The organism is Streptomyces sp. NPDC001100 (assembly GCF_053598575.1).
Genome location: NZ_JBSFKO010000014.1, coordinates 139,746 through 195,807 on the forward strand (window position 1 = coordinate 139,746; position 56,062 = coordinate 195,807).

The 56,062-nt window shown below is 72.0% G+C and carries 51 protein-coding genes and 1 pseudogene (1 of these 52 running past the window's edge); 30 read left to right on the forward strand and 22 right to left on the reverse strand.

Annotated elements, in window-relative coordinates; genetic code table 11:
* A pseudogene (locus tag ACWDEW_RS21955) lies at positions 1–1,367 on the reverse strand (hypothetical protein); the annotation flags it as partial.
* 118 nt (positions 1,368–1,485) lie between these two features.
* Here ACWDEW_RS21955 and ACWDEW_RS21960 point away from each other — a divergent pair.
* Positions 1,486–2,172 carry an esterase/lipase family protein gene (locus ACWDEW_RS21960; RefSeq protein ID WP_450514631.1) on the forward strand — a complete coding sequence of 229 codons (687 nt, stop codon included), beginning with the start codon at positions 1,486–1,488 and terminating at the stop codon, positions 2,170–2,172.
* 105 nt (positions 2,173–2,277) lie between these two features.
* Positions 2,278–2,964 (forward strand): class I SAM-dependent methyltransferase, encoded by a 687-nt coding sequence (locus ACWDEW_RS21965; RefSeq protein ID WP_450514632.1) that lies wholly within the window; start codon positions 2,278–2,280, stop codon positions 2,962–2,964.
* Here ACWDEW_RS21965 and ACWDEW_RS21970 read toward each other — a convergent pair whose 3' ends face one another.
* Together ACWDEW_RS21970 and ACWDEW_RS21975 are read right to left on the reverse strand one after the other, a co-directional pair.
* Positions 2,965–3,339: a hypothetical protein gene (locus ACWDEW_RS21970; RefSeq protein ID WP_019070960.1), complete on the reverse strand. Its 375-nt coding sequence runs from the start codon at positions 3,337–3,339 to the stop codon at positions 2,965–2,967. It abuts the gene before it with no gap.
* A gap of 4 nt (positions 3,340–3,343) precedes the next feature.
* Positions 3,344–3,583, reverse strand: coding sequence for a hypothetical protein (locus ACWDEW_RS21975; protein WP_019070961.1), 240 nt, complete (start codon positions 3,581–3,583; stop codon positions 3,344–3,346).
* 209 nt (positions 3,584–3,792) lie between these two features.
* Here ACWDEW_RS21975 and ACWDEW_RS21980 point away from each other — a divergent pair, with 209 nt between their 5' ends.
* From ACWDEW_RS21980 to mug, 10 genes are all read left to right on the forward strand, one after another.
* Positions 3,793–4,623: an ABC transporter ATP-binding protein gene (locus tag ACWDEW_RS21980; RefSeq protein WP_450514633.1), complete on the forward strand. Its 831-nt coding sequence runs from the start codon at positions 3,793–3,795 to the stop codon at positions 4,621–4,623.
* A gap of 4 nt (positions 4,624–4,627) precedes the next feature.
* The gene (locus tag ACWDEW_RS21985) at positions 4,628–7,198 is read left to right on the forward strand and encodes an ABC transporter permease (RefSeq protein WP_450514634.1); all 2,571 of its coding nucleotides are present in this window, start codon (positions 4,628–4,630) and stop codon (positions 7,196–7,198) included.
* Positions 7,199–7,246: 48 nt separating this feature from the next.
* Positions 7,247–8,158, forward strand: a complete 912-nt coding sequence (locus ACWDEW_RS21990; RefSeq protein ID WP_450514635.1) for an LLM class F420-dependent oxidoreductase — start codon at positions 7,247–7,249, stop codon at positions 8,156–8,158.
* Positions 8,151–8,576 carry a GNAT family N-acetyltransferase gene (locus ACWDEW_RS21995; RefSeq protein ID WP_450514636.1) on the forward strand — a complete coding sequence of 142 codons (426 nt, stop codon included), beginning with the start codon at positions 8,151–8,153 and terminating at the stop codon, positions 8,574–8,576. The genes ACWDEW_RS21990 and ACWDEW_RS21995 overlap by 8 nt, the downstream gene beginning before the upstream one ends.
* 150 nt (positions 8,577–8,726) lie before the next feature.
* Positions 8,727–10,079 carry a hemolysin family protein gene (locus tag ACWDEW_RS22000; RefSeq protein ID WP_450514637.1) on the forward strand — a complete coding sequence of 451 codons (1,353 nt, stop codon included), beginning with the start codon at positions 8,727–8,729 and terminating at the stop codon, positions 10,077–10,079.
* A complete protein-coding gene (locus ACWDEW_RS22005) occupies positions 10,076–11,089 on the forward strand; it encodes a hemolysin family protein (RefSeq protein ID WP_450514638.1) in 1,014 nt (337 codons plus the stop codon). The genes ACWDEW_RS22000 and ACWDEW_RS22005 overlap by 4 nt, the downstream gene beginning before the upstream one ends.
* 67 nt (positions 11,090–11,156) lie before the next feature.
* Entirely contained in the window at positions 11,157–11,939 is a 783-nt protein-coding gene (locus ACWDEW_RS22010; protein WP_450514639.1) for an SGNH/GDSL hydrolase family protein, read from the forward strand.
* A 6-nt stretch (positions 11,940–11,945) separates the two neighbouring features.
* Entirely contained in the window at positions 11,946–12,287 is a 342-nt protein-coding gene (locus ACWDEW_RS22015) for a DUF4326 domain-containing protein (RefSeq protein WP_450514640.1), read from the forward strand.
* A 73-nt stretch (positions 12,288–12,360) separates the two neighbouring features.
* Positions 12,361–13,803 carry an adenylosuccinate lyase gene (gene purB / locus ACWDEW_RS22020; protein ID WP_019070970.1) on the forward strand — a complete coding sequence of 481 codons (1,443 nt, stop codon included), beginning with the start codon at positions 12,361–12,363 and terminating at the stop codon, positions 13,801–13,803.
* Positions 13,804–13,841: 38 nt separating this feature from the next.
* Positions 13,842–14,363: a G/U mismatch-specific DNA glycosylase gene (gene mug, locus ACWDEW_RS22025; RefSeq protein ID WP_450514698.1), complete on the forward strand. Its 522-nt coding sequence runs from the start codon at positions 13,842–13,844 to the stop codon at positions 14,361–14,363.
* A 181-nt stretch (positions 14,364–14,544) separates the two neighbouring features.
* On the opposite strand, the gene ACWDEW_RS22030 is transcribed toward mug, so the two are convergent.
* Together ACWDEW_RS22030 and ACWDEW_RS22035 are read right to left on the reverse strand one after the other, a co-directional pair.
* Positions 14,545–15,267 carry an ABC transporter permease gene (locus tag ACWDEW_RS22030; RefSeq protein WP_450514641.1) on the reverse strand — a complete coding sequence of 241 codons (723 nt, stop codon included), beginning with the start codon at positions 15,265–15,267 and terminating at the stop codon, positions 14,545–14,547.
* A 2-nt stretch (positions 15,268–15,269) separates the two neighbouring features.
* Positions 15,270–16,190, reverse strand: coding sequence for an ABC transporter ATP-binding protein (locus ACWDEW_RS22035; RefSeq protein ID WP_450514642.1), 921 nt, complete (start codon positions 16,188–16,190; stop codon positions 15,270–15,272).
* Positions 16,191–16,298: 108 nt separating this feature from the next.
* Here ACWDEW_RS22035 and ACWDEW_RS22040 point away from each other — a divergent pair, with 108 nt between their 5' ends.
* The 3 genes from ACWDEW_RS22040 to ACWDEW_RS22050 all read left to right on the forward strand — a co-directional run bounded on the left by ACWDEW_RS22040 (position 16,299) and on the right by ACWDEW_RS22050 (position 19,384).
* Positions 16,299–17,453, forward strand: a complete 1,155-nt coding sequence (locus tag ACWDEW_RS22040; RefSeq protein ID WP_450514643.1) for a sensor histidine kinase — start codon at positions 16,299–16,301, stop codon at positions 17,451–17,453.
* A 14-nt stretch (positions 17,454–17,467) separates the two neighbouring features.
* Positions 17,468–18,130 carry a response regulator transcription factor gene (locus tag ACWDEW_RS22045; protein ID WP_450514644.1) on the forward strand — a complete coding sequence of 221 codons (663 nt, stop codon included), beginning with the start codon at positions 17,468–17,470 and terminating at the stop codon, positions 18,128–18,130.
* A 99-nt stretch (positions 18,131–18,229) separates the two neighbouring features.
* Positions 18,230–19,384 (forward strand): ROK family transcriptional regulator, encoded by a 1,155-nt coding sequence (locus tag ACWDEW_RS22050; RefSeq protein ID WP_019070977.1) that lies wholly within the window; start codon positions 18,230–18,232, stop codon positions 19,382–19,384.
* 221 nt (positions 19,385–19,605) lie between these two features.
* Here the strand turns inward: ACWDEW_RS22050 and ACWDEW_RS22055 are convergent, their stop codons facing one another.
* Together ACWDEW_RS22055 and ACWDEW_RS22060 are read right to left on the reverse strand one after the other, a co-directional pair.
* Positions 19,606–20,367 carry a GntR family transcriptional regulator gene (locus ACWDEW_RS22055; protein WP_450514645.1) on the reverse strand — a complete coding sequence of 254 codons (762 nt, stop codon included), beginning with the start codon at positions 20,365–20,367 and terminating at the stop codon, positions 19,606–19,608.
* 239 nt (positions 20,368–20,606) lie between these two features.
* A complete protein-coding gene (locus tag ACWDEW_RS22060; protein ID WP_450514646.1) occupies positions 20,607–21,491 on the reverse strand; it encodes an RNA polymerase sigma-70 factor in 885 nt (294 codons plus the stop codon).
* A gap of 109 nt (positions 21,492–21,600) precedes the next feature.
* Between ACWDEW_RS22060 and ACWDEW_RS22065 the strand changes: the two genes are divergently transcribed.
* Both ACWDEW_RS22065 and ACWDEW_RS22070 read left to right on the forward strand, forming a co-directional pair.
* Positions 21,601–22,254: an NADPH-dependent F420 reductase gene (locus ACWDEW_RS22065; protein WP_450514699.1), complete on the forward strand. Its 654-nt coding sequence runs from the start codon at positions 21,601–21,603 to the stop codon at positions 22,252–22,254.
* A gap of 108 nt (positions 22,255–22,362) precedes the next feature.
* Positions 22,363–23,193: an alpha/beta fold hydrolase gene (locus ACWDEW_RS22070; RefSeq protein WP_450514647.1), complete on the forward strand. Its 831-nt coding sequence runs from the start codon at positions 22,363–22,365 to the stop codon at positions 23,191–23,193.
* On the opposite strand, the gene ACWDEW_RS22075 is transcribed toward ACWDEW_RS22070, so the two are convergent.
* Entirely contained in the window at positions 23,107–24,075 is a 969-nt protein-coding gene (locus ACWDEW_RS22075; protein ID WP_450514648.1) for a DMT family transporter, read from the reverse strand. The genes ACWDEW_RS22070 and ACWDEW_RS22075 overlap by 87 nt on opposite strands.
* Before the next feature lie 47 nt (positions 24,076–24,122).
* Between ACWDEW_RS22075 and pdxR the strand changes: the two genes are divergently transcribed.
* The 5 genes from pdxR (at position 24,123) to ACWDEW_RS22100 (ending at position 33,097) form a co-directional block, all read left to right on the forward strand.
* A complete protein-coding gene (gene pdxR, locus ACWDEW_RS22080) occupies positions 24,123–25,580 on the forward strand; it encodes a MocR-like pyridoxine biosynthesis transcription factor PdxR (RefSeq protein WP_450514649.1) in 1,458 nt (485 codons plus the stop codon).
* A gap of 105 nt (positions 25,581–25,685) precedes the next feature.
* A complete protein-coding gene (locus ACWDEW_RS22085; RefSeq protein WP_450514650.1) occupies positions 25,686–27,269 on the forward strand; it encodes an alkaline phosphatase D family protein in 1,584 nt (527 codons plus the stop codon).
* Positions 27,270–27,410: 141 nt separating this feature from the next.
* Complete coding sequence (locus ACWDEW_RS22090; protein ID WP_450514651.1) at positions 27,411–28,814, forward strand: SWIM zinc finger family protein; 1,404 nt, start codon at positions 27,411–27,413, stop codon at positions 28,812–28,814.
* Positions 28,811–31,501, forward strand: coding sequence for a DUF7825 domain-containing protein (locus ACWDEW_RS22095; protein WP_450514652.1), 2,691 nt, complete (start codon positions 28,811–28,813; stop codon positions 31,499–31,501). Before ACWDEW_RS22090 ends, ACWDEW_RS22095 begins: the two co-directional genes overlap by 4 nt.
* Before the next feature lie 180 nt (positions 31,502–31,681).
* The gene (locus tag ACWDEW_RS22100; RefSeq protein WP_450514700.1) at positions 31,682–33,097 is read left to right on the forward strand and encodes a GNAT family N-acetyltransferase; all 1,416 of its coding nucleotides are present in this window, start codon (positions 31,682–31,684) and stop codon (positions 33,095–33,097) included.
* On the opposite strand, the gene ACWDEW_RS22105 is transcribed toward ACWDEW_RS22100, so the two are convergent.
* A complete protein-coding gene (locus ACWDEW_RS22105; protein ID WP_450514653.1) occupies positions 33,066–34,313 on the reverse strand; it encodes a trans-sulfuration enzyme family protein in 1,248 nt (415 codons plus the stop codon). The two genes, ACWDEW_RS22100 and ACWDEW_RS22105, sit on opposite strands and share 32 nt — an antisense overlap.
* A 60-nt stretch (positions 34,314–34,373) precedes the next feature.
* On the opposite strand from ACWDEW_RS22105, the gene ACWDEW_RS22110 reads away from it, so the two are divergent.
* Together ACWDEW_RS22110 and ACWDEW_RS22115 are read left to right on the forward strand one after the other, a co-directional pair.
* Positions 34,374–34,868: an Lrp/AsnC family transcriptional regulator gene (locus ACWDEW_RS22110; protein WP_450514654.1), complete on the forward strand. Its 495-nt coding sequence runs from the start codon at positions 34,374–34,376 to the stop codon at positions 34,866–34,868.
* Between the two features lie 33 nt (positions 34,869–34,901).
* Positions 34,902–36,593, forward strand: a complete 1,692-nt coding sequence (locus ACWDEW_RS22115; RefSeq protein WP_450514655.1) for a DUF885 domain-containing protein — start codon at positions 34,902–34,904, stop codon at positions 36,591–36,593.
* A gap of 76 nt (positions 36,594–36,669) precedes the next feature.
* Here ACWDEW_RS22115 and ACWDEW_RS22120 read toward each other — a convergent pair whose 3' ends face one another.
* On the reverse strand, positions 36,670–37,188 hold the full coding sequence (locus ACWDEW_RS22120; protein WP_450514656.1) for an immunity 21 family protein: 519 nt from the start codon (positions 37,186–37,188) through the stop codon (positions 36,670–36,672).
* A 102-nt stretch (positions 37,189–37,290) separates the two neighbouring features.
* Positions 37,291–37,731: a rhodanese-like domain-containing protein gene (locus tag ACWDEW_RS22125; RefSeq protein ID WP_450514657.1), complete on the reverse strand. Its 441-nt coding sequence runs from the start codon at positions 37,729–37,731 to the stop codon at positions 37,291–37,293.
* Positions 37,732–37,857: 126 nt separating this feature from the next.
* On the opposite strand from ACWDEW_RS22125, the gene ACWDEW_RS22130 reads away from it, so the two are divergent.
* Positions 37,858–38,304 carry an Lrp/AsnC family transcriptional regulator gene (locus ACWDEW_RS22130; RefSeq protein ID WP_406462251.1) on the forward strand — a complete coding sequence of 149 codons (447 nt, stop codon included), beginning with the start codon at positions 37,858–37,860 and terminating at the stop codon, positions 38,302–38,304.
* 11 nt (positions 38,305–38,315) lie between these two features.
* Here the strand turns inward: ACWDEW_RS22130 and ACWDEW_RS22135 are convergent, their stop codons facing one another.
* The 5 genes from ACWDEW_RS22135 to ACWDEW_RS22155 form a co-directional block, all read right to left on the reverse strand.
* Complete coding sequence (locus ACWDEW_RS22135; protein WP_450514658.1) at positions 38,316–41,306, reverse strand: AAA family ATPase; 2,991 nt, start codon at positions 41,304–41,306, stop codon at positions 38,316–38,318.
* Between the two features lie 55 nt (positions 41,307–41,361).
* Positions 41,362–42,525: an exonuclease SbcCD subunit D gene (locus tag ACWDEW_RS22140; RefSeq protein ID WP_450514659.1), complete on the reverse strand. Its 1,164-nt coding sequence runs from the start codon at positions 42,523–42,525 to the stop codon at positions 41,362–41,364.
* Between the two features lie 450 nt (positions 42,526–42,975).
* Positions 42,976–44,628, reverse strand: coding sequence for a glycosyltransferase (locus ACWDEW_RS22145; protein ID WP_450514660.1), 1,653 nt, complete (start codon positions 44,626–44,628; stop codon positions 42,976–42,978).
* A gap of 102 nt (positions 44,629–44,730) precedes the next feature.
* Positions 44,731–44,958 carry a hypothetical protein gene (locus ACWDEW_RS22150; RefSeq protein WP_450514661.1) on the reverse strand — a complete coding sequence of 76 codons (228 nt, stop codon included), beginning with the start codon at positions 44,956–44,958 and terminating at the stop codon, positions 44,731–44,733.
* Positions 44,934–45,197, reverse strand: coding sequence for an MATE family efflux transporter (locus ACWDEW_RS22155; protein ID WP_450514662.1), 264 nt, complete (start codon positions 45,195–45,197; stop codon positions 44,934–44,936). Before ACWDEW_RS22155 ends, ACWDEW_RS22150 begins: the two co-directional genes overlap by 25 nt.
* Before the next feature lie 81 nt (positions 45,198–45,278).
* Between ACWDEW_RS22155 and ACWDEW_RS22160 the strand changes: the two genes are divergently transcribed.
* Both ACWDEW_RS22160 and ACWDEW_RS22165 read left to right on the forward strand, forming a co-directional pair.
* Positions 45,279–46,025 carry an IclR family transcriptional regulator gene (locus tag ACWDEW_RS22160; protein ID WP_450514663.1) on the forward strand — a complete coding sequence of 249 codons (747 nt, stop codon included), beginning with the start codon at positions 45,279–45,281 and terminating at the stop codon, positions 46,023–46,025.
* Between the two features lie 98 nt (positions 46,026–46,123).
* On the forward strand, positions 46,124–48,094 hold the full coding sequence (locus ACWDEW_RS22165) for a protein kinase domain-containing protein (RefSeq protein ID WP_450514664.1): 1,971 nt from the start codon (positions 46,124–46,126) through the stop codon (positions 48,092–48,094).
* A gap of 23 nt (positions 48,095–48,117) precedes the next feature.
* Here ACWDEW_RS22165 and ACWDEW_RS22170 read toward each other — a convergent pair whose 3' ends face one another.
* Positions 48,118–48,744 (reverse strand): YigZ family protein, encoded by a 627-nt coding sequence (locus ACWDEW_RS22170; protein WP_450514665.1) that lies wholly within the window; start codon positions 48,742–48,744, stop codon positions 48,118–48,120.
* 9 nt (positions 48,745–48,753) lie between these two features.
* Positions 48,754–48,960: a hypothetical protein gene (locus tag ACWDEW_RS22175; protein WP_450514666.1), complete on the reverse strand. Its 207-nt coding sequence runs from the start codon at positions 48,958–48,960 to the stop codon at positions 48,754–48,756.
* A 134-nt stretch (positions 48,961–49,094) separates the two neighbouring features.
* Here ACWDEW_RS22175 and ACWDEW_RS22180 point away from each other — a divergent pair, with 134 nt between their 5' ends.
* Positions 49,095–51,080 (forward strand): amino acid transporter, encoded by a 1,986-nt coding sequence (locus tag ACWDEW_RS22180; RefSeq protein ID WP_450514667.1) that lies wholly within the window; start codon positions 49,095–49,097, stop codon positions 51,078–51,080.
* Positions 51,081–51,085: 5 nt separating this feature from the next.
* Positions 51,086–51,910 (forward strand): SDR family oxidoreductase, encoded by an 825-nt coding sequence (locus ACWDEW_RS22185; protein WP_450514668.1) that lies wholly within the window; start codon positions 51,086–51,088, stop codon positions 51,908–51,910.
* A gap of 8 nt (positions 51,911–51,918) precedes the next feature.
* Here the strand turns inward: ACWDEW_RS22185 and ACWDEW_RS22190 are convergent, their stop codons facing one another.
* From ACWDEW_RS22190 to ACWDEW_RS22205, 4 genes are all read right to left on the reverse strand, one after another.
* Positions 51,919–52,461 carry a SixA phosphatase family protein gene (locus ACWDEW_RS22190; protein ID WP_450514669.1) on the reverse strand — a complete coding sequence of 181 codons (543 nt, stop codon included), beginning with the start codon at positions 52,459–52,461 and terminating at the stop codon, positions 51,919–51,921.
* A complete protein-coding gene (locus tag ACWDEW_RS22195; RefSeq protein WP_450514670.1) occupies positions 52,458–53,222 on the reverse strand; it encodes a hypothetical protein in 765 nt (254 codons plus the stop codon). The genes ACWDEW_RS22190 and ACWDEW_RS22195 overlap by 4 nt, the downstream gene beginning before the upstream one ends.
* Positions 53,223–53,253: 31 nt before the next feature.
* Complete coding sequence (locus tag ACWDEW_RS22200) at positions 53,254–53,586, reverse strand: DUF190 domain-containing protein (protein WP_450514671.1); 333 nt, start codon at positions 53,584–53,586, stop codon at positions 53,254–53,256.
* A 64-nt stretch (positions 53,587–53,650) separates the two neighbouring features.
* On the reverse strand, positions 53,651–54,529 hold the full coding sequence (locus ACWDEW_RS22205; protein WP_450514672.1) for an alpha/beta fold hydrolase: 879 nt from the start codon (positions 54,527–54,529) through the stop codon (positions 53,651–53,653).
* Between the two features lie 120 nt (positions 54,530–54,649).
* Between ACWDEW_RS22205 and ACWDEW_RS22210 the strand changes: the two genes are divergently transcribed.
* On the forward strand, positions 54,650–56,062 hold the 5' portion of the coding sequence (locus ACWDEW_RS22210; protein ID WP_450514673.1) for an AfsR/SARP family transcriptional regulator. Its footprint extends 633 nt past the window's final position; only the first 1,413 of its 2,046 coding nucleotides appear in the window; it begins with the start codon at positions 54,650–54,652; its stop codon lies beyond the right edge, outside the window.

The window sequence follows — 56,062 nt, forward strand, 5'->3', positions numbered from 1 at the left end:
CGGTGAACTGGCGTTCCGGACGCATCCACTCGCGGAGCTACCGTTCCCGGCGCATCCGCCCGCGGAGCTGCCGTCCCGGACGCGCCCGCCCGGTGAACTGGCGTTCCGGACGCATCCACTCGCGGAGCTACCGTTCCCGGCGCATCCACCGGCGGAGGCGCCAGTCCCGGCACGTCCCCTCGCTGAGTCGCCGTTCCCGGCGCATCGGCCCTGGGAGTCGCCGCTCCTGGCACATCCCCCTGGGGAATCGCCGCTCCAGGCACATCTCCCCGGGGAATCGCCGCTCCAGGCACACCCGCCCGGGAAGCCGCAGTCCGGGATGCTTCCGCTCGCGGCATAACCGTTCCCGGCGCCTCACCCAAGTGGCCCCCGGCCAAAGGCTCCTCGGCCCCTGGCCGCGCCGCAGACTCCTCGGCCCCTCTCCGCACCACCGGTGCCTCGCCCTCTCGCCGCACCACCGGGGCCTCGCTCCCTCGCCGCACCACCGACCCCTCAACCCCCCGTCGCCCCACCGCGATCAACAACGCGTCGAACGCCTCCGCCGCGTTGCCGGACCGCAGCGCGAACACCCCGTTCAGCGCGTCGCTGTCCGTCGCGGCGGCGAGTCTTCGGGCACGGTCGCCCTCACCGCACTGCCAGGCGTCACCGGCGGCGCGGTCGAGGAGGCGGGACTGTTCGCGGGGCTCGCGGGTGAGGGCTGCGGCTCGTTCCACCAAGGCGCAGGCGAGGGCGTGTTCGCCGTTCGCCCGTGCCTTGACCGCCGCCGTACGGAGTTCCGCGGTGAGCCGCACACTGGGGCCGAGGGCGCCCGCACCCCGGTGCCAGGAGCGCCGAGGCGTCTCGTCCTCCGTGCTCAACACCCGCGCCAGCAGCCGGTGGACGTCTCGCCGGTCCGCCGGAGACCCGGTCTCGTACGCTGCGATCCTCGTCCACGCGTCGCGGAACACGACCCCGGCGGCTGTCGCCTGCGCGACCCCTGCGGTCTCAGCGGCTTCCAGGGGGCGGGTGTCGAGCCGGCCCGCCGCGACGGCGCGGAGGAAGGCGTGGGTGGGGACGGGGTACTGGTCGGCGGCGGCGAGCAGGAGGAGCAGGCGGGTGTCGTCGGGCAGGGAGCGGATCTCCTGGCGGTGATGGCTGAGCAACTCCGGTGCCAGGGACGCCGGTTCGGTCGGGAGGGGGTCGAGGCCCGCGGCCTGGCGTGGGGTCAGGCGGGAGCGGAGTTCGGCGGCGGCGCGGGGGTCGCCGTAGGCCGCGCGGAGCAGTCGGATGCGGACACCCTCGGGGAGCGTGGGATCGGGGGTTCGCCACACGTCGGTGCGCGACGGTGGCCAAGTGCGGTCCAGAGGTGGGGGGTTCACTGGTGTCACCACACAACTGACGTTACTGGCGAGTTAATTCACACGTAAAGACCGGCGATTTCGCCGATGCGGCGCGCGTAGACCCCCGCTGACACTCCTGACAACCCCACCGGTATCAGGAGGCATCATGCAGCGCCACAAGCGTCGCATCGCCACGGCCCTGTCGGCCGTGGCCACCTCGCTCCTTCTGTCACTCTCCCTGGCCTCGACGCCCGCTCATGCGGCGAGCCACGATCCCATCGTCTTCGTGCACGGCCTGAGCGGTTCGGCGAGCGGCTGGAACGACTGGGTCGCGGACTTCGAGGCCGACGGCTACTCCTCGTCCGAGTTGTTCGCGTGGTCGTACGACTGGACGCAGTCGAACGTCACGACCGCCTCGCAGCTGGCCACCGAGGTCAAGAGCGTGCTCGCGCAGACCGGGGCGTCGAAGGTCGACATCGTCGGTCACTCCATGGGCACGCTCAGCTCCCGCTACTTCCTCAAGAACCTGGGCGGCACGTCGTACGTGGACCACTTCGTGTCCGTCGCCGGGGTCAACCACGGCACCGACATCGCCTCGCTGTGCGCCTGGCTGTACACGTCCTGCAAGGAGATGCAGACCGGGAGTTCCTTCCTCACCGCGCTCAACTCCGGTGACGAGACGCCCGGCAGTGTGTCGTACGCGGCCTACTGGTCGGACTGCGACGAGGCGATCAACCCGGACACCTCGGCCGAACTGAGCGGCGCGACCAATGTCGACGTCGGGTGCATCTCGCACACGAACATGAACAACGACCACGGCGTCTACGAGCAGGTCCGGGACTTCATCTCCTGACCCGGCCCCGCACCTTCCCCGGCGGCAGCGGGGGTGGTCAAGGGCGGCAGGGGGGACAATCCCGGTAGGGACCGGTTTCGGCCCGGTCCGGTCCGGGAGGTCGCCATGCCGCTACGGTCCGCAGGCTCCGGCACTGTGCCGCGGGACGCCGTCCACCACCCGCTGTTCGCCCGTTACTACGCCCGTTTCAGTGTGCGCGCCGAGTCACGGTTCGGCCTGGCCGGGATGCGGGAGAGGCTGCTCGCCGGGCTTTCCGGGCGGGTGATCGAGATCGGCGCCGGGAACGGGCTGAACTTCGCGCACTATCCGGGCACCGTCTCGGAGATCGTCGCGATCGAGCCCGAGCGGACTCTGCGGCAGCTGGCCGTGGAGTCCGCGCTCCGTTCCGGGGTGCCCGTCGACGTGGTGCCGGGTGCGGCGGAGAAGCTGCCCGTCAAGAGCGAGGCCTTCGACGCGGTCGTGCTCTCGCTGGTGCTGTGCAGTGTGCGCGATGTGCCGCGGGCGCTCGCGGAGGCACGGCGGGTGCTGCGGCCCGGCGGGGTCGTGCGGTTCTTCGAGCACGGCCGGGGCGGCGGGCCGACGATGGCGTTCACCCAGCGCGCCCTGGACCGCACGCTGTGGCCGCCGCTGAACGGCGGCTGTCATCTGGGCCGCGAACCGGTCGCCGCACTGCGCGACGCGAGGTTCGAACTCGGGCCGTACCGGCGGGTGTTGATCCCGGAGAATGGGCCCGCGCTGCCCACGTCGTACTGCGTTCTCGGCACGGCCTGGCGCCCGGTCACTGACGACTGATCACAGACTCCACTGGCGCAGTTCGTGCGCGATGTCGTCGACCGACGCCTCGCCGCTCTTCACCAACCGGGCCAGATCCCGGACCTGTTCGGGCGAGGTGATGACCTTCAGGCCGCTGGCGACGAGGTACGCGTAGGCGACGGCCGAGGCGAAGAGGGCGTTGGAACGCTCCAACGCGGGGACGTGGATGAGGAGTTGGAGTAAGGCGGCGGCACGCGCGTGCGGGCTGTCGTAGACGGGGACGTCGAATATGTCGGCCTGGTGGCGGGCGACGGCGGCGACGAGCGCGCCCCAGTCGGTGACCTGGGGGTCTCCGGGTGTGTTGTGTTCGGCGAGCATGAGCAGCCAGGCGAGGTCGATCCTGAGGTTGTTCAAGGGATCAGCGGCGACCTTCGCGGGTGCTCTTACCGTCGGTGCCGAACTCGTCGGCGAAGACGGACTCGTACTGCTTCATGAAGTCGGCGGCGGCCTCGACGAAGGTGTGGCCGACCTCCCCGGTGTCCTGTCTGACCAGTTCCTCTATGTAGCGGTTGACGCTCATGCCACGCGCCAGGGCACGCTCACGCGCCGCGCGGGCGGTGCCCTCGTCCACGCGTACGTTCAGCTGGGTCTTCGCCATACCCAAAAGCTAGCGCCGAATTGCTAGCAGCGGCAAGGGCTCATCCGGTGGGTGGAGAGTGCCCCTTACACCGGTATCGGGGGCCCGACCTGGGGCGGAGACCGCCTCGGCCGCACGGGGGATACCGGGTGTGCGCCGCGTCACACTAGGCTCGGCCGGAAGTACGGAGTCGGGCACGTCCACGAGCGAGGGAACTCCAGGAGGCCGTCTTGTCCACACCTGCAGCGGAGCACGCCCCGGGCCAGGCCTCGGCCGACCGGATCGCGGCCCGCGCCCGCGGTCTGACCAAGGCGTACGGCTCGGGCGAGACGACCGTGCTCGCCCTGGACGCGGTGGACGTGGACATCGCGCGCGGCCGTTTCACCGCCGTCATGGGGCCCTCGGGCTCCGGGAAGTCCACGCTGATGCACTGCCTGGCGGGGCTCGACACCGTCTCGGCCGGGCAGGTGTGGCTCGGCGACACCGAGATCACGGGGCTGAAGGACCGCGAGCTGACCCGGCTGCGCCGGGACCGGATCGGGTTCATGTTCCAGTCCTTCAACCTCATCCCGACCCTCACCGCGGCCGAGAACATCACGCTGCCCATGGACATCGCAGGCCAGAAGCCGGACCAGAAGTGGCTGGACCAGGTCATCGACGCGCTCGGGCTGCGGGACCGGCTCAAGCACCGGCCGGCAGAGCTCTCCGGGGGCCAGCAGCAGCGGGTGGCCTGCGCGCGGGCGCTCGCCTCCCGGCCCGAGCTGATCTTCGCCGACGAGCCGACCGGCAACCTCGACTCCCGGGCCGGTCTGGAGGTGCTCGGCTTCCTGCGCGACGCGGTCGACGAGCTCGGGCAGACCGTGGTCATGGTCACCCACGACCCGGGCGCCGCCGCCCACTCCGACCTGGTGCTCTTCCTCGGGGACGGACGGATCGTGGACGAGATGGAACGGCCGACCGCGGAGGCGGTGCTGGAACGGATGAAGCGGTTCGACCTCGTCCGCGGCCAGTCCGACGGCCCCGCCAAGGACGTGCCCGACGTAACCCTCGACAAGGACTGAACCCGTGCTGAAGGCGACCCTCCGGAGCTTCCTCGCGCACAAGGGACGGCTGCTGCTCTCGGCGCTGGCCGTGGTGCTGTCTGTCGCGTTCGTCGCGGGCAGCCTGATCTTCTCCGACACGGTGACCCGCACCTTCGACCGCCTCTTCGCGTCCACGTCCGCCGATGTGACCGTGGAGCCGAAGCAGGACCTGAAGTCCTCGGTGCCCACCGGCGCGACCGAGACCGTGCCCGCCGCGCTCGCCGGGCAGGTGGCGAAGGTGGCCGGGGTCGCCGCGACCCATGCCGACGTGTCCGTGCAGAACATCGTGGTCGTCGACAGCAAGAACAAGTCGGTCGGGCCGACCACGGGCGCGCCCACCATCGCCACCGACTGGTACCTCACCGACCGCAGCCCGGTGAAACTGACCTCGGGACACGCCCCGCAGGGCGCCGGCCAGGCCCTCCTGGACGCGGACACCGCCGACAACAAGCACGTGAAGATCGGCGACACGCTGACCGTGCAGGCCCAGCCCGGCAGCTTCAAGGTAGAGATCGTCGGCATCGCCACCTTCACCACCACCAACCCCGGTGCCGCGCTGGTCTTCCTCGACCCCGCCACCGCGAAGTCCCAACTGCTGGGCGCCTCCGACCGCGCCACGAGCATCTCGGTGGACGCGACCAAGGGCGTGTCCGACGCCGTGCTCAAGCAGCGGGTGACCGCCGCGATCGGTTCGTCCGGCTCCTACGACATCAAGACCGCCGACGAGCAGGCCAAGTCGGCCGCCGCCGACCTGGGCGGCTTCCTCGACGTCATCAAGTACGTGATGCTGGGCTTCGCGGGCATCGCCGTCCTCGTCGGTGTGTTCCTGATCGTCAACACGTTCTCGATGCTGATCGCCCAACGCACCCGCGAACTCGGCCTGTTGCGCGCCCTCGGCGCCGACCGCAAGCAGGTGCGGCGCTCGGTCCTCACCGAGGCGCTGCTGCTCGGCCTGATCGGTTCGACTCTCGGCCTTGCGGCCGGAATCGGGCTCGCGGCCGGGCTGATCAAGCTCATGACCGCGTTCGGCATGAACCTCAAGACCACCGAGATGGTGGTGAATTGGCCGACTCCCGTGGCGGCGTACGTCGTTGGCGTCGGCGTCACCTTCGTCGCCGCGTATCTCCCGGCCCGGCGGGCCGCGACGGTCTCGCCGATGGCGGCCCTCGCGGACGCCGAAGTCGCCGGTGTGGGACGGCCGTTGAGGGTGCGGGCGGTCGTGGGTTCGATCGTCGGCGTGATCGGTGTGGCCGCGCTCGCCGGCTGCGCAGCCGCGACGAAGACGGCCTCGTCCGCCTCCTTCCTCGGTCTCGGGATCGTGCTGACCCTGATCGCGACCGTGATCGCGGGCCCACTCCTGGTCCGCCCGATGATCCGGGTGCTGGGCGGCGCCTTCCCCGCCCTGTTCGGCTCGGTCGGCCGGATGAGCCAGCGCAACGCCCTGCGCAACCCGCGCCGCACGGGCGCCACCGCGGCGGCCCTGATGGTGGGCCTGGCGCTGGTCGGCGGGATGTCGGTGGCGAGCGCGTCGATGTCCAAGTCCTTCGACCAGCAGATCGACAGGACCCTGGGCGCCGACTTCGTGATCCAGAACGGCAGCTTCGTGCCGTTCTCCAAGGAGGTCACGGACCATGTGCGCGCCACCGACGGCGTCGGCCTCGTCGTACGCGCCCGCTTCGCACCCCTCGCGGTCCGGCTGCCGGACGGCAAGCGGGTGGAGACGACGGCCGCGGGGTACGACACCCCGCTCGACGACGTCGCCCACATCAAGTACGCGCAGGGGAACACGACTTCGGCGCTCGCCGCCGGACACATCGCCATGGACGTGACCTTCGCGAAGGACCACCACGTACGAGTCGGCAGCGTGCTCCCCGTCGAGTTCCCGGGCGGGCACACCACCCGGTTGACGGTGGGCGCCCTCAGCGACCAGGGCTCCTCGGGCGGGTTCGGGACGCAGGGCGGGCTGTTCTTCGGGATCGCCACGGTCGAGAAGTACGTCCCGAACGGCCAGGACTCGGCGCTGTACGTGAACGCCTCCTCCGGCACCGGCGCCGACCAGCTCCGCAAGGCGCTGGACACCACGCTGAAGCCCTATCCGCAGGTGCAGGTCCGCGACGAGGCCGACTACAAGAAGCTGATCCACGACCAGATCGCCGTACTGCTGTATCTCGTCTACGCGTTGCTCGGCCTGGCGATCGTGATCGCGGTCCTCGGTGTGGTCAACACCCTTGCCCTGTCGGTCGTGGAGCGCACCCGGGAGATCGGCCTGCTGCGCGCGATCGGCCTCGGTCGGCGTCAACTGCGGCGGATGATCCGGCTGGAGTCGGTGGTGATCGCGGTGTTCGGCGCGGTGCTGGGGCTCGGTCTCGGCCTCGTGTGGGGCGTGTGCGCGCAGCAGGTCCTGGCGCTCCAGGGCATGAAGGCGCTCGCGGTGCCGTGGACCACGATCGTCGCGGTGGTGATCGGCTCGGCGGTGGTGGGCATCGTCGCGGCGCTGCTGCCGGCGCTGCGCGCGTCGCGCATGAACGTGCTGGCGGCGATCGCGCACGAGTGATGGAATCGCGACGGTCGTTCTGAAGTCCCCTGCTGCCGAGGAGAGTTCATGTCGCGCCCGTTCCGCTTCGGGGCCAGTCTGCTGACGTCCGCGCCCGCCGACGAGTGGCGCGCGAGATGCCGACGCGTGGAGGAACTGGGCTACGACGTGATCCTGGTCCCCGACCATCTGGGCATGGTCGCGCCGTTCCCGGCACTGGTCGCGGCGGCCGACGCGACCGAGCGGCCGCAGGTGGGCACGTTCGTGCTCAACGCGGGCTTCTGGAACCCGGCTCTGCTGGCCCGCGAGGTCGCGACGACCCACGACCTGACCGGCGGGCGCCTCGAACTCGGCCTGGGCACCGGCTACATCCAGGCGGAGCACGACACGGCGGCGCTGCCCTTCGGTTCACCGGGCGAACGCGTGGACCATCTCCGGCGCACCGTCGAGGAGTTGGCGCGGCTGCTGAAGACCACGGAGACCCGGGTACCGCTCCTCCTGGGCGGCAACGGCGACCGCGTGCTGCGCCTGACCGCCGAGCACGCGGACATCGCGGCGTTCGCGGGGGCGAGCCTGGAGCCGGGCAGCACGACGGGCAGGCTGGCACCGGTCGACTCCACCGAGTTCGGTCAACGGGTCGCCCGCTACCGGGAGTTCGCGGCCGAGCGGGCGGAACCCGCCGAACTCAACCTGCTGATCCAGCTGGTGGCGGTGACGGACGACCCCGCGAGCGCGCTCGGCCCGCTGCTGGAACGCCGGCCGGACCTCACCCTGGAGCAGGTGCTCGACCTCCCCGTGATGCTGGTCGGCACCCTGGAGGAGATCACGGCGAAGCTGCGCGCGCTGCGCGACCGGTACGGGTTCTCCTATCTCACCGTGCTGGAGCCGTACCTGGAGGCGTTCGCGCCGGTCGTCGAGGAACTGCGCCGAAACCCGGTCGCCTCGCCCGCCCACCCTCTGCTTGGCTCGTCCCATGAGTGATCTTCATATCCGCAGCGCGGCCCTCACCGACATCGACGCCGTGCTGGCGTTCTGGCGCGAGGCCGCCGAAGGAACGAGCATCAGCGACGACCGCGACGGCGTGGCCCGGCTCATCGGCCGGGACCCGGACGCACTGATCCTCGCAGAACGCGAGGGGCGTCTCGTCGGGTCCGTGATCGCCGGTTTCGACGGCTGGCGCTGTCACCTCTACCGGCTGGCCGTGCACCCGGAGCAGCGCCGCCGGGGCATCGGCTCGGCGCTGCTCACGGCGGCCGAGGAGCGGTTCGTGGCGCTGGGCGGGCGGCGCGGGGACGCGATGGTGCTGGAACGCAACGAGACCGGGCAGCATGCGTGGCGCGCTGCGGGGTACGTACGCGAGGACCACTGGCGGCGCTGGGTGAAACACCTCACCACCTGAACGCTTTGCTCATCCTTTACCATTGGTGGACGACCCGGAACTTCTGCATCTCCTCGAAAGGTGTGAGCGTCCGCCCATGGGCGAGCCTCCCAGTACGCGACATCGCGCGAACCTCCCTGCCCTGTCCGATCATGGGACGGAGGTGACCCGATGACCGAAGTGCTTCTGCTGCTGGTGGCGATCCTGCTCTCGCTCCTCTGCGGCGCCTTCGTCGCGGCCGAGTTCTCGCTGACCACCGTGGAGCGCGGCGAGCTGGAGCGCGCGGTCGAGCGCGGCGAGCGGGGCGCCTCCGGTGCCCTGAAGGCCGTACGGAATCTGACCTTCCAGCTCTCCGGCGCCCAGCTCGGCATCACGGTCACCAACCTGGTCGTCGGCATGCTCTCCGAGCCGTCGATCGCCGCGCTCATCGCGGGCCCCCTGGAGTCGCTGGGCATCTCGCACTCCGCGTCGAAGTCCGTCGCGCTGGTGCTGGGGACGGCGCTGTCGACGGTGTTCCTGATGGTCGTCGGCGAGCTGGTGCCGAAGAACTGGGCGATCTCCTCACCGCTGGCCGTGGCCAAACGGGTGGGCAACGCGCAGCGCTGGTTCAGTGCCGCGTTCCGTCCGTTCATCAGCCATCTGAACAACACGGCGAACCACATGGTGCGGGCCTTCGGCCTGGAGCCGGCCGAGGAGCTGGCCTCCGCACGCGGGCCGCAGGAGCTGGCCGCGCTGGCCCGGCACTCCGCCAAGCAGGGCGCCCTGGAGCCGGACACCGCCGAGCTGTTCGTCCGGACCCTGAACCTAGCCGACCTCACCGCGGAGAACGTGATGACGCCCCGCGTCCAGGTCGTCGCCCTCGACGCCCAGGCGACCTGCGAGGACGTGGCCAACGCGACCCGGGCGACCGGGCTGTCCCGCTTCCCGGTCTACCGCGGCAGCCTCGACGACGTCGTCGGCACCGTGCACATCAAGGACGTCCTGGCGGTACCGGCGGACCAGCGGGCGCGCTTCCCGCTCTCCGACGTGCTGCGCGAGCCCCTCCTCGTCCCGGAATCCCTCACCGTCGACCGCCTGCTGGACCGGCTGTCCGGCAAGCGCACGATGGCCGTCGTCATCGACGAGTACGGCGGTACGGCGGGAGTCGCGACCCTGGAGGACATCGTCGAGGAGGTCGTGGGAGAGGTGCGGGACGAGCACGACCCGCACGAGACGCCCGACCTGGCCCCGGCCGGGACGGACGACGAGGGCCGGGCGCTGTACTCGGCCGACGGCGCCGCCCGCATGGACCAGCTCGCGCGGGTCGGACTGCGGGCGCCCGAGGGGCCGTACGAGACGCTGGCCGGTCTGGTCGCCACCGAGCTGGGGCGGATTCCGGAGGTCGGGGACACCGTCGAGGTCGCCGGGTGGCGGATCGACGTCGTGGACGCGTCGGGGCGGCGGGCCGCGCGGCTGCTGCTGCATGCGCCGCCCGCCGCATCCGGTCCTGACTCCGATTCCGACTCCGCGAAGGGGGAGCTGTGACCGCCGTACAACTGCTGATCGGGTTGGCGACGCTGGTCGTCAACGCCTTCTTCGTGGGGGCCGAGTTCGCGTTGATCTCGGTGCGCCGCAGTCAGATCGAGCCGCACGCCGAGCAGGGCGACCGGCGCGCGAAGAGCGTGGTGTGGGGTCTGGAGCACGTGTCGGTGCTGCTGGCCGCGGCCCAGCTCGGCATCACGCTGTGCACGCTGGTCCTCGGTATCGTCGCCGAGCCGGCGATCGCGCATCTGCTGGAGCCGGTGTTCCACGCGGTCGGCGTCCCGGAGAGCGCGGGCCACGCGGTCTCCTTCGTGATCGCGCTGGCCATGGCGACCTATCTGCACATGCTGCTCGGCGAGATGGTGCCCAAGAACATCGCGCTCGCCGAGCCGGTACGCAGCGCGCTGCTGCTGGGACCGCCGCTGGTGACCCTCTCCCGGGCGCTGCGCCCGGTGATCTTCACGATCAACGCGTTCGCCAACACGCTGCTCAAGCTGCTGCGCGTCGAGGTCAAGGCCGAGGTCACGGCGACCTTCTCGGACGCCGAACTCGCCCGGATCGTCCGGGACTCCGGCGCGGCCGGCCTCATCGACGAGCGCGCCCGGGAGCGGCTGAACGACGCCCTGGAGCTCGGCAGCAGGCCCGTGCGGGACGTCGTACTCCCCCTCGAACGCGTCGACTACGTGGTCGCCGGCATCACACCGGCCGAGCTGGAGGTGCTGTCGGCCGAGTCCGGCTTCTCCCGCTTCCCGGTGGTGGACGCCGAGCGCCGGATCATCGGCTACCTCCACGTCAAGGACGCGCTCGACGCGTCGCCGCGCGACGAGCCGTTCAAGGTGGAGGACATGCGCTCCATCGCGAACATCCGGGAGAGCACCCCCATGGACGACGTGCTCACGGCGATGCGCAGCGGCCGTACGCACCTCGCGGCGGTCCTCGACGAAGAGGGCCGGCTGACCGGCCTGGTGACCATGGAGGACGTGCTGCGGGAGCTGTTCGGGCAGCGGGCGTAGGGCCGGTCCCTGATCGGGGAGGGGGACCGACCGGCGGGTATGGACGCGGGATATCATCTTCGTCGCCATGCAGACGAATCCCACGCACACCAGCCTGGTCGCGATCGGCGACTCCTTCACCGAGGGCATGTCGGACCTGCTCCCGGACGGCACCTACCGGGGCTGGGCCGACCTCCTCGCCGGGCGGATGGCCGCCCGGACGCCCGGCTTCCGCTACGCCAACCTCGCCGTGCGCGGCAAACTGATCGCGCAGATCGTGGACGAGCAGGTCGGCCCGGCGGCCGCCATGCAGCCCGACGTGATCACGCTGGTCGGCGGCCTGAACGACACCCTGCGCCCCAAGTGCGACATGGGCCGGGTGCGCGCCCTGCTGGAGGAGGCCGTGGAGCGCCTCACGCCCGCCTGCAAGCACCTGGTGCTGATGCGCAGCCCCGGCCGCGAGGGCCCGGTCCAGCAGCGCTTCCGGCCGCGCATGGAGGAGCTCTTCTCCTACGTCGACGACCTCGCCGACCGGCACGGCGCCCTGGTCGTCGACCTGTACAGCGCGCCCTCGCTCGCCGACCAGCGCGCGTGGGACGTCGACCGCCTCCACCTCACGGCCGAGGGGCACCGCCGCGTCGCCGAGGCGGTGTGGCAGACCCTGGGCTACGAGGCGGAGGACCATGAGTGGCGCACCCCGATGCCGCCGACCCCACCCCCGAACTGGACCGCCCGCCGCGTGGAGGACGTCCGCTTCACCCGCCAGTACCTGCTCCCCTGGATAGGCCGCCGCCTCACCGGCCGCTCCTCCGGCGACGGCCTCTCCCCCAAGCGCCCGGACCTCCTCCCCTACGAGGGCCCGGCGGCGTAACTCTCCATGACCACGCGGGTGATCAACGTCAGGGGCCGGATTCACGAGTACGGCCCCCAGTTGGAACTCGCCCCCAAGGACCTCGTCTACGTCGGTCGCCGCTGGACCCTCGGCGGCTGGGACCTCCCCCACCACCCGCTCCGCAACCCCTTCGCCTACGACACCCCCACGCGCCGTCGGGACGGCACGCGCGCGGAGGTGATGGCGAAGTACCGGGCGTATCTGCTGGAGCGCCCCGACCTGCTGGCCCTGGTACCGGAGCTCCGCGGACGGACGCTGGCCTGCTGGTGCGCCCCGCTGCTTTGTCATGCGGGAGTGCTGGCCGAGCTGGCGGACTCGGAGTGGTGACGGAGGTCTCGTAGCTTCCGACGAAGGGGACTGTGGCGCTGGCCTGCACGAATCGCCAGTAGAATCCGTACACGTGACTTCCGCTGCCGCCAAGCCCCGCATCCCGAACGTCCTCGCCGGACGTTACGCCTCCACCGAGCTCGCCACGCTCTGGTCCCCCGAGCAGAAGGTGAAGCTGGAGCGGCAGCTCTGGCTCGCTGTGCTGCGGGCCCAGAAGGACCTCGGGATCGAGGTGCCGGACGCGGCGATCGCGGACTACGAGCGCGTCCTCGACCAGGTCGACCTGGCCTCGATCGCCGAGCGCGAGAAGGTCACGCGGCACGACGTGAAGGCGCGGATCGAGGAGTTCAACGACCTCGCCGGGCACGAGCAGGTGCACAAGGGCATGACGTCCCGGGACCTGACCGAGAACGTCGAGCAGTTGCAGATCCGGCTCTCGCTGGAGCTGATGCGCGACCGTACGGTGGCCGTCCTGGCCCGGCTCGGCAAGCTGGCCGGTGAGTACGGCGAGTTGGTCATGGCCGGCCGCTCGCACAACGTGGCCGCCCAGGCCACCACCCTCGGCAAGCGTTTCGCGACCGCGGCCGACGAGCTGCTCGTGGCCTACGGCCGGGTCGAGGAGCTGCTCGGCCGCTACCCGCTGCGCGGCATCAAGGGCCCGGTGGGCACGGCCCAGGACATGCTGGACCTGCTCGGGGGCGACGCGGCGAAGCTCGCGGAGCTGGAGCAGCGGATCGCCTCCCACCTCGGTTTCTCGCAGGCGTTCACCTCGGTCGGCCAGGTGTACCCGCGCTCGCTCGACTACGAGGTCGTGACGGCCCTGGTGCAGGTCGCGGCGGCGCCCTCCTCACTCGCGAAGACCATCCGGCTGATGGCCGGGCACGAGCTGGTCACCGAGGGCTTCAAGCCGGGCCAGGTCGGTTCCTCCGCGATGCCGCACAAGATGAACACCCGCTCCTGCGAACGCGTCAACGGCCTGATGGTCATCCTGCGCGGCTACGCGTCGATGACCGGTGAGCTGGCGGGCGACCAGTGGAACGAGGGCGACGTCTCCTGCTCGGTGGTGCGCCGGGTGGCCCTCCCGGACGCGTTCTTCGCGCTGGACGGCCTCTTGGAGACGTTCCTGACCGTGCTCGACGAGTTCGGCGCCTTCCCGGCGGTCGTGGCGCGTGAGCTGGACCGCTATCTGCCGTTCCTCGCGACGACCAAGGTGCTGATGGCCGCCGTCCGCGCGGGTGTCGGCCGCGAGGTCGCGCACGAGGCCATCAAGGAGAACGCCGTCGCCTCCGCGCTCGCGATGCGTGAGCAGGGCGCCGAGCGCAACGAGCTGCTGGACAAGCTGGCCGCCGACGAGCGCATCCCGCTGGACCGCGCCCAGTTGGACGCGCTGATGGCCGACAAGCTGTCCTTCACCGGCGCCGCCGCCGACCAGGTCGCCGCCGTGGTCGCCCGCGTCGAGGAGATCGCGAAGCAGCACCCGGAGGCCGCGGGTTACACCCCGGGGGCGATCCTCTGACGCCTCCGACTCCTCCGAAGCGCTTCACCCAGGCCGAGCTGGAGGCCGCCCGCGACCGTCTCGTACCGGACGTCGTCGCGGACGGCCTCGGTGTCCTGTTCTGCGGGATCAACCCGGGTCTGATGACGGCGGCCACGGGCCACCACTTCGCCCGCCCCGGCAACCGCTTCTGGCCGGTGCTGCATCTGTCCGGCTTCACACCGAGGCTCATGAAGCCCTCGGAGCAGGGCGAGTTGCTGTCGTACGGACTCGGCATCACGAATGTGGTGGCTCGGGCGACGGCACGGGCCGACGAGCTGAGCGCGGAGGAGTACCGGGAGGGCGGGCAGTCGCTCGCGTCGAAACTGGCGGGATGGCAGCCACGGTGGCTGGCGGTCCTGGGCGTCACGGCCTACCGGGCCGCATTCGACGACCGTCGGGCTCAAGTAGGGCCGCAGGAGCGGGTGTTCGGGGACACGCGGGTGTGGGTGCTGCCCAATCCGAGCGGGCTGAACGCGCATTGGACGGCCGCGACGATGGCGGAGGAGTTCGGACGGCTGCGGGAAGCCGCGCGGGGCTAGGCCGAGTCCGGCGGCTCACGGTGGGGCTGTCTCCGTGACGACGGCGAGGAGTTGGAACGGGAGTTCCTTGTCCCACTGGGATATGCCGAGAGCGACTGACAATCGACGGGACGTCGCTGGCTTCCCCAGATCAGCGGCTTCCTCAGATCAGTGACTTTCCCGGATCAGTGACTTTCCGGGATCAGGCGTCCCGGCGCCGCACGCTCCACGCGCCCGCCGCCAACGCGGCCGCCGTCCACAGCGCTGTCACCGCGAGCCCGGTCCAGGGACCCATCGCGCCGTCCCAGGTCGCGTGCAGCGCCACCTGGCCGGCCCGGTCGGGCAGCAGGTCCGCGATGTTGTTCGACATGTCGCCGATGACGAAGGACACGATCAGCAGGAACGGGATGAGGATGCCCAGCGTCGCCGCACCGCTGCGCAGCAGTGCCGTGAGACCGGCCGCGAACAGCGCCATCAGCGTGAGATAGACCGCGCAGCCGACGACACCGCGCGCCTGCACCGCCCAGCCGAGCCCGTCGGCCTTGGCGCCGAGCACCGCCTTGCCCACCAGCAGGGTCACGACGCCGGTGACCAGGCCGACGGCCAGCACGGGTACGGCGATCGCCGTCGCCTTGGCCGCGAACCAGCGCCCCCGGCGCGGCGCCGCGGCCAGCGACAGCCGTAGCGCTCCGCCCTGGAACTCGGAGGACACGGCGGCCGTGCCGAAGGCGATCGCCGCGATCTGTCCGAAGCTCACGCCGAAGAAGACCGCGAAGAGGGGGTCGAAGTCGTCTCCCCCGGTGTCGGACGAGGCGAGCGCGGAGAAGAGGGCCGTCACCGCGGGGATCGTGGCGAGGGACGCGAGCTGGGAGCGCAGGGAACGGATCTTGATCCACTCGGAGTGGAACACGGGCGCGAATACCATGGTCAGGCCTCCTGGTGCGGTGCGGTGAACTCGGTCTCGGTGGCGGTCAGATCGAGATAGGCCTGTTCCAACGTGCCTTCTGCGGAGGCGAGTTCGAGGATCGGTACGCCCGCCGCCGACAGCAGGGTTCCGATCTCGTCCACGCGGGCCTGCGTCACGATCCAGTGCCCGTCCTCGTGTTCCACGGCGTCGTGCCCGTGCCCGGCGAGCGCGGCCTTCAGAGCGCCGGCGTCTGTCGTACGGATGCGTACGTGGGGCTGCACACGCGCGTCGATGAAGTCCCGCATGGGAGTGTCGGCGAGGAGCCGACCGCGTCCGAGGACGACCAGATGGTCGGCGAAGGAGGCGGTCTCGTTCATGAGGTGGCTGGAGACCAGGACCGTGCGGCCCTCCGCCGCCAGCCGGCGCAGCAACTCCCGGATCCAGACGATGCCTTCGGGGTCGAGACCGTTCGACGGCTCATCCAGCAGGATGACTCCGGGGTCGCCCAGGAGAGCACCGGCGATACCCAGCCGCTGCCGCATGCCCAGGGAGTACGTCTTCACCCGGCGTCGCGCCACCGACGCGAGTCCCGTCTCCTCCAGCACCGCGTCGGCCCGGGTGGCCGGGATGCGGTTGCTCGCGGCCAGGGCACGCAGGTGGTCGCGGCCGGTACGGGAGCCGTGGGCGGCCTGGGCGTCGAGCAGGGCGCCCACATGGCGCAGCGGCTCGGTGAGTTCGGCGTAGGGGCGGCCTCCGACGGTGGCGGTTCCGGAGGTGGGCCGGTCGAGGCCGAGGACGAGGCGCATGGTGGTGGACTTTCCGGCGCCGTTGGGGCCTAGAAAGCCGGTCACTTTGCCGGGGCGGACGCCGAAGGTGACGTGGTCCACGGCCCGCCGGGTGCCGTACTCCTTGGTGAGGTCTCGTACGTCGATGCTGGTCATGGCCAACATCCTTGCTCTTCAAGGGAGTTGGGGCCTCCCCCGCCAGCGGTGATCGTCTCCCCCGCCCGGGGGAGGCCGATGGTCGGTGCCGGCTGTCACGATGTCGGAATGGCCCGCTTCCTGCGCCCGCTGCTCCGGGGGACGACGTACACGCGTCTGCTGCACCTCTGGGTGCCGATGCTGATCACCAGCGTGTGGATCTTCATCAGCCCGGGGACTCCGTACGCACCCGCGATCGCGCTGCTCCCGGTCGGCCTGATCCCGGCCGTGCGGATGGGCGAGGGGGTGCAGGCGCAGCTGCTGCTGACGCCGGGCAAGGAGGACTCGGGGATCTCCGTGGCGCCGTCGGCGACCTGGCGGGACCGGGGCCGGACGGTGCTGTGGCTGGAGGCCCGGATGGCGCTGGGCTGGGTGACCACGTTCGCCTGCGTCTGGCTCCCGGTCATCTCCTACCAGCTGATCGAGATCGCACGCGGGCGCGTACCCGACGACGTATGGGTCCTCAAGGAGGCGTCACCGAGCGGGTGGTACGCCTGGCTGGCACCGCTCCCCGTGATCGCGTTGTACGGCGCCGTCGTCGGCCTCGGCAAGGTGGCCACGTCGACGGCCCGCGTGTTGCTCGGTCCCTCGCGCGCGGAGCAGCTCGCCGCCCTGGAGGAGCGCACCGAGCAGTTGCTGGAGCGCAACCGCATCGCCCGGGAGTTGCACGACTCCATCGGGCACGCGCTGACGGTGGCGGTGGTGCAGGCGGGCGCCGCGCGGGCGGCGGGCGACCCGGAGTTCACCGAGCGCGCGCTGGGTGCCATCGAGGAGACCGGCCGGGCCGCGCTGGAGGACCTGGAGCGGGTGTTGGGCGTGCTGCGGGAGGCGGAGCGGCCGGTGAGCAGTCGGCCGACGCTGGTGGACGCCGATCGGCTGTGGGAGTCCGCGCGGGCCTCCGGGGCGAAGGTCGACGCGGAGGTGACCGGGCCGTTGGAGACGGTGCCGGGGCCGGTCTCCCGGGAGGGGTACCGGATTCTTCAGGAGGCGCTGACGAATGTGCTGCGGCACGCGGGGTCGGTGCCCGTCCGGGTCCGTATCCGGGTCGCGGACGGCACGCTCGATCTGGAGGTGCGCAATCCGCTGACGGCGGCGACAGCCGGGCCGGGCAGGGGCAGTGGGCTGCGGGGCATACGCGAGCGGGCCGCGCTGCTGGGGGGCCGGGCGCACACGGGGCCGGACGAGGGTGACTGGCAGGTGCATGCGGAGCTTCCGCTGGGCTGATCTAGGGTGGCCGGATGCCGGTCACCGTTCTCCTGGTCGATGACGAACCCCTCGTACGCGCGGGCTTGCGGGCCGTGCTGGAGGCGCAGCCGGACATCGAGGTGGTCGGGGAGGCCGCCGACGGGGCGGCGGTGATCCCGCTGGTGCGGCAGCTGCGGCCCGACGTGGTCGCCATGGACGTGCGGATGCCGCTCCTGGACGGCATCGAGGCCACGCGCGCGGTGCTGCGCACGGTCGAGGACCCGCCGAAGATCCTGGTCATCACGACCTTCGAGAACGACGAGTACGTGTACGAGGCGCTGCGGGCCGGTGCCGACGGGTTCCTGCTGAAGCGGGCCCGGCCGGCCGAGATCGTGCACGCGGTGCGACTGGTGGCCGAGGGCGAGTCCCTGCTGTTCCCGGCGTCTGTACGGCAGCTGGCGGCGGAGTACGGCGACGGCGGCGGGAACCGGGCGGCACGCGCGGTGATGGAGCGGGCCCGGCTGACCGAGCGCGAGGCCGAGGTGCTGCGGCTGATGGCCAGGGGGTTGTCGAACGCGGAGATCGCCGCCCGGCTGGTCGTCGGCACCGAGACGGTGAAGTCGCACGTGAGCGCCGTACTGGCGAAGTTGGGGGCCCGAGACCGTACGCAGGCGGTGATCGCGGCGTACGAGTCGGGGTTCGTGGCGCCCGGGTGATCCGGTGGGGCTCGTGAGTCGGGGGCGCCCGGCACTCGCCGGGGTCCGCCGCGCCGAGTACGATCCGCCCAACACGCGCACGAGCTGGGAGGACAGACCTTGGCGGGGCTGACCGGCGGGGACCCCTCGCTGCTGCGGAGAATCAACTCCGCGGTGGTGCTGCACGCGTTGCGTGCCACGGACTGCGCCACGCTGACGGAGATCACCCGGGTGACCGGTCTGTCCCGGCCGACCGTCGAGGGTGTCGTCGAGGGACTGATCGAGGCCGGGCTCGTCGTCGAGAAGGCGGCCGACGAGAGCGTTGTACGGCGCCAGGGGCGGCCCGCGCGGCGGTTCAGGTTCCGGGCCGAAGCCGGGCATCTGCTGGGCCTGGAGATCGGCGCACATCGCGTCGCCGTCCTCCTCGCCGACCTGGACGGCCGGGTGCTCGGCGCGATCGCCAAGGACGTCGACGAGACGGCGTCGGCGGACGAGCGCCTGGAGCGGCTGCGCACGGCGGTCGCCGAGCTGCTGCGCCGGGCCGGAGTGGCACGCGGCTCGCTGCGTGCGGTCGGGGTCGCCACACCGGGCATCGTCGAGGCGGACGGCACGGTACGGCTGGGCACCGCGCTGCCCCAGTGGACGGGACTGCACCTGGGCGAGCGGCTGAGCCGCTCCTTCAAGTGCCCTGTCCTGGTCGAGAACGACGCGAACGCGGCGGCGGTCGCCGAGCACTGGAAGGGCGCCGCGACCGAGTCCGACGACATGGTGATGGTGCTGGCGGGGCTGAGCCCCGGCGCCGGTTCACTGATCGGCGGGCGGCTGCACCGGGGGTATCGCGGGGCGGCCGGTGAGATCGGCGCGCTGCATCTGCTGGGCCGGGACGTGACTCCGGAGACGCTGCTGTCCACGACGGACGAACCGCTGCACCCCCTGGACGAACAGGCGGTCGCGCAGGTCTTCGCACTGGCCCGCGACGGCGACCAGCGGGCCCGCGCGGCGGTCGACCGCTTCATACAGCGCCTGGTGCACGATGTCGCCGCGCTCGTCCTGGCCCTCGATCCGGAACTGGTCGTCGTGGGCGGCTGGGCCGCGGGGCTGGACGGTGTACTGGAGCCGCTGCGGCGGGAGCTGGCGCGGTACTGCCTGCGGCCGCCGAAGGTTGCCCTGTCGTTGCTCGGGGAGGCGGCTGCGGCAACTGGCGCGCTGCGGTTGGCCCTTGACCATGTCGAGGAGCAACTGTTCGCGGTCGAGGGCACGGTGACGCGGCGCTAGCTTGGCGGTGGGTTCGCGTGTCGGCGGCGCCGTCGTGGCTGGGTGCGCTGGTGTTGTTTGTCGGCTGCGGCGCCGTTGTGGCCGGGCGCGCCCACGCGGCGGAGCCGCAAATCGACACAGCCCCGCGCCCCTGAAGGGGCGCTGCCATCGCCGGCGTTGAGAACAAAACGCCTAGCGCCCCGGTGGAGTTCCGGGGCGCTACGGGTGAGCTGGTACTGCCGTCAGGAAGCCTGGCGTTCCGGGCCGTGGTGTATTTCTACGCCGCCCGAGTCGGCGAAGGTCAGGCGGCAGGTGTCCGCGCGATAGGTCGCGACGGAGACCGCGGCGGTGCGGCCCTCGGCGAAGAAGCGGGTCGTGACGACGAGGACCGGTGCCCCGGGGAGGCGGTCCAGCTCCTTGGCGTCGTCCGCGCGGGCCGAGCCGAGCTCGACGGCGCGGTCCTGGCCCTCCAGTTCGAGGCGCTGCAGCTCACGCAGCACGGCACGCGCGCGTGCCGTCGCGGACGGAGTGTCTATCGCGGAGAGGTCGGGCACCGACGACTCCGGGATGTAGAGCAGCTCGGCGGCGACCGGCTGGCCGTGGCTCACCCGGGAGCGCCGCACGGTGTGCACCGGTTCCTCGGAAGCGGTCTCCAGGACGTCGGCCACGGCCGCCGGCGGAGCCGCCAGGACGCAGTCGACGGACTGCCAGGCGTCCTCCGCCGCGCCCGGCCAGGTGTGCTGTTGGGTGCCGACGGCGACACCCACGCGCGGCGGCGCGACGGTCGTACCGACACCGCGGCGGCGCTGCAACCTGCCTTCGAGTTCGAGTTGCTCCAGAGCCTGCCGGAGTGTGGCCCGGGCGACGCCGAAGCGGGCTGCCAGGTCTCGCTCGTTGGGCAGGATCTCGCCCACGGAGAACTCGGAGTCCAGTGCCTCACTCAGCACTGTCTTGAGATGCCAGTACTTCGGCTCCGGCACCGATTCCAACTGCGTGGTCCCCACCCTGTCCTCCGCAATCGCCGTGGTCCGGCCGCGTTTTAGCGCCCTTGTTTATTAAAGGTTGTTTCACTTATCAGTGACCATAGGACGGCCCACACCCTTGGTCAAGACCAATCCTCGATCCCACAGGGAACACAGAGAGCGGTTGCCATGGAGCGTTCACGGGGAGTTCGTAAAGGGCGCGTTTCGTGACACGCCGTCAAAGCCCCCGTCGCGAAACGGGGGCCCTGTCGGCGGCTGGGCTAAGCGGAAACCAGCGATCGGAGCTTGTCGGGGTTGCGGACGATATACACGGATCGGATGCGGCCGGCGGACACGTCCACTTGGAAGACGCTGTCGGGCTTGTCACCCGAAAGGATCAGCACCGCGGGTCCGCCGTTCAGCTCAAGGAAGCGGAACGAGAGTTCCGGGATGCCCTTGCCCGCGACGGCGATCAGGAAGCGGCCCACATTGTCCGCAGTCTCCAGGATCCGCAGCGGCGCCTTGGCCTTGCCGCCGCTGTCGCCCACCAGTCGGACGTCCGGCGCGAGCAGCTCCATCAGGCCCGCCAGGTCGCCGTCCGCCGCCGCGGCGAGGAACCGCTCGGTCAGGTCGCGGCGTTGGGCCGGGTCGACCTCGTAGCGCGGGCGTCCTTCGTCGACGTGTCTGCGGGCCCGTCCGGCGAGTTGGCGCACGGCGGGCTCACCGCGGTCCAGCATGGCCGCGATCTCGGCGTACGGGTAGCCGAACGCCTCCCTGAGGACGAACACGGCGCGCTCCAGCGGCGACAGCGACTCCAGGACCACGAGTACGGCGAGGGACACGGAGTCGGCGAGGACGGCCCGTTCGGCGGCGTCCGGGACGGTGTTCCCGAAGTCGGTGGCGTACGGCTCCGGCAGCCAGGGGCCGACGTAGGTCTCGCCGCGCGCCTTGATCTGGCGCAGCCGGTCGATCGCGAGGCGGGTGGTGACGCGCACCAGGTAGGCGCGTGGTTCGCGGACCGCGCGGTGGTCGGCTCCGGACCAGCGCAGCCAGGCTTCCTGGACCACGTCCTCGGCGTCGGCCACGCGCCCGAGCATGCGGTAGGCGACTCCCATGAGGACGGGGCGGTGGTCTTCGAAGACGTCGGTCGGCGTGTCGGTGGTCACGGTCCTATCCCATGCGAAGCGTGCGGCCCTGTCCAGGAGATAACCGTGTGTGCCGGAGCAGAATGGGCCAAGGGCCGACGACGTCCGGCGGCCCCTTACGGAGGTGGCGATGCGGTACGCGGTGCTGGGTACGGGCGAGGTCGGCCAGGCGCTGGGCGGCAAGCTGGTCGAGCTGGGGCACCAGGTGATCCTGGGCTCGCGCACGAAGGACAATCCGGCCGCCGCGAAGTGGGCCGAGAGCGCGGGTGCCGGAGCGGGTGCCGGTACGTTCGCGGAGGCCGCCGCGGCGGGCGAGGTGATCGTGAACGCGGTGGGCGGCCGGGTGGCGCTCGCCGCGCTGGAGGCGGCCGGGGCGGAGCATCTCGACGGCAAGGTCGTCCTCGATGTCTCCAATCCCCTGGCGTTCGAGGACGGCCGGCTCAGGCTGTCGCCGGTGGAGTCGGACAGTGTGGGTGAGCAGATCCAGCGCGCCTTCCCGCACGCGCGCGTGGTGAAGTCCCTCAACACCGTGAACTGCCAGGTGATGGTGGACCCTTCACTCGTGCCGGGCGAGCACCAGGTGTTCGTGTGCGGCGAGGACGCGGACGCCAAGGCGCGGGTGACGGCGCTGCTCGGGGAGTTCGGCTGGCCCGCGCACCGGGTACTGGACCTGGGCGGCATCGAGTCGGCGCGCGCCGTGGAGATGATGCTGCCGCTGTGGGTGAACCTGTTCCGGACCCTCGGTCACGGCGAGTTCAACCTTGAGGTGCGCAGCGCCCGTTGAGGTCCGCGAGGTCTGGCGATGGGGGCTACCAGTCGGTAGCTTTTGCTGACAAGCTGTCTACACGGCCTGTACGGCGTCTGTCAGCGAGTCCAGACGAGGAGCATCCCCATGTCCGCCACCGTCTCCTTCCCGGTCCCCTCTCCGCACGGCCCGCGGACCGTGACGCTGTCCTACGCGCGTGTGGGCAGCGGCGAACCGCTGCTCCTGCTGCACGGCATCGGTCATCACCGGCAGGCGTGGGACCCGGTGGTGGGCATCCTGGCGACCGAGCGGGACGTGATCGCCGTGGACCTCCCCGGGTTCGGCGCCTCCCCCGCGCTGCCGGAGGGGTTGGCGTACGACCTGTCCACGACGGCCGCCGTCTTCAGCGCGTTCTGCGAGGCGCTGGGGCTCGACCGTCCGCACATCGCGGGCAACTCGCTCGGCGGTCTGCTGGCCCTGGAGCTGGGCCGCGAGAAGGTCGTGCGGTCCGTCACGGCGCTCTCTCCCGCCGGGTTCTGGTCCCAGGCCGAGCGCCGCTACGCCTTCGGGGTGCTGCTCACCATGCGGCAGATCGCCCGCCGGATGCCGCTTCCGGTGGTCGAGCGCCTGTCGCGCACGGTGGCCGGCCGCACCGCCCTGACGAGCACCATCTACGCCCGCCCCGGCCGCCGTTCACCCGAGGCCGTGGTCGCCGAGACGCTCGCGCTGGTCAACGCCCCCGGGTTCGACGACACGCTCCGGGCCGGCACGACCGTCCGGTTCACCGACGACCTCCCCGGTCTGCCGGTCACCGTGGCCTGGGGCACCCAGGACCGTCTGCTGCTGCGCCGCCAGGGCGTCCGGGCCAAGCACTTGATCCCGCGTGCGCGGCTAGTGCGACTGCCCGGCTGCGGGCACTGCCCGATGAGCGACGACCCGGCGCTGGTCGCGCGCGTCATCCTCGACGGCAGCCGCTGACCGGCGCGGGAACCGCGTCGACGCACCCGATCCCAGGGCCACTCCGGCGCCGACGAGGGCGCTGCCGACGGCCTGGGCGGCCCCGTAGGCGCCCGTTCCGACGAGCGGCGCGGTTGCGGCCGCCGCGACCGGGATGAGGCCGGAGAAGAGCGTGGCGCGCTCCGCGCCGATCCGCTGCAGGCCCATGTACCAGCACACGAAGCCGACGACCGTGACGACCGCCGCCTGCCACAGCAGTGCGGCGGCCTCGGTGGCATCGGGGCGCCGCAGCCAACCGGTCCCGTCGAGGAGCGGCCCGGCCGCCGCGGCCTCGATCGCGGCCACACCGCACACGGTGGCCGACAACAACCACGGCCCCAGGGGCCGCAGTACGGGCACCGCGAGCACCGCGAAGCCCACCTCTCCCGCGAGCGCGCACCCGGAGAAGGCGATTCCGGCGGCGTCCGTACGGCCCCACCCCTGGACGGCGAACGCGCCGACGGCGACGAGCGAGGCCCCGTAGAGCACGATCCTGCGGGGACGGCGTCCCTCCATAAGCGGGACGAGGGTCGCGACGACCACGGGGGCGCAGCCCACGAAGACACCCGGGACGGCCGGTTCGGCGCTGTGTTCGGCGGCGATGACCGCCAGGTTGAAGCCGACCATGCCGATGGCCGCGAGCAGTGCGAGTCGGACCCATTGACGTGGTGTGAGGGCGCACAGTCGGGCCGTCGCGTCCCTGCCCGTGAAGGGGAGCAGCAGCAGGCAGGCGAGGCCGTACCGCAGGAACTGGCCGCCCGCGTACGGATAGTGGCCGAGAACGCTGTTCGCGGTGAAGGACGCGCCGACGAGGACGCAGGCGAGGGCGGCGAGCGGGGCGCCGCGGGCGGCGGTTGCGGTCATGGCGGCGACGCTAGGGAGCGTGGCGGCCCGGATTAAGGTCCACTTCCATGACGTCATCGCGGACCAATCCGGAGGGGCCGACCGACCCGGAGAAGCTGACAGGTTCCGCCGCGTGGGAGCTGCTGCTGCCCGCCGTCTCGGCACCGGCACGCGCGCGTGGCCGTTCGCTCCAGGCCGCCTTGCGCGAGGCGGTGCGTTCGGGGCGGCTGGCGCCGGGCACGCGGTTGCCGTCGAGCCGGGACCTGGCGGGCGACCTCGGGGTGTCGCGGGGGCTGGTCACCGAGGCGTACGAGCAGTTGACGGCGGAGGGGTATCTGCGCAGCGGCAGGGGTGCGGGCACCTGGGTGGGCGGTGCCGTGCGGGCGGCGCGGCCACGCGCGCGTGATCTCGCACCGCGCTCCCCCGGCGCCCGGGTCGACTTCGTGCCCGGCACACCGGACCTGTCGCTGTTCCCCCGTTCCGCCTGGGCCGCCGCGCAGCGGGGTGTGCTGGCGGAGTCGCCGCACGACCTGCTCGGTTATCCCGATCCGCGCGGGCTGCCCCGGTTGCGTACGGCTCTCGCGGAACTGCTGGCGCGCCGCCGGGGTGTCGTCGCCGATCCGGAGCGGCTGGTCGTGGTCTCCGGAGTGGCGCAGGCGACGACGCTGCTCGGATTCGTGCTCCACGCGCGCGGGATGCGCACCGTCGGCGTCGAGGACCCCGGCAGCCCCCAGCACGACGCCCTGTACGCGTCCGCGGGCGTCGGCACCGTACCGCTGCCCCTGGACGACGAAGGACTGGCCATCGGGCCACTACAGACGTCCGGCGTGCGGGCCGTGGTGGTGACGCCCGCCCATCAGTTCCCCACCGGCATCGCGTACTCCGCGCGGCGGCGCGCCCAACTCCTCGACTGGGCGCGGTCGGTGGACGGTCTGGTCTTCGAGGACGACTACGACGGCGACTTCCGCTACGACCGGGCCCCGGTGGGCGCGCTCCAGGGCCTCGATCCGGAGCATGTCGCCTACGCGGGCTCGGTCAGCAAATCGCTCGCCCCGGGGCTGCGGCTCGGCTGGCTGCTGGTGCCCGGGTCGCTGGCCGACGAGGTCGTCGAGCGCAAGCGGACCATGGACCTCGGCCACCCGACCCTCGACCAGGCGCTGTTCGCCCGCTTTCTGGAACGCGGCGACTACGACCGCCAGTTGCGCCGCTGCCAGCGTGCCTACCGGCAGCGGCGTGACACCCTCGTCGCCGCCCTGGAGGAACACTTCCCCGGAGCGGAGGTCACCGGGATCGCGGCGGGACTGCACGTCATCGCCGAACTCCCGGAGAAGTACGGCCCCCAGGACGACTTCCTGGAACGCGCGGCCTCCGCCGGTGTCGCGGTGCGCCCGCTCACCGCCTACGCACACGCGCGTGCCGACGACGCGGTCGTACGGCTGGTCCTCGGGTACGCGCATCTGTCTCCGGGGCGGATCCGCGCGGGTGTCCGTCTGATGGCCGGCGGCCGGCACCCGGACGGCCTCTGATGTCACGCGTTCTGTTGTTCACCCGTGGTTTCCGTGCGCGCTGCGGCGCACCAGTAGTTGTGGCGGTGCACCCTGACCGCATCCCGTCCGTGGAGGCGCAACCCCATGTCGCATCGCCCGTTCCCCGCCCGCCGCAGCGTCCTGCGCGGCACCCTGGCCGCGTCGGCGGCCCTGACCGTGCCCGCCGCCCTCGGCGCCGCGCCGGCCTTCGCCCTGTCCGGACGTCCCAAGGCGGGCTGGGGTGTGCAGGCGGGGGACGTGACCTCCGACTCCGGTCTGGTGTGGGTGCGTTCGGACCGCCCGGCCCGGATGATCGTGGAGACCTCCGCCACCGAGTCGTTCCGCAATCCGCACCGGTGGCACGGTCCGCTGCTCGGCCCGGACACCGACTTCACCGGCACCACCCGGCTGCGCGGCCTGCCCTCGGGGCAGCAGATCCACTACCGCGTCCTGCTCGCCGACCCCGACGATCCGCGCCGCACCGGCGAACCGGTCGCCGGCACGTTCCGCACGGTGCCGACCGGGCGGCGCGGTGTGCGCTTCCTGTGGTCCGGGGACCTGGCGGGCCAGGGCTGGGGCATCAACCCGGACCTCGGCGGCTACCGCATCTACGACGCGATGGCCAAGCTGGACCCGGACTTCTTCGTGTGCAGCGGCGACAACATCTACGCCGACGGTCCGATCACGGCGACGCAGGCCCTGCCCGACGGCAGCCTGTACCGGAACGTCACCACGGAGGAGAAGTCCAAGGTCGCCGAGACCCTGGCCGAGTTCCGCGGCAACTTCCGCTACAACCTGCTCGACGAGAACCTCAAGCGATTCAACGCGCAGGTCCCGTCGATCATCCAGTGGGACGACCACGAGGTCCGCAACAACTGGTACCCGGGCGAGGTGATCGCCGCCACGGACACCCGCTACACGGAGAAGAGCGTCGACGCCCTGGCGGTGCGCGCACGGCGCGCGTTCAGCGAGTACTTCCCGGTCTCGACGCTGCGGCCGGGCGCGAAGGAGGGCCGGGTGCAGCGCGTGATGCGGCACGGTCCGCTGCTCGACGTGTTCGTCCTGGACATGCGGACCTACCGCAACGCCAACTCGCCCGACAATCAGACCGTGGACCCGCAGGGCATCCTCGGCAGCGAGCAACTGGATTGGCTCAAGCGGGAGTTGTCGCGCTCGCGCGCCGTGTGGAAGGTGATCGCCGCCGACATGCCGCTCGGCCTGGTCGTGCCCGACGCCACCGAGGGCAAGGCGAACATCGAGGCGGTCGCGCAGGGCGACCCGGGCGCGCCGCTGGGGCGTGAGCTGCAGATCGCCGAGCTGCTGCGGTACATCAAGCACCGGCGGATCACCGGCACCGTGTGGCTGACGGCGGACGTGCACCACACCTCCGCCCAGCACTACCAGCCCTCGCGGGCCGCGTTCACCGACTTCGAGCCGTTCTGGGAGTTCGTCTCCGGTCCGCTGAACGCGGGCGCCTTCCCGGCCAACGACCTCGACAACACCTTCGGTCCCGAGCGGGTGTTCGTGAAGGCGCCGACCGTGGCGAACGTGTCACCGGCCGAGGGCTACCAGTTCTTCGGCGAGGTCGACATCGACGGCCACAGCGGGGAACTGACGGTGCGTCTGCGCGAGTCGGACGGCACCGTGCTGTTCACGCAGACACTTCAGCCGGGACGCGTCGGTCAGTAACTCCACTACCCTCGAACCTGTACCGCGCACCGGCGTCATCCCCCGGTGCGCGGTGCCTTCCGCGGCGCACCGAACTTCCGCGCACAGACCGCGTTTTCGCAGGTCAGGCCGATTGTCAGTGGCAGCCTCTACGGTTTTTCCATGACGCGATCTTTGCAGGCCGTGACCTATCGCCGACCCTCCGCGCTGGAGTCGTCGGAGAGTGGGCGGCGCCTCGGGCTGGAGACCTCACAGGGGGCGACTCCCTCGGGTGTCACCGACCATCCGCGCTTCTTCGCGGGCTTCCTGACCTCGCCTCAGGTGGCCTCGGCGGCGCTGCTGGCGGTGGCCGACGTGGCGGGCGCACGGTACTACCAGCGCCAACTGGCCGCCTCGCTCGACCCGGTGGTGACGGCGGGCGGTGACCGGCTGCGCTTCGAGTCCTTCTCCGGCTGCGGCGGGGTGTACGCACGACTGGACGTCCTCGGCCCCGGTCTCGACGGCGGCGAGGTGGGCCACGGCACGACGAACGTCGACGTCAACAACCCCCTGCGCGAGGCCCTGTCCCGTATCGGCTCGGACGATCCGCTCCATCTCCGGGTCGGTCCCGAGGAGTTGGCCGTGACGACACTGGACGGCCCGGTGCTGGAGAAGAAGGTGCCGCTCCCGGACCGCTGGCTGCGCGGCTTCGCGGAGGCGCAGGTCATAGCGGCCGGCTTCGACCTGCGGGCCGAACTGCCCGCGGCGGAGGCGGTGCGCTTCCTGCGCTCGCTTCCGAAGGCCGGCGCGCGCGGCACCACGAGCGGCCCCCGCTGGGTCGTACCGGCGGGCCGCGGCCTGCGCCCCACCACCCGCCCCGTCCCTGGCGCGGTGTGCCTGCCGGGCCCGGAGCGGCTGATCGCTCTGCAAAGGGTCCTGCGCCACGCGACGGCCCTGCGGATCTACGGCCCCTCCGTCATCGGAACCGCCGCCACGGCCAGTGCGTGGGAGGCCGTCCTGCCGGGGATGCGGCTGACCCTCACGCTGTCGCCGGACGCGTCGCGCGGTTTCTCCGGCGAGGGCGGGGTCCTGGACGCGCTCGCGGCCGACGAGGCCGGTGAGGACGCCGAGTTGATCGCCGTGCTGCTGGCCTGGGAGCCCCGTATCGACGTCGTGGACCTGGCCGCCGCCTCGGGGCTCACCCCCGAGCGGGTCCGCGCCGCGCTGATCCGGCTGGGCACTTCCGGACGGGTCGGGTACGACACCGCGGAGGCGGCCTACTTCCACCGTGAACTGCCGTACGACGCCCAGCGGGTGGAGCGTCACAATCCGCGGCTGCGCTCGGCCCTCGCTCTGGTGGCCGCGGGTGCGGTGCGGCTGGAGGGCGCGCTCGGCACGGTGACGGCCGAGGACGGTCATGTGCACCGGGTGCGTGACGAGGCGGGGGTGCTGAGCTGCAGCTGTGTGTGGTGGGCGAAGTACCGGGGCGGGCGCGGGCCGTGCAAGCACGCGCTGGCGGTGCGGATGGTGCGGCGGGGTGCCGCGGTGGAGCGGGACATGGTGCGGGGCGACGGGGGTGTGCGATGAGTGCGTTGATGGAAGCGGTGCGGGCGGGGCGGACCGCCGAGGTGGTGGGGTTGCTCGACGGGCTGACGGATGCCGAACGGCGGGCGTTCCTGCCGGAGTTGAAGGATCTCCGCAAGGAGTTGCGCACGGCGCCGTGGGGGCATCCGTCCCGCCATGCCTATCTCACGCTGCACGCGGCCGGTGCCGCCTGTGAGACGGGGGCGGCCGCCGCGGTGAGCTGGATCGCCGGGAGCGACATGCGCTGGTCGCAGTCGTCGGCGGCCCTGTTGATCCACATCCTGGGTGACCGCGATGCCTCCTGGCTGGCCGATGTGACGCACCGCCTCGCCGGGCGTCCGGCCTCCGCCGGCGTGTCGTACGAGCTGATGGCCGGTCTGGTCCGGCTCTCCGGTTGTCCGGTGCCGACGACGGAGACCTATGTGCAGGCCTGGGTGTCGCACATCGGTCAGCTGTGGCAGCTCGGGGACACCCTGTTCGAGCGGCTGCGCAGGGATCCTCACCTCGCGGAGCTGACGGCCGCGCTGTTCGAGACGAACGACGTCGTCGGACCCATGGAGTGGTCCTCGAAGGAGAGCGTGGACGGCTGGGTCGACGCGATCGCCCGGCTCACCGTCGAAGGCGCCCTGGACCGGAAGCGGACGGTGGACGCCTGTGTGGCCCGGCTGCTGCGGGGCGGGGCGACGCTCGATCAGCGGGCGTTCCTGCGCGCGTTGAAGGCGCTCGCCCTCACCCGCGAGGAGGAGCGGGAGCACATCGCCGACTGGCTGGCGCTGGCCTCGGACGCGGTGCCCACCGTGGCCTCGCACGCCCAGGCGGTGCTCGGCTCGCCGGCTCTGGACGGGGAGTTGACGCCACGCCGGCTGGCGGAGATGTCCGACGCGGTGTTGTTCAGGCCCGAGAAGAAGCTCGTCCGGGCACAGCTCGTGCTGCTGGGGAAGGTGTTGGCACGGGACGCGTCGGCCGCCGCCGAGGTGCTGCCCGCCGTCGCCCAGGCCTTCGGGCACGAGGACACGGACGTGCAGGAGCGGGCGCTGAAACTGGTCGAGCGGCACGTCAAGAAGGTCGACTCCCCCGAGGTGCGGGCCGAACTCGCGGCGGCTGCCGACCAGTTGGTCCCTGCCCTGCGCGCACGCGCGGTCGAGTCGCTGGGGGCAGCGCCGGTGACAGCGGCTGCGGCGGTTCACGAGGAAGTGCTTCCGCCGCCCCCGGTGCCGGCCCGCCTCGCGCCGGCACCCGAGTCGGCGGTCGAACTCGCCGAGGAGGTGGGGGCGTTGCTGGCGTCCAACGGCTCCAATGGCTCCAATGGCTCCAACACCGAGGTGACGGCGTTCGAGCGCGTGTTGGACGGACTCGTCCGTCATGCCTACCAGGACCGGGACGCTCTGTTGGAGGCGTTGGGGCCGGTATGTGCGCGCCGCTGGTGGAACAGTCCCGATCCAGGGAGCGTCCATGCGGACAACCACTTCAGCCGGAAACACAACGGACTCAACAGCGTGGCGGAGAGTCTCGACCTCCTGCTGGCCACCCTCCGGGACAGGGTGCACACCGCCACACTCCACGACGCCGTCCAGCACGACGGCTCCCGGTCCCGGGTGTGCGGACACAGCCCCCTGTCCCGGGCCTTCGAGGCGCGCGTCTGGGAGGTGGCGTACCGCATCCGCGCGGAGCCGCTGCCGTTCCTGCTGTCGACCCCCAGCTGGAGTACCGGCCTGCTGGAGCCGGACGAGCTGGTGGCCAGGCTCGACACCTGTCGGCGCCTGGGCGTGCGGGTCTCGGCGGCGGACTTCGCGCAGGCGCTGCTGCGAGTGCGTCGCGGGGACCGGGCGACGGCGGTGGCCGCGGCCGAGCGCGCGGCGGCGCTCGGCACGGCCGAGGGCGTCCGGCTCGCCCGATGGCTGTCGTCCGGCGGGCCGGTGCTGCCCACGAGCAGACGACGCTCCGCCGGGGCCCGCGTCCAGCTCGAATTCGGTGAACTCGTCTCGCTGCAGGCCGACTTCCCGGCGGGCTTCCGGGAGCTGGGGCGGCCGACGACGGTCTATGGCGAGCGCTGGTACTGCTACCACTGGAACCGGGACATACAGCAGCACTGGCTCGCGATACTTCCCGAGCTGCGCGAGCTGGTGGCGGTGCGGATAGTGCGGGAGGTGTCCACCGCGGCCGTGGACGACGCCCGGGGCGCGGCCGCCGCTCTCCCGGCGCTGGCCGAGTCCGACGGCGAGGCCGGTGAGGCGACGCACCTGTGTCTGGCGTACGGGCTCGGTGCCCGACACCCCGGGGACCGGCTCGCCGCGGTGGACGCGCTGCTCGTGCTCGCGGCACGGGGACAGCTGGACACGGACCGGCTGGGCACGGATCTCGGGCAGTTGGTGCGGAACGGGGCGGTGAAACCCTCGCGGCTCGCCGAGTCGATGCGGACGGGGGCCGCCACCGGGGCGAACACGAGCATATGGGGGATCCTCCGGCACACCCTGAGCACGCTGCTCGCCGACCTCGACGGGGACATCAAACCCGCGCAGGCGCGAGGGCTCGGGGACCTGCTCGCCGTGGCCGCCGAGTGCGCGGAGCGGTCCGGGGCGCGGGGCGAGCTGCCGTATCTGGCGCAGACGGCGGACCGGACAGGCTCGTCCCGACTGGTCAGGCAGGCACGTCGGCTGCGCACCGCGCTGGTGGCGGGGGTGGCCGCCTGACGTAGGGCGCCGGTGCTGACCTTCAGGGCAGCCCACTCGTAAAAAGAACGGCAAAAGGTACAGAACCATGCTTTTACCGGTCGGTCACAGAGCGTTCGTGATCACGCAACACCCTTCCTTCACAGTGGTTGCATGAGTCGAGACATGTCTGATGTGACGCGTGCCAGGCACGGGCGTCCGGTGCACCACTGGCGGCGCGATCTGGTCGAGCTGGCGGCGCTGTTCACGGCGGTCGCGGTGGCGGACGTCGTGGCGAATCTGGTGGGGCACGGGCCCGAGGGCCCGGTACTGCTGACGATCTCCGCGCTGGCGCTGATCGCCACCGCGGGATTCCACACATGGTGGTCACGCCGCCACGGTCATGCGCCTCCTACGGGCGATACCGGTGCCCGGCCGGCCGCGCGGGTGCGGCAGGCCGGGCCCTCCGAACCGCCGTCCCCCAGCGGGTCCGAGTCGGAGCCCCAGCAGTCGTCCATGGCGCCCGACGGTGTCGCCGAGCCGGCCACCCTGTGGCGCATGCGGACCACGGTGCGGGACGCGCCCGGATCGCTGGCCGCGCTGTGCACGGCGCTGGCCGGACGGCAGGTCGACATCCTGAGCCTGCAGACGCATCCGCTGGCCGAGGGCACGGTGGACGAGTTCCTGCTGCGGGCGCCGGGGGAGGTCGCGGCCTCCGAGATCACCCGGGTGGTGGCGTCGGCCGGCGGTTCGAGCACCTGGATCGAGCGGGCCGACGCCCACGATCTGGTGGACGCGCCGACCCGGGTCCTGGGCCTGGCCACCCGCACGGCCCTGGACGCGGCGGAACTGCCGCTGGCGCTGCGGCAGTTGCTGGGCCGGTGCACCATCCGTTCGCTGCCCGCGACCACTGCGGGCAAGGGACACGAACCGGAGTCGGTGCCGATGGGAGGGGCATTGGAGGACACGGTCATGCGCCTGCGGGCGCCGGAAGGCGGAGTGATCACCGTGGAGCGGCCGTATCTGCCGTTCACGCCCACCGAGTTCGCCCGGGCGCGGGCGCTGGTGGAGCTGGACTCCCGGCTCGGTCCGCGCATCCCGCGCAGCCAGGACGTACTGACGCTGCCCGAGGGAAACGCGATCACCGTGCGGCGCGCGGACACCGGCGATCTGGAGGCGGCACGGGAGATGCACGAGCGCTGCTCCGCGCGCACGCTCGGCATGCGGTACCACGGGCCGGTCGGTGACGCCGACCGCTATCTGAACCACCTGCTCTCCCCGCGCTTCGGGCGGACGCTCGCCGTGCAGACGGCCTCGGGACGGATCGTCGGACTCGGTCACCTCCTGTGGGACGGGGACGAGACGGAGGTCGCGCTGCTGGTCGAGGACGACTGGCAACGGCGGGGCATCGGAAGCGAGTTGCTGGGGCGGCTGGTGGGGATGGCCGTCGAGGCCGGGTGCGAGAGCGTGTATGCCGTGACGCAGGCGTCCAACACGGGGATGGTGGCGGCGATGCGGGGGCTTGAGCTGCCGCTCGACTATCAGATCGAGGAAGGGACGTTGGTGGTCACGGCTCGGTTGGACGCGGCGGTGAGTGCCGTCGAGGTTACGGAGTTCGGGAAGGCCGAAGCGCCGTAGGGGCTGCGGGTTCGTTGGCGGGTGCGGGTGCACTGTGGCTGGTCGCGCAGTTCCCCGTGCCCCTTGAGAGGGGCGCGAGCGCCCCATCCAAATCTGCCCACACGTCCTCCACGTCTTCCAGGCCCACCGACAGCCTCAGCAAACGATCACTCACGCCCGCGCCCCGCCGGTCCGTCTCCCCCACCACCCGATGGCTGATCGACGCCGGATGTTGGATCAGGCTGTCCACGCTGCCGAGGCTCACCGCAGGGGTGATGAGGCGGACCGCGGCGATGACCTCGTGGGGGTCGCCAGGCACCTCGAAGGCGATCATCGCGCCGCCGATGCGCGGGTAGTGGACGTGGGTCACGCGCGGGTCGGCGGAGAGGCGGCGGGCGAGTTCGGCGGCGGTGGCGGATGCGGCCCGTACGCGGATCGGCAGGGTCGCGAGGCCGCGCAGCAGCAGATAGCCGGCCAGGGGATGCAGTACGCCGCCGGTCGCGAAGCGGATCTGGCGCAGTCGGCCGGCGAACTCCTCGTCGCAGGCCACCACGCCCGCCATCACATCGCCGTGCCCGCCCAAATACTTGGTGGCGCTGTGCAGGACGAGGCGTGCGCCGTGTTCGGCGGGGCGTTGCAGGACGGGAGTGGCGAAGGTGTTGTCCGCGAGGAGGGGCACCGAGCCGCAGGAGTGGGCGATGGCACGCAGGTCGAGTTCGGCGAGGGTCGGGTTGGCCGGTGACTCGACGACGACCAGACCGGTGTCGGGGCGCAGCGCGTCGGCGATGCCGGCCGGGTCGGTCCAGGTCACCTCGGAGCCGAGCAGCCCGGCGGTGAGCAGGTGGTCGCTGCAGCCGTAGAGGGGTCGTACCGCCACTACATGGCGCAGCCCCGTCGAGGCGCGCGCCAGCAGGACGGCGCTCAGGGCCGCCATGCCGCTGGCGAACGCGACCGCGCTGTCGGTGCCTTCGAGGCGGGCGAGGGCGGTTTCGAAGCGGGCGACGGTCGGATTGCCGAGGCGGCCGTAGACGGGCGGGCCGTCGGGTTCGGCGCCTGTGGTGGCGAAGGCGTCGATGCGGGCGGCCTCGCCACGGCTGTCGTACGACGGGTAGGTGGTCGACAGGTCGATGGGCGGGGCGTGCAGGCCCTGCCGGGCAAGGTCGTCACGGCCGGCGTGCACGGCTTCGGTGTCCAGTGCCCGCCGGGCCGGGGAGGAGTGCAGGCGCGTTGAGTCCATGGGGAGAAGGGTGAACATCCACCGGGTTCACGTGGCAAACCTCCGTGTTACGTTCGGCCGATGAGTGAAAGTGTCGTACTGGATCCGGTGGATCTTCATCTGCTGCGGTTGCTGCAGAACGACGCCCGGGCGACGTATCGCGAGCTCGCGGCGCAGGTCGGGGTCGCGCCGTCGACGTGTCTGGACCGGGTGACGCGGTTGCGCCGGGCCGGTGTGATCCTCGGGCATCAACTGCGGCTCGATCCGGCGAAGTTGGGGCGCGGTCTGGAGGCGCTGTTGTCGGTGCAGGTCAGGCCGCACCGGCGGGAGTTGGTGGGGCCGTTCGTGGAGCGGGTGCGGGCGTTGCCGGAGTCGCGGACCGTGTTCCATCTGACCGGGCCGGACGACTATCTCGTCCATGTGGCCGTCGCGGACATGGCGGACCTGCAGCGGCTGGTCCTGGACGAGTTCACATCACAGCGGGAAGTGGCGCGGGTGGAGACCCGGTTGATCTTCCAGCAGTGGGACTGCGGGCCCTTGCTCCCGCTTGCCACGCCCGTAGCTGAATCGGGGTGACGGGGAGAAGTCCCAGGTACGAGGATGGTCCCCATGTCGCAGACCCCCACTCCGCTGCCCCGGCAGGTCGCCGACGCCTACGTCGACGACCTCATCGCCCTCAATCCGGTCATCGGTACGTATCTCGGCGTGAAGGAGAGTTCGAGCAGGCTGCCCGACCTCTCCCCCGCAGGTCAGGAACGACTCGCGGAGCTTCAGCGGGCGACCCTCGCGAAGCTCGACGAGGCAGAGCGCCGACCCGGCGCGGACAGTGGTGTCGAGCGCCGGTGCGCGCGCCTGCTGCGCGAACGGCTGACCGCCGCACTCGGTGTGCACGAGACGGAGGAGGGTCTGCGCGAGGTGGGCAACATCCACACCCCCGCGCACTCCGTGCGTGATGTGTTCACGGTGACTCCGGCCCAGACCGAAGAGGACTGGGCGGCGATCGCCGAGCGGCTGCGCGCGGTGCCCACCGCGCTGGCCGGCTACCGCGAGTCCCTCCAACTGGGCCTGGATCGGAAGCTGTTCGCGGGCCCGCGCCCGACGGCCACGTTCATCGGCCAGCTCACCGAGTGGTCGGACCCGGGCGGCGAGGGGCGCGGCTGGTACGAGGACTTCGCCGCGGCCGGACCCGAGTCCCTGCGTGCCGAGCTGGACGAGGCCGCCCGCGGGGCGACCGCGGCCCTGGTGGAGCTGCGGGACTGGCTGCGAGACGTGTACGCGCCGGCGATCGAGGGCGCGCCGAACACGGTGGGCCGCGAGCGGTACGCGCGCTGGGCGCGCTACTACAACGGCACGGAGCTGAACCTCGACGAGGCGTACGCGTACGGCTGGTCCGAGTACCACCGGCTGCTCGCGGAGATGAAGCGGGAGGCCGAGAAGATCCTGCCCGGCGCCGAGACCCCTTGGGTGGCGCTGGCCCACCTCGACGAGCACGGGCGGCACATCGAGGGTGTCGACGAGGTCCGTGACTGGCTCCAGGGTGTGATGGACCGGGCGATCGAGGAGTTGGACGGCACCCACTTCGAACTCGCCGAGCGGGTACGGCGGGTGGAGTCGCGGATCGCGCCACCGGGCAGTGCGGCGGCGCCGTACTACACGCAGCCTTCGCAGGACTTCTCGCGGCCTGGCCGCACCTGGCTGCCGACCATGGGACAGACCCGGTTCCCGGTCTACGACCTCGTCTCGACCTGGTACCACGAGGGCGTCCCCGGCCATCACCTCCAGCTCGCCCAGTGGGCGCATGTCGCCGAGGACCTGTCCCGCTACCAGGCGTCCGTCGGCATGGTCAGCGCCAACGCCGAGGGCTGGGCGCTGTACGCGGAGCAACTGATGGACGAGCTGGGCTACTTGGCCGACGCGGAGGAGCGACTCGGCTTCCTGGACGGGCAGATGATGCGGGCCACCCGGATCATCGTCGACATCGGCATGCATCTGGAGCTGGAGATCCCGGCGGGCTCGCCGTTCCACCCCGGTGAGCGGTGGACGCCCGAGCTGGCGCAGGAGTTCTTCGGATCGCACAGCAGCCGTCCGGCGGACTTCGTGGAGAGCGAGCTGACCCGCTATCTCACGATCCCGGGCCAGGCCATCGGCTACAAACTCGGCCAGCGGGCCTGGTTGTTGGGCCGGGAGAACGCGCGTCAGCGGCACGGCGACGACTTCGACCTGAAGGCGTGGCACATGGCCGCGCTGTCACAGGGTTCGCTCGGCCTTGACGACCTGGTGGACGAGTTGTCGCAGCTCTGACGCCGACGCCTGGGGCGGACGTCCCGTCGGCCCCGGGCCAGTTGGCATCTGGGGCCGAAGTCCTTTCAGCCCCAGGTCAGTTGGAAAGTCGTCGTAGCTGCACAAGGCCCAGCCAGGTCTCCGGGCCCGGCTGGGCGCGGCCCGCGCGGACGGTGTAGCGGCCCGGTTCCAGGTCGACCTTGAGATGCTCGGTGCCTTCCGAATCCCGCCCGGGCCACGCCGAGTCGAAGAGGACCAGCGGTCCGGGTACGTCCCACCGCACCTCGTACTCCCAGGTCGCGTCGGCGAGCGCGGCGGGCACACCGGCCAGCACCTCGTCCTCGGAGTCCGCGGCACACCACCGTACGAAGGTGCCGTGCTCCGGCAGGAAGGCCGTCGAGGCGGGTTCGTCGCCCAGGACCAGGGCCGCACTGTCCCCCACCGGCAGCAGGCCGACGCAGCCGCCGACCTCGCACGCCCGGTCGTAGTCCGAGGCCGTCTCGTCGCCGTCGGCTCCCGTCCAGAACGGCAGTACCGTCTCCGGTACCGCGATGAGCGGCCCGCCGCCCGATTCCACCCACTGCACCGCCGTGTCCGGCTCCGCGTATCGCGCCATGGGCAGAACCTAACGCACAGCGAGCCCACATGTTCATGGTTCGAGCCCCTGCGCGCCGCCAACTCGCCTGCGGGTACTGCCCGTTCACGGTCGGCCCCGGTTTCAGCAGCCGCAGGCGCCCACACCCACCGGGGCGGTCAGCGGGTCGGCCGCACGTCGTTCCCGCCCCGGCCAGGTCTCGAACTCGAAGCCCTCGCGCACCCAGTACTCGAAGCCGCCGAGCATCTCCCGTACCTGGTAACCGAGTTCGGCGAGGGCGAGGGCCGCGCGGGTGGCGCCGTTGCAGCCCGGGCCCCAGCAGTACGTCACCACCGGCACGGACCTGTCGAGGAGTTGCCCGGCCTGTTCGGGGATGAGCGCGGTGGGGAGGTGGACCGCTCCGGGGATGTGGCCCTGGTCCCAGGACTCGGTGGAGCGTGAGTCCAGGAGGACGAAGGCGGGGTCGCCGGCAGCGAGCGCGGCGGCGACGTCGGAGACGTCGGTGTGGAAGGCGAGGCTCGCGCGGAAGTGGGCGGCGGCGGCCGCGGGGGTGGTGCTGCTCATGGATGACCGGCCTTTCACCGAGGTGTCCTGACACCCGGAAATCTACGGTCGGCGACCCGGCCCCTGAAGTGATGATTCCCGGCGTACCGCTTGATCCGCCGGGGATTCCCCTGCTATTTCTCAAGAATGACCGCTTATTCCCCGGACGCCACCGACTGGCGCATCCTCGACGTCCTCCAGAGGGAGGGCCGGGCAGGTTTCGCCGAGCTGGCCCGAGCCGTGTCCATGTCCGCGAGCGCGGTCACCGAGCGGGTCCGGCGGCTGGAGGAGGCGGGGGTGATCCAGGGGTACACGGCGGTCGTGGACCCGGAGCGGCTCGGTCTGCCGATCCTGGCGTTCGTGCGGCTGCGCTATCCGAACGGCAACTACAAGCCGTTCCACGACCTGGTCGCGGTGACGCCGGAGATCCTGGAGGCGCATCACATCACGGGCGACGACTGCTTCATGATCAAGGTCGCGGCCCGCTCGATGCGCCACCTGGAGGAGGTCTCGGGGCGGATCGGCGCGCTGGGCTCGGTCACCACCAGCGTCGTCTACTCCTCACCGCTCCCCCGCCGGCCACTCGGTCACTGACCTCACTGACCTCACTGGCCTCGCTGCCGTACGGCCGACCCGGCCCGCCCCTTCACGACCTCCAGCTGCGCGTGGATGCGCCGCCGCAGGTCGGCGACATGGCTGACGATGCCGACGCTGCGGTCCCGTTCGCGCAGGGAGTCGAGGACGTCGAGGACCTCGTCGAGGGTCTGTTCGTCGAGGCTGCCGAAGCCCTCGTCGATGAAGAGGGTGTCGAGCCGGACCCCGCCGGCCTCGTCGGTGACCACGTCCGCGAGTCCGAGCGCGAGGGCGAGCGAGGCGAAGAATGTCTCGCCTCCGGACAGTGTCGCCGTGTCCCGCTCCCGCCCGGTCCACGCGTCGACGACGTGCAGCCCGAGTCCGCTGCGGCCGCGCCCGGCCCGGTCGTCGGAGTGGACGAGGGTGTAGCGGCCGGACGACATGCGCCGAAGCCGTACGGTCGCGGCGGCGGCGACCTGTTCCAGGCGGGCGGCGAGGACGTACGACTCCAGGCGCATCCGGCGTTCGTTGTCCGCCGAGGTGCCCGCGGTGAGGGCGGCGAGGCGGGCCACCCGGTCGTACTCCTCGCGCAGCGGCGCCAGTTGACGGGCCCCGGCCGCCGACCGGGCGGAGAGCCGGTCGAGCTCGGTGCAGCGCCGGGCCGCCGCGTCGCGCGCCGAGGCCGCGTCCCGGGTCCGCCGCTCGGCCGCGCTCGCGGCCCGCTCCGCCGCGTCCGGGTCGGCGGACGGCTGCTGGGCGGCTGCGGCGGTGTCGGCCTCCGCGAGGACCGCCCGTACGGCGGCCTCCTCCGACTGCCAGGCGTCCAGGCGCCGTTGGAGTTCGCGATGGGCACCGTCGTCCAGGAGTGCGTCGGCAGCCGCCTGCGGGGTCTCGAACCCGGCGCGGAAGGCGGCGTCGGCCAGCCGTGCGTCGGCGTCCTTGAGGCGCTGCGCGGTGTCCTCGGCGACCCGTGCGGTATCGGCGGCGTCGGTGAGGAGCGCGGCCTGCCGCTCCAGTTGGGCGGCGCGCGCCGCCACACTGTCCGCGGTGCCCCGCGTCTGCACCAACTCCTCCTCCAGCAAGGCGCGTTCGCGGTCCAGGGTGTCGCGAAGGGCCGCACGGGAGGCGGCTCTGAGGGCGGCCTCCTGCTGGATCGTGGTCCGCCGGTCGTGCTCCTGCTCGGCCCGCCGCAGTTCCTCGGTCGCGGGGTGCAGCCAGGAGGCGTCCCGGCGCGCCTGCTCGTACAGCCGCTCCAACTCTGCCACTTCGTCGGCGAGTTGACCGGTCGGTGTGTCCCCCGCCTCCGCCGTGGCGGCGGCGAGGGCTTCCCGTACGACACCGAGGCGGCGCTCGGCCTCGGTGCGCTGTTCCTCGGCGTGCTGGTGGGCGGTGAAGGCCTGTTCCTCGGCCGCGCGGTCGACGTGTCCTGTCGACTTGCGTGCGGGCGCGGGGTGTTCGGAGGCACCGCAGACCGCGCAGGGTTCGCCGTCGGTGAGGTGGGCGGCGAGTTCGGCGGCGATGCCGTTCAGCCGCTGTTCCTTGAGGTCGAGCCAGTGGGCGCGGGCCCCGACGGCGCGTTCGGCAAGGGCGAGCACCTGCTGCTGGGCGTCCTCCGTGTCAGCGGCGAACTGGTCCCGCTGCCGGGCCGCCCGGAGCCTGCGCTCGGCGGGCTCGCGGCGCACGGCGAGCTGTTCGGCCCGGTTGGCCGCCTCCTGGGCGGACTCGATCCGCGTCCGCAGCTCCGCGCGGTTGGTGTCCCACCCGGCGAGCCAGGCCTCGGCCTCCTGCCGTACGTCCTCGTCGGCGCGCTCCTGCCGGTCCAACTCGGTGCGCTCCAGGCCGAGTTCGGTCAGGCGCTGTTCGGCCCGGCGGGCCGACTCCAGGCCGCCCAGCTCCTCGGCGGCCCGGCGGGCGGCAGCGGTGAGTCCGGCCGCTCCGGCGTCCGCGAAGGTCTCCGGCAACAGGTCACGCGCGCGCGCCTCGGCCCGGGCGGCTTCCCGGTGCTCGGTGTCGGCCGCCTCCCGCAGCTCCAGCGCCGGCGCCACCGCCGCCGCCTTGCGCGCCCGCTCCATCCGGGCCTGCGCCTGCCGATAGCCGTCGGCGCGCTCCTCCAGGAGCGCGGCCCGCTCCCGGGCCTGCGCGAACCGCTTTTGCAGGCGCGCCAGTTCGCGTACGTCGGCAAGCTCGCGGTCGGCGGCCGTCTGGGCGGACTCGGCGGCGCCGAGGCGGCTGTGCGCGATGGTCAGCTGCTCGCGCGCGGTGCTGCGGGCGACGGCCGCCGCGCCCAACACCTCGGCGGCTAGGCCGGGCTCGCCCGGTGCGAGGTCAGGCAGCTCCATGGCGTCCCCGGCGGCCTGCTGCATGCGGTGCGCGTCGGCCAGCAACTCGGCGTCGCCCTGGCGGACTTGGGCCTCGGTGGCGCGCCGCCGCTCGGCGAGCCGCTTCTCGACCTCGGCGAAGCGGTGGGTGTCGAAGAGCCGGCCGAGCAGCTTGCCACGCGCCTCCGCGTCGGAGCGCAAAAACCGCGCGAACTCGCCCTGGGGCAACAGCACGACCTGGCAGAACTGCTCCCGGCTCATCCCGAGCAGCTGGGTGATCTCCTCGCCGATCTCCTGGTGCGAGCGGCTGAGGTCCTTCCAGGTGCCGGCCGTCGCGTCGTACTCGCGCAGCCAGCTCTGTGCCTTGTCCAGTGTGCTGCCGGTGCCGCGCTTCTTGGGGCGGGCCCAGGGCGGCTGCCGGGTGAGTTCCAACCGCCGCCCGGCGACGGTCAGTTCGAGCCGGACCTCGGTGCGGGTGGCGGGCGCCGCGTGGTCACTGCGCAGGGTGAGCCCCTGGCCGCTCTGGCGGACGCCGGGCACCGAGCCGTAGAGCGCGTAGCAGACGGCGTCCAGGACGGAGGTCTTGCCGGCGCCGGTCGGGCCGTGCAGGAGGAAGAGACCGGCGGAGGACAGTTCGTCGAAGTCGACGGTCTGCGAGCCGCCGAAGGGCCCGAAGGCGGTGATGTCGAGCCGGTGCAGCCTCATCGCACGCCCCCTCCTGCCGAGAACCGCACGCTCGCTCGCGCCGAAGGCCGCCCGTTCACGGCGTCACCTCCCGCACCACCGAGTCCGCGCGCACCGCGTCGAACGCTTCCTGGAGCACGGTCTGTTCGTCCTCGTCGGGTCCGGCGCCGCGCACATGGGCCACGAAGTCGTCGGCGATCTCCTGGTCGCTGCGGCCCGCGAGGCGCCTGGCGTAGGACACGTCGGGGTCGTCCGGGGACCGCTCGGGGTCGAAGACCAGGCTGAGGGTGTGCGGGAAGCGTTCGGTGAGCCGGGCCATGGGGTCGGCCGGGCGCACCGGGTCGGTGAGCGTCGCCTCGACCCACGCCTCCTCGTGCCGCGCGAGCTCCGGATCGTCGAGCAGGTCCTCCAACGCGCCCCGGATCCGGGCCAGTTCACGCGGCACCGGGCAGTCGACGCGCTCGGCGCCGATGGTCCCGTCGGCGTCCAGGTCGACGAGCCACATGCTCTTGCGGTGGTCGGACTCGGAGAAGGAGTACGGCAGCGGGGAGCCCGAGTAGCGCACGCGCCCGGTGATGGTCTGCGCGCCGTGCAGATGCCCCAGCGCCACATAGTCGACGCCGTCGAAGACCCCGGCCGGTACGGCGGCGACCCCGCCGACGGTGATGTCCCGCTCGCTGTCGCTGGCCTCGCCGCCGGTGACGAAGGCGTGCGCGAGGACCACGGACCGGGTGCCGGGCGCCCGGCCGGCGAGGTCGGCGCGGACGCGTTCCATGGCGGCGGCCAGCACCGCCTCGTGCCCGGCCTTCTCCACCCCGAACTCGGCCTTGACCAGAGCGGGTTCGAGATACGGCAGCCCGTAGAAGGCCACGTCCCCGAACGCGTCCGGAATCACCACGGGCGTCCCGCAGGCCGAGGGCTCGGTGCGCAGATGGATGCCCGCGCGGTCGATCAGTCCCGCGCCCACGCCGAGGCGGCGGGCCGAGTCGTGGTTCCCGGAGATCATCACCGTGGGCACGCCCAGGTCCGCGAGCCGGTGCAGGGTGTCGTCGAAGAGCTCGACGGCGGCCAGCGGCGGAACCGCACGGTCGTACACGTCTCCCGACACGACCACGGCGTCCACCGCGCGCTCGCGCACGGTGGCGACGAGGTGGGTCACGAAGTCGGCCTGGGCCCCGAGCATGTTCACTCGGTGGAACGCCCGGCCCAGGTGCCAGTCGGAGGTGTGCAGCAGTTTCATGGAGCCACCACGCTAGCGCCTGTGGCCACCCTGCTTCACCACGGCCACACTCTTCCGCCTGCCCCACCGAGCGGAACGCCACAAATATCCCTTATGCCAGCACTCAACACCCCTTATGTCATGGCCTGGTACACGAGGTCGCGCAACTGGCGGCGGATCGGCGTGCGGTGCTTGCCCCAGGTGACGACCTGGGTGCAGAAACCGCCGTGACGCCGCCGGCATGGGCGATGTCCTCGCCGCCGAACAGGATCGTGCCCTGGGTGACGGCCGTCAGCCCGAGCACGGCACGGCCAGCCAGGTGTCGTCGGACTCCGGCGCCTCGGCGGCGGCTGTCACGGCGGCAACCGCCTTACGGCTCCGGGCCGTTGTCGTGTGCGACGTGCCGGACCAGGCGCCCCCGTCGGATGAACCGCGGACCAGCGCAAACCGGCTCTCCCGCCCACCGCCCCGCTAACGCAGCAACCACCGCTCCGCCCGGCGTGCCGTGGCGCGGACGGTGCGGCTCGTGTCGGTCGGGAGGCGGCGCAGGATCTCGCGGGCGCCGTGGCGGAGGCGGTGGTCGGCGGCGGTGCGCAGCAGGAGTCGGCGGGTGGTGCCGATCCGGCCGGGGGCGCCGACGGCGAGCCGGAGCTGGCCGCCGGGGCCCGCCCAGGTCGGGGAGACCAGGCGCGCGGGTGCTCCTACGGCGACGGTGCCGAGGATGATCCGGGAGCCGCCCGGGGTCGGGGTCAGCCGGGGGCGGCGGCCGACTCCCAGCAGCTGGGCGCTGGCCCAGACCTGGTAGGCGCCGGGGGACATCGGCTCGTCTCCGGTGAGGGTCAGCGGGTCGATGACCGTCTCGCCGGTGACGACGACCCGGTGGCGGTCTCCGCCGAGCGGTTCCAGGACCGGGGTCAGCTCCCCGTGGGGGTACCACCAGTGATTGCCCGCTGTGTCGTGGACGATGAGTTCCCCGTGCGCGGAGGTGAACGGGTCGGGGACCTCCCAGTCCTCGGCTCCGCCGATGCCGTCGAGGAGTTCGGGGTCGAGCAGTGTGCGTCCGCCGCGCTCCACGACGGTCAGCGGTTCGCCGTCGCCGCGGACCATCCCGATCCGGGTCCGGATCACCAGTCTGCCGTTGCGCCAGCGCATGTCGTCGACCTCGACGTGCGCCCTGATCTGTTCGGTACGGCGGGCGAGTTCGACCAGGGAGTCGAGTCGGCCGCGCACCAGCAACTCCGCGCGCAGCCGGCTGATCGCCGGGAGCCCCTCGCTCACCCCGGCCGGATAGCTCGTCATCGCCATCCGGCGGACGGTGGTGAAGTACGCCTCCAGTTCCTTGCCGCTGCGCCGCAGCACGCGGGGTTCGCTCACCGGCCGCAGCAGTTCCACCCGGTACGAACGGCGCAGCAGCCGGTCCTGGAGGTCGCCCGGCGGTGTGCCCTCCTTGATCGCCTCGACGACCTTGCCGAGGTGGCCGTAGTAGTCGTCGGGGGTGATCCGGCGGCTGCTGTTGTTGCCGCCGTCCTCCCGCCGGTTCCACCGATAGCAGGGGTAACTGCCCAGTATCGACACGGTCTTGGCCCGCACATAGGTGCGCGCCATGAACAGCTGGTCCTCCAGCCTGACCCGGCCCTCCGGGAAGCGGATCCCGTGCTCGTGCAGGAAGTCCCGGCGGAACATCTTGTGCGGCGTCAGGCTCTCGAAGAGCGGTGCGTCGGCGGCGGTGCACCGCTCGACGGTCCGCTTGAACACATTGCTGGGTCCCTGCATCGTCCCGTGCACCTTGCCGAGCACGATGTCCGACCCGTTGCGCTCCGCCAGGGCGTACAGCCGCTCCAGCGCCTCGTACGACAACTCGTCGTCCTGGTCCACGAATTGGACGTACTTCCCCCTGGACAGATCGATGCCGACGTTCCGCGGTCTGCCCGGCCAGCCGGAGTTCTCCTGCCGGTGGACCCGCACATGCGCGTACGCCCCGGCCAGCCGCCCGAGCCGTTCGGCCGAGTCGTCCGTCGACCCGTCGTCGACGTACACGACCTCGTAGGCGTCCGCTCCGAGGCTCTGGTTGACGAGTGACGGCGCACAACGCTCGATGTAGGAACCGGCGTTGTACACCGGCACGACAACGCTCACCTTGATCAAGACATCCCCCCCGGGACAAGTGGTGTTGCCGTACCAGACACTTGCTGTTGGGGAGAAGTTGTACGTCCCTTGGTACGGGGGTTACGAAATGGTGGGCGGATCCTTGAGGTACCGGCGTACCGCGAACGCGGTGTAGGCCAGGCCGATGAACCAGCCGACGGGTACGGCCCAGATGACGCCGTCCAGACCGAGCGGCCCCTTCAGGAGGGACGCGGTGGGGACCCGGGCGACCAGCAACGACAGCATCGTGCAGACCAGGGGGAAGACGGTCCGGCCGATACCGTTCAGGAAGCCGTGGACGACCGCCATCGCCGAGTAGAGGAGGAGGAGAAGAACGGACAGGTCATGAGGATGTAGGAGCCGACGATCGCGCGGACCGGCTCGTCGGTGGTGAACGCGGCGGCGATGTCGTGCCGCGGCAGGATCAGGAGCAGTGACTCCGCCACCGTCGCCCACAGGCGGATCCGCAGCGCGACGAGCAGGACCCGCCGGGCGCGTTCGGCGTCCCCGGCGCCGGTCCAACGGCCCATCAGCACACCCCTGTTCATCCGCTCCCCCGCCGCATGCCGGTCTCCCGGCGTCTCAATTACCCCACTCCGCAGGGCATTGATGCATGCCACACTCACTTCATGCCAGGTCCCATCCAGTCGCTGTCCCGAGGCGCCGCGCTGTTACGGCTGCTGGCCGCCGGTGAGGGACGGCTCGGTCTCTCCGACGCCGCCGCCTCGCTCGGTCTGCCGAAGGGCACGGTGTACGGCATCCTGCGCACCCTGCGGCAGGAGGGCCTCGTCGAGCAGGATCCGGTGTCCGGCAAGTACGGGCTGGGCGCCGAGCTGGCACGGCTGGGCGGCAGGTACCTCCAGACCCACGAGCTGCGCACCCATGCCCTGGCGTGGGCCGACGACCTGGCCCGGGACACCGGGGAAGCGGTGCACGTGGGCGTGCCGCACCTGTCGGGTGTACTGATCGTCCATCACGTCTTCCGCTGCGACAACACACCACAGACCCTGGAGACCGGCACGGTCGTGCCACTTGAGGGAACGGCGCTGGGCGCGGTCCTGGGCGCCTACGCGTCCGATTCGCCCGAGCCGCCCGCGAGTTCGACGGCTCACGGCGGTTCGCCGGCTTTCACCGACAGCCCGGAGGCCGTCAGGGATCGCGGCTGGGCCTGCGTTCCCGGACCGGCCCGGGACGGCACGGCGTCGATCGCGGTGCCGATCCGTGACCGGCGGCGCGCCGCCGTCGCGGCGGTGAGCGTCACGGGGTCCGCCGACCGGGTCTGCGCGGACGGCCCGGTGCGCACCTCCCTGGTCTCCGCGGCGCGGACCTGCGCCCGCTCGATCTCGCGCAGCTTCGGCGACACGGATCGTCCCTGAGGCGACCGCCCCCACAGGGAACCCTCAACTCCCCTGCCCCATAAGGGAGCTGCGCTAATCTCACGTCACACGCACCACGCGAGAGACACAGGGTTCCCATGCCAGTCGAGTACCGCGGTCGGTCCGAAACGATGGCCTATGCGGCGGCGGGGATGGAACCGCCGCCCGTGGTCCCGTTGCGGAAGAGCGATCCCCGGCAGGCGGGCCCGTACCGGTTGCTGTCGGTACTGGGCAGCGGCGGGATGGGCCGGGTCTATCTCGGCCGCGACGCCACCGGCTCCACCGGCCCGGCCGCCGTGAAGGTGATCCGTCCCGAGTACGCGGAGGACCCGCAGTTCCGCAGGCGCTTCGAGCGCGAGGTCGGCGCCCTGGACAGCATCCAAGGGGCGCACATCGTACGGCTGTTGGGCAGCGGCTGCGACGAGGACCTGGTGTGGGTCGCCACCGAGTACATACCCGGGCCCACGCTGGACCAGCTGGTCGACGCGCGAGGACCGGTCGACGCGGCGGCGGCCTGGCGGCTGATGGGTGACGTGGGACGGGCGATCGAGGCGATCTGGCGCGCGGGGCTGGTGCACCGCGACCTCAAGCCGTCCAACGTCATCCTGGGCGCCGACGGCGCCCGCGTCATCGACTTCGGGGTCGTCCAGGCCACCGACGGCACCTCGATCACCACCACGGGTCAGAATGTGGGCACCCCCGCCTACATGTCCCCGGAGCAGGTCCGCGGCCAGGAGGTCACCGCCGCCTCGGACGTCTTCTCTCTGGCCTCCACGCTCACCTACGCGGTCGCCGGGGAGGCGCCGTTCGGCGAGGGCACGGGCGTCGACGTGCTGCACCGGGTGGCCTTCGACCCGCCCCGGGAGGAGACCCTCGACAAGGTGGCGGCCGTCGACGCGGACCTGGCCGCGTTCATCCGCGTCTGCCTGGACAAGGACCCCGAGCAACGGCCGTTGCCCGAAGCCGTGTTCAGGACCGCCATCGGGCATCAGCTGTCCGGGCCGGTCGGGGACCCGCCACGTGCGGCTGCTCCCGAGCGCGTGGCCTCCCCCGGGCTCACGATCTCTCCGTCCGTACTTCCCGTGACGACGCCTGCGGAGCCGTCACCCGAGCCCGGTAAGCCTCAAGTCGCGCCCGGGAAACGGGGGTTCGCGCCCAAAAGACGCGGAAAGCTGATCGTGGGAGCCGTGGCCGCCGCTGCCGTCCTGGTCGCCGGCAGCGGCACGACGCTGCTGCTGCACCACGACAGCGGGACGTCGGCCGGTGCAGGGCCGGAGGCGGCGACGGACGTACCGGAGAACTCGCCCTCGGCGACGAGCGGTTCACCGACCCCGGACACGACCCTGCCGGGGACGGAGAACGGGGCGTCGCAGAGTCCGACGAGGGCGCCGGCCACCCACGATCCCGCGACCCTCGACATCCGGATCGCCTCCTGCGTCGCCGAGATCGCCTCGCACTCCCACGGCGACTGCGTCAAGGCCCTCCAACTCCTCCTCGCCGGCTACGGGTTGCACGTCACGGTCGACGGCGACTACGGGGCGGCGACCAGCGACGCGGTGAAGGCGTTCCAGACCGAGGCCGGAACCACCCCGAGCGGGACGGTCGACGCGCAGACCGCGAGACTGCTGTACGGCACGGAGCGCGGACCGGTCAGGGCCGGTTCGGTGACCGTCACCGAGAACGTGCACGCCGTCGATGTCGCCCGGTGCCTCGACGCCCGCGTCTCCGCGGTGCAGGTGTGGGGGTGCAACGGCACGGCGGCCCAGAAGTGGGCGCTGTACCGGGTGCCCGGTCACGCGTCCCAGTACCTCGTCGTCAATCAGGGCAACCACTCCTGCCTGGACGCCGACGCCGGCACGGTCGGCCAGAACTTCTCGAAGATCCGGGCCAGGAGCTGCGACGGGCTGAGCGCGCAACGGTGGCGACTGGGCGGCGCCGGAACCCTGGTCAGCGCCCCGGACGGCCTCTGTCTGGACGCGGATGCCTCCGAGTCGGGGCAGGACGGTCAGCCCGTCCAGACCTTCGGCTGCGCGGGCAGCTCCAACCAGGTCTGGAACTGGCACTCCTGACGCACCGTCACACCCCGTTGGGGTCAGGCGTCCCCGTACGCCTCGCCACCCAGCTCCAGCGCCGCCGTCCCCGCCGTCGCATCGGCCAGCCAGACCCGGAAGGCGTCCACGTCGGCGTCCGGCAGCCCGATCTCGATGGTGACCGCCTCGCCGTAGCGGACGTCCCGGACCTCGCGGCCGGTGGCGCGCAGATCGTTCTGGATCTTGCCGGCCCGCTGGTGGTCGACGGTCACGGTGACCAGCCGGAAGCGGCGGCGGGTGAGGGTGCCGAGGGCGTCGAGCGCTTCGCCGACCGAGCCGCCGTAGGCCCTGATGAGGCCGCCCGCGCCGAGCTTGACGCCGCCGTAGTAGCGGGTGACGACGGCGACGACGTACCGCATGTCGCGGCGCAGCAGCATCTGGAGCATGGGGACCCCGGCCGTGCCGCCCGGTTCTCCGTCGTCGCTCGCCTTCTGGATCGCCGCGTCGGCGCCGATGACGTAGGCGAAGCAGTTGTGCGAGGCGTCGGCGTGCTCCTTGCGGACCCGGGCGACGAAGTCCTGGGCCTCCTGCTCGGTGCCCGCCGGGGCGAGGGCGCACAGGAAACGGGAGCGGTTGACCTCGGTCTCGTGCACGCCCGGGCGGGCCACTGTGCGGTACTCGTCCTGCATCCGGCCAGCCTAGTTCGCCGCCAACGCTCCCAGGGCCGCCGCGTGACCGACGACGCTGTCCTGCGGACCGTTCGCGAAACGCCTCGTCGAGCGCCGCACCGGCCGCACGACAGATCCGTCGGGGAGCCTGAGCCGAATGGCCCGGTGGCCGGAGCTGTCGAGAGCGCGGGCGATCCATTCCGCGCTGGTGCGCACGTCGTCGAGGAGAGAGGTCATCAGGAGATCATCGCGCGATTCCGTAACGGACTGTGGGTCGCCCCCGGTCCGGGTGAGGGTGACGATGTGGTGGATACTCGCTCCTCGTTGCCCGGGTACCGGGCACGGTCGTCCGATCGCAGGGAGTTCTCAGCATGACCGGCGCACAGGTGGACAGTACGGAGAGCACGGAGTCCGGTGGTTCCGGGTCCGCCGCCGACCGCTGCCGGGCCTGGCTCCTGGACGGGCTGAGCGAGCAGAGCGCCCGGCACCCGGGGCCGCACGCGACGCCGAACCCGGAGCACGAGGGGCACCGGTGGTGGCGGGTCATGTGTCTGACCGGCGTCGACTACTTCTCCACGCTGGGCTATCAGCCGGGCATCGCCGCGCTCGCGGCCGGGCTGCTGTCACCGCTGGCGACGGTCGTACTGATCGGGCTGACGCTGCTGGGGGCACTGCCGGTGTACCGGCGGGTGGCGCACGAATCTCCGCACGGCGAGGGGTCGATCGCCATGCTGGAGCGGCTGCTGCCGTGGTGGTCGGGGAAGATCTTCGTGCTGGTGCTGCTGGGCTTCGCGGCGACGGACTTCATGATCACGGTCACTCTGTCGGCGGCGGACGCGGCGGCGCACGTCGTGGAGAACCCGTTCGCGCCGGGCTGGCTGCACGGCGAGAACACCTGGATCACGCTGGTGCTGGTCGGCGCGCTGGGCGCGGTCTTCCTCAAGGGGTTCCGGGAGGCCATCGGGATCGCCGTGGTGCTGGTGGGCACGTATCTCACCCTCAATCTCGTGGTCCTCGCGGTGTCCGCGTGGGAGGTGCTGAGCCATCCGGTGAAGATCGGCGACTGGACGGACGCGATGACGGCCGCGCACTCCTCGCCGCTCGCGATGGTCGGTGTCGCCCTGCTCGTGTTCCCGAAGCTCGCGCTCGGCATGTCCGGCTTCGAGACGGGTGTGGCGGTGATGCCGCAGGTCAAGGGCGATCCGACGGACACCTGGGCGAAGCCCACGGGCCGTATCCGGGAGACCCGCAAGCTGCTCACCACGGCCGCCGTGATCATGTCCGGTTTCCTGCTGCTGTCCAGCCTGGCGACGACGATCCTCATCCCGCAGAGCGCCTTCAAGACCGGCGGCCCGGCGAACGGACGCGCCCTCGCCTACCTCGCGCACCAGCACCTGGGCCAGGTCTTCGGCACGATCTACGACATGTCGACGATCGCCATCCTGTGGTTCGCGGGCGCCTCCGCGCTCGCCGGGCTGCTGAACCTCGTCCCCCGCTATCTGCCGCGCTACGGCATGGCCCCGGAGTGGACGCGGGCGGTGCGTCCGCTGGTGCTCGTGTTCATGGTGGCGGCCGTCCTGATCACCCTGTGGTTCCACGCGAGCGTCGACGCGCAGAGCGGCGCGTACGCGACGGGTGTGCTGGTGCTGATGCTCTCGGCCGCCTTCGCCTCCACGGTCACCGTGCACAAGCGGGGGCATCGGAAGGCGACGCTCGGGTTCGGCGCGATCACGGCCGTGTTCGCCTACACGCTGGTCGCGAACGTCGTCGAACGGCCCGACGGCATCAAGATCGCCGGGATCTTCATCGTGCTGATCCTGACGACGTCGTTCGGCTCCCGCATCCACCGCGCCTTCGAACTCCGCGCCGCCGAGGTCACGTTCGACGACACGGCGGCCCGGTTCATCGACGAGGCGGCCCGCTCCGGCCCCCTGCGGCTGATCGCCAACGAGCCGCAGGAGCACAGCAGTCGGGAGTACCGCGCCAAGGAGTACAGCCAGCGCGAGCACACCCATATCCCGGACGGCGGCCCGGTGCTCTTCGTGGAGGTCATCGTGCGCGACTCCTCGGACTTCACCGCGGACATCGCCGTGCACGGCGACAAGAAGTACGGGGTACGGCGGCTCCGGGTCGAGGGCCCCACGGTGCCCAACTCGATCGCCGCGGTCCTGCTGGCCCTGCGGGACCGCACCGGGGAGGTCCCGCACGCCTACTTCGACTGGACCGAGGGCAACCCGTTCAGTCATCTGATCCGTTTCCTGGTCTTCGGCGACGGCGAGGTCGCACCGGTCACCCGCGAGGTACTGCGCCGCGCGGAACCGGACCGGCACCGGCGGCCCCGCGTCCACGTCGGCTGACCGCCGTGCGGGTCCTTGTCGTCGGCGCCAGCGGCTTCCTGGGCACAGAACTCGTCCGCCGGGCGAGCGCGGCGGGCTGGTCCACGGCGGCGACGTACTGCTCCTCGCGCCCCGACGGTCACGCACCCGGTGTCTCCTGGCACCGGGTCGACCTTCGCGCGCCCGCTCAACTCGACGACCTCCTGGCCGAGTTGACCCCGGACGCGATCATCAACGCGACCAGCGGACTGAGCGACTGGGCGGTCACCGCCGACGGTTCGGTCCGCGTGGCGATGGCCGCGGCTCGCCACGGCCGCCGGCTGATCCATGTCTCCAGCGACGCCGTGTTCTCCGGTTCGCGGGTCTCCTACGACGAGTCGTGCCCGCCCGACCCGGTCACCCCGTACGGCGCGGCGAAGGCCGCCGCGGAGACCGCCGTACGCCTTCTGACACCGGCCGCCGCTGTCGCGCGCACCTCGCTGATCATCGGACACGGCGGCTCCGCGCACGAGCGCATGGTGCACGAACTGGCCGCGGGTGCCCGCGAAGGCGTCCTGTTCACGGATGTCGTCCGCTGCCCGGTCCACGTCGGGGATCTGGCCGCCGCCCTGCTGGAACTCGCCCGGTCCGACGCTTCGGGCATGTTCCACCTGGCCGGTCCGGACGCCCTGAGCCGCCACGAACTCGGTGTGCTCATCGCCCGACGCGACGGCCTCGACGCGCGCCGGCTCCCCGCCGGGCGCGGAGCGGGCACGTCCATGGCCCTCGACGTCCGCCTCGACGGCCGAGCCACCCGGGAGCGGCTGGGCACACCCCTGCGCGGAGCCCGGGAGTTCCTCCAACTCCCCTAGAACCGGGCCTACTTCTTCCTGCCCCTCGGCACGGTCAGGCCCGTCAGCAGGGCGGTGCCCGGGGCGAGGTCCTGCCAGGTGCGGCCGTGCCAGGCCAGGACCGCGATCGCCGAGGTCGGGAACTTCACCCGGACCTCGTCGAGCGTGTCGTCGAGACTGTCGCCGGCGAGTTCGAGGACCAGTTCCTCCAGGCCGGGGTTGTGCCCGACGAGGAGCAACGTCTCGATCTCGTGCGGCACTTGGTGCACGACGTCGAGCAGATCCTCCACGTCGGCCGCGTAGAGCCGCGGTTCGTACCGCACCGGTGGCGGGGTGCCCCACTGCGCCGACGCCAACTCCCAGGTCCGGCGCGCCCGTACGGCCGTGGAGCACAGCGCGAGGTCCGGCAGGGAGTCCGCCTCGGCGAGCGCGATCCCGGCGGCCGGGGCGTCGCGGAGACCGCGCGGGGCGAGCGGCCGCAGCTGGTCGGGAACGCCCGCGGGCCAGGCGGACTTGGCATGCCGCAGCACCACCAGTCGGCGCAGCGGGCGGGCCCCGGCACGGGCGCTCACGTCAACGACCCGATGTCACGGGTGAGTTCGAGCCCGAGCAGCCGATCGGCGTAGGCGTAGGTTTCGAAGCGGGCACCGTCCGGCAGTTCGGGCCAGGTCTCCACCCGCCGCAGCACCCCCAGCACGGCAGGCACGTCGAGGTCGTTCTCCCAGGCGCTCCGCAGCTCGACGCGCACCTCGTCGGGCACCGGCCGCGAGGGCCGCCGCGCCCAGTCGGCGACCGACGCCCGCCAGTGCGCGAGGGTCCGCCGCGCCTCGTCCAGCCCGTCCGCGTCGAGCCGCAGCGGCAGGTCCCGTCGCTGCGAGAGCAGGGCGAGCCGGAACGCACCCGGGTCGGAGAGGTCCGGGGCAGCGGTCGTAGGAGATTCGACGGGCGCTACGGCGACCAGGGCTCCCCCGGGTGTCGCGCCGCTCCCGGCGGCCACGTGGAGGACCTGGGCCTCTCCCAGTCCGGAGCCGAGGTCTCCGCCGTCCTCGAACGGGCGGATGCCCAACGCCACGGCGGCGGCACGGAGTTCGGCCTGCTCGTGGTCGCCGGTGAGCAGGGCCCACACGGGTGTGCCGCCGAGTTCGAGGGCGCGCACGAGGAGGTCGGCGACGAGGAGGACACGTAGTGCCGTGTGATCGAGGCCCGACGCATGCGCCTCGACCCTGGTCAGGCCACGGCGGGCGGGGGCGGCTTCGGTGGAGTCGCCGGTTCGGGCGTCGATGATGCGCAGCACGGCCCGAGCGTAGGCGGGTGGAGGGCCGTACGCACGCATGTTCGCTCTGTTCAGGCCGGAGTCGCGGGGTTCACGCGAGGTTGTCCGGCACATGGATCCGTACCTGGTCCAGGGTCGCGACGGCCGCGGTCTCTCCCAACACGTCGGCCACGCACGGCAGAAACGAACGCAGCCGTCGCTCGTCGTCCACGATGATCACCAGGCAGGGCCCGTGATCGCGGAGGTGCCGGGCCTTGGGGTCGCCCGCGCCGAACCCCGTCACGCCGTGGAAGACGCTCGCTCCGGCGAGGCCCTCGCGGTGGGCGCGGTGGACGAGTTCGGCGTAGGCCGGCCTGTGGTGCCAGAGCGCGGCCGCGTCGAGATGGATGGTGAGACGTGCGGCGAGCGGGTCGGGCGCGGGCATCGGGCACCCCCTGCCGTAGGGACTGTCCCGACGGTACTGCGCGGGTCGGAAAGGGGGAACGCGGTCAGCGGGCGAGCAGGTCCCGCAGTGCCTTGGCCACGTCGGCGGGTGCCTCCTCCGCCATGAAGTGGCCGCAGGTCACGGTGGAGTGCCGCAGGTCCGGCGCCCAGGCGCGCCACAGGGCCGCCGCGTCGAAGCCGAGGGCGGCGCCCCAGTCCTGCTGGAGCACGGCGACCGGCATCCGCAGCCGGTTTCCGGCGTCCCGGTCGGCCCGGTCGTGGGCGAGGTCGACGCCGGCGGAGGCGCGGTAGTCGGCGACGATCGAGGGGACCGCGGCGCGACAGGCGTCCAGGTAGGCGGTGCGGACGTCGGCGGGGATCACGTGCGGGTCGTTGGTCCAGAGGTCGAGGAAGTGGCCGAAGAACGCGTCGGGCGCGGCGGCGATCAACTCCTCTGGCAGGCCCGGCGGTTGGGCCATGAGGTAGAGGTGGAAGCCGACGGCTGCGGTGACGCCGTGCAGCACGTCCCACATGTCGAGGGTGGGGAGTACGTCGAGACAGGCCAGGTGCGTGATCCTGTCCGGGTGGTCGAGTCCGGCGCGGAAGGCGACGAGGGCGCCGCGGTCGTGGCCGGCGAGTGCGAAGCGGTCGTGTCCCAGGGCCTGGGCGAGGGCCACGATGTCGCCGGCCATGGTGCGCTTGGCGTAGCCGGAGCCGTCGGTGTCGGCGGGCTTGTCGCTCGCGCCGTAGCCGCGCAGGTCGGGGCAGATGACGGTGTGGTCGGCCGCGAGGTCGGCGGCGACCTCGCGCCACATGAGGTGGGTCTGCGGGAAGCCGTGCAGCAGCACGAGCGGGCTGCCCGAACCGGACACGGCCGCGTTCAGGGAGACGCCGTCCGCGACGGGAACGCGGTGGTAGGTGAAGCCGGGGATGGTCGGTGGCATGGTGCGCCCTGCTTTCGTCCGTGCTGTGAGTGCTTTCTCCGAGCCTGCCGCGCGCCGATGAGCAACGGGTGAGCGCGCTACCGTGACCTGGGGCGATGCCCCCGGAAAGGGTGGTCGGTGATGGAGGTCGCGTTCGGGGTGCTGGGGCCGGTGACGGCCTGGGACGGTGCCGGGGACGTGATCGCCCTGCGGGGACCTCGGCACCGGGCGGTGCTGGCCCGGCTGCTCGTGGCCCGGCGCCGGGTCGTCCCGGTCGGGCGGCTGGTCGAGGATCTGTGGGCGGGCCGTGCGGAGCCGCCCGCCGACGCCGTGGGCGCGGTGCGCACCTTCGTAGCCGCGCTGCGCCGGGCCCTGGAACCGGAGCGCCCGCCGCGCGCACCGGCCCGGCTGCTGGTCACCGAGGGGCCGGGGTACGCGCTGCGGGCCGCGCCGGATGCCGTGGACGCCTGGCGCTTCGAGCGAGCGGTGACCGCCGCCGGTGCCCTGCCGGAGGAGCGGGCACTGGCCCGGCTGGAGGAGGCGCTCGGCTGGTGGCGGGGCCCGGCCTACGCCGACTTCGGCACCGAGACCTGGGCCCGCACGGAACGCTCACGCCTCGCCGAGCTGCGCCTGCACGCCGTCGAACGCCGGGCCGAGACCCAACTCGCCCTGGGCCGGGCCGCGGAGGCGGTGCCCGACCTGGACGAGCATGCGGCCGAACACCCGTGGCGCGAGAACGCCTGGCGACTGCTGGCACTGTCCCTGTACCGCACCGGCCGCCAGGGCGACGCACTCGCGGTACTGCGCCGGGCCCGCGCCCTCCTCGTGGAACAACTCGGAGCGGACCCCGGGCCGGCCCTGCGCCGCTTGGAGGCGGACGTCCTGGCGCATGCTCCGCACCTGGACACCGGGCCCGGCAGTCCTCGGAAGCAGGCACAGGTATCCAGCGGCCCGCACGAACAAAGCCGGTCGCAAGCGGACAGTGGTCCCGCCGAGCAGGTATGGTCCGCCGCCACCGCCGCCTACGACCGGACCGTGGCGGCCGGTGCCCGGGTGCGGCTGGAGTCGGCGGTGGGGCTGTTGCGGGATCTCGCGGTGACCGGTGGTGGCGGGCTGGAGGCGGCCCGTGGGCACCGGCTCGCGGCGATCGCGGCGGCGGCGGAACTGGGCGACCCGGTGCTCACCGCCCGGGTGATCGGCGCCTACGACGTCCCGGCGATCTGGACCCGTGCCGACGACCCCGGGCTGGCGGCGGAGACCGTGGCCGCCGCCGAGCGCACCCTTGCCGAACTTCCGCCGGACGCCCATCTCGCGGTGCGGGCCCGCCTGTTGGCGACGATCGCTCTGGAGTCGCGCGGTACGCGTTCCGCGCGCGGGCCCCAGGCCGCCCGCCAGGCGGAGGACATCGCCCGCCGGCTCAACGACCCCGCGCTTGTGGTCTTCGCCCTCAACGGGGTGTTCATGCAGACCTTCCAGCGCGCCGGTCTGGCCCCGCAACGGGACCGGATCGGGGCCGAGTTGGTCGCGATCTCCGCCCGGCACGGCCTCGTCACC

Excerpts from the sequence above, each read along its gene's own strand:
- ACWDEW_RS21960 (WP_450514631.1), top strand. The coding sequence starts at position 1,486 with ATGCAGCGCCACAAGCGTCGCATCGCCACGGCCCTGTCGGCCGTGGCC.
- ACWDEW_RS21965 (WP_450514632.1), top strand. The coding sequence starts at position 2,278 with ATGCCGCTACGGTCCGCAGGCTCCGGCACTGTGCCGCGGGACGCCGTC.
- ACWDEW_RS21975 (WP_019070961.1), bottom strand. The coding sequence starts at position 3,583 with ATGGCGAAGACCCAGCTGAACGTACGCGTGGACGAGGGCACCGCCCGC.
- ACWDEW_RS21990 (WP_450514635.1), top strand. The coding sequence starts at position 7,247 with ATGTCGCGCCCGTTCCGCTTCGGGGCCAGTCTGCTGACGTCCGCGCCC.
- ACWDEW_RS21995 (WP_450514636.1), top strand. The coding sequence starts at position 8,151 with ATGAGTGATCTTCATATCCGCAGCGCGGCCCTCACCGACATCGACGCC.
- ACWDEW_RS22000 (WP_450514637.1), top strand. The coding sequence starts at position 8,727 with ATGACCGAAGTGCTTCTGCTGCTGGTGGCGATCCTGCTCTCGCTCCTC.
- ACWDEW_RS22010 (WP_450514639.1), top strand. The coding sequence starts at position 11,157 with ATGCAGACGAATCCCACGCACACCAGCCTGGTCGCGATCGGCGACTCC.
- ACWDEW_RS22015 (WP_450514640.1), top strand. The coding sequence starts at position 11,946 with ATGACCACGCGGGTGATCAACGTCAGGGGCCGGATTCACGAGTACGGC.
- ACWDEW_RS22030 (WP_450514641.1), bottom strand. The coding sequence starts at position 15,267 with ATGGTATTCGCGCCCGTGTTCCACTCCGAGTGGATCAAGATCCGTTCC.
- ACWDEW_RS22035 (WP_450514642.1), bottom strand. The coding sequence starts at position 16,190 with ATGACCAGCATCGACGTACGAGACCTCACCAAGGAGTACGGCACCCGG.
- ACWDEW_RS22040 (WP_450514643.1), top strand. The coding sequence starts at position 16,299 with ATGGCCCGCTTCCTGCGCCCGCTGCTCCGGGGGACGACGTACACGCGT.
- ACWDEW_RS22045 (WP_450514644.1), top strand. The coding sequence starts at position 17,468 with ATGCCGGTCACCGTTCTCCTGGTCGATGACGAACCCCTCGTACGCGCG.
- ACWDEW_RS22065 (WP_450514699.1), top strand. The coding sequence starts at position 21,601 with ATGCGGTACGCGGTGCTGGGTACGGGCGAGGTCGGCCAGGCGCTGGGC.
- ACWDEW_RS22070 (WP_450514647.1), top strand. The coding sequence starts at position 22,363 with ATGTCCGCCACCGTCTCCTTCCCGGTCCCCTCTCCGCACGGCCCGCGG.
- ACWDEW_RS22075 (WP_450514648.1), bottom strand. The coding sequence starts at position 24,075 with ATGACCGCAACCGCCGCCCGCGGCGCCCCGCTCGCCGCCCTCGCCTGC.
- pdxR (WP_450514649.1), top strand. The coding sequence starts at position 24,123 with ATGACGTCATCGCGGACCAATCCGGAGGGGCCGACCGACCCGGAGAAG.
- ACWDEW_RS22085 (WP_450514650.1), top strand. The coding sequence starts at position 25,686 with ATGTCGCATCGCCCGTTCCCCGCCCGCCGCAGCGTCCTGCGCGGCACC.
- ACWDEW_RS22090 (WP_450514651.1), top strand. The coding sequence starts at position 27,411 with ATGACGCGATCTTTGCAGGCCGTGACCTATCGCCGACCCTCCGCGCTG.
- ACWDEW_RS22095 (WP_450514652.1), top strand. The coding sequence starts at position 28,811 with ATGAGTGCGTTGATGGAAGCGGTGCGGGCGGGGCGGACCGCCGAGGTG.
- ACWDEW_RS22105 (WP_450514653.1), bottom strand. The coding sequence starts at position 34,313 with ATGGACTCAACGCGCCTGCACTCCTCCCCGGCCCGGCGGGCACTGGAC.
- ACWDEW_RS22110 (WP_450514654.1), top strand. The coding sequence starts at position 34,374 with ATGAGTGAAAGTGTCGTACTGGATCCGGTGGATCTTCATCTGCTGCGG.
- ACWDEW_RS22115 (WP_450514655.1), top strand. The coding sequence starts at position 34,902 with ATGTCGCAGACCCCCACTCCGCTGCCCCGGCAGGTCGCCGACGCCTAC.
- ACWDEW_RS22120 (WP_450514656.1), bottom strand. The coding sequence starts at position 37,188 with ATGGCGCGATACGCGGAGCCGGACACGGCGGTGCAGTGGGTGGAATCG.
- ACWDEW_RS22125 (WP_450514657.1), bottom strand. The coding sequence starts at position 37,731 with ATGAGCAGCACCACCCCCGCGGCCGCCGCCGCCCACTTCCGCGCGAGC.
- ACWDEW_RS22130 (WP_406462251.1), top strand. The coding sequence starts at position 37,858 with ATGACCGCTTATTCCCCGGACGCCACCGACTGGCGCATCCTCGACGTC.
- ACWDEW_RS22135 (WP_450514658.1), bottom strand. The coding sequence starts at position 41,306 with ATGAGGCTGCACCGGCTCGACATCACCGCCTTCGGGCCCTTCGGCGGC.
- ACWDEW_RS22140 (WP_450514659.1), bottom strand. The coding sequence starts at position 42,525 with ATGAAACTGCTGCACACCTCCGACTGGCACCTGGGCCGGGCGTTCCAC.
- ACWDEW_RS22150 (WP_450514661.1), bottom strand. The coding sequence starts at position 44,958 with ATGGCGGTCGTCCACGGCTTCCTGAACGGTATCGGCCGGACCGTCTTC.
- ACWDEW_RS22155 (WP_450514662.1), bottom strand. The coding sequence starts at position 45,197 with ATGAACAGGGGTGTGCTGATGGGCCGTTGGACCGGCGCCGGGGACGCC.
- ACWDEW_RS22160 (WP_450514663.1), top strand. The coding sequence starts at position 45,279 with ATGCCAGGTCCCATCCAGTCGCTGTCCCGAGGCGCCGCGCTGTTACGG.
- ACWDEW_RS22165 (WP_450514664.1), top strand. The coding sequence starts at position 46,124 with ATGCCAGTCGAGTACCGCGGTCGGTCCGAAACGATGGCCTATGCGGCG.
- ACWDEW_RS22170 (WP_450514665.1), bottom strand. The coding sequence starts at position 48,744 with ATGCAGGACGAGTACCGCACAGTGGCCCGCCCGGGCGTGCACGAGACC.
- ACWDEW_RS22175 (WP_450514666.1), bottom strand. The coding sequence starts at position 48,960 with ATGACCTCTCTCCTCGACGACGTGCGCACCAGCGCGGAATGGATCGCC.
- ACWDEW_RS22180 (WP_450514667.1), top strand. The coding sequence starts at position 49,095 with ATGACCGGCGCACAGGTGGACAGTACGGAGAGCACGGAGTCCGGTGGT.
- ACWDEW_RS22195 (WP_450514670.1), bottom strand. The coding sequence starts at position 53,222 with ATGCGTGCGTACGGCCCTCCACCCGCCTACGCTCGGGCCGTGCTGCGC.
- ACWDEW_RS22200 (WP_450514671.1), bottom strand. The coding sequence starts at position 53,586 with ATGCCCGCGCCCGACCCGCTCGCCGCACGTCTCACCATCCATCTCGAC.
- ACWDEW_RS22205 (WP_450514672.1), bottom strand. The coding sequence starts at position 54,529 with ATGCCACCGACCATCCCCGGCTTCACCTACCACCGCGTTCCCGTCGCG.